Source organism: Myxococcus sp. CA005 (assembly GCF_006518205.1).
Lineage (GTDB): Bacteria > Myxococcota > Myxococcia > Myxococcales > Myxococcaceae > Myxococcus > Myxococcus xanthus.
Map to the genome: position 1 here is coordinate 1 of NZ_SRLV01000068.1, position 47,672 is coordinate 47,672.

The 47,672-nt window shown below is 68.9% G+C and carries 43 protein-coding genes, 1 tRNA gene and 1 pseudogene; 24 read left to right on the top strand and 21 right to left on the bottom strand.

From position 1 onward, the window contains the following. The first annotated feature begins 488 nt into the window (after nt 1-488). The 3 genes from FMQ63_RS25965 (at nt 489) to FMQ63_RS25975 (ending at nt 2,772) form a co-directional block, all read left to right on the top strand. Complete coding sequence (locus FMQ63_RS25965) at nt 489-1,241, top strand: hypothetical protein (protein ID WP_228556495.1); 753 nt, start codon at nt 489-491, stop codon at nt 1,239-1,241. Between the two features lie 244 nt (nt 1,242-1,485). Then, the gene (locus FMQ63_RS25970; RefSeq protein ID WP_011550925.1) at nt 1,486-1,722 is read left to right on the top strand and encodes a hypothetical protein; all 237 of its coding nucleotides are present in this window, start codon (nt 1,486-1,488) and stop codon (nt 1,720-1,722) included. 189 nt (nt 1,723-1,911) lie between these two features. Then, a complete protein-coding gene (locus FMQ63_RS25975) occupies nt 1,912-2,772 on the top strand; it encodes a hypothetical protein (protein ID WP_011550924.1) in 861 nt (286 codons plus the stop codon). Nucleotides 2,773-2,801: 29 nt separating this feature from the next. Here FMQ63_RS25975 and FMQ63_RS25980 read toward each other — a convergent pair whose 3' ends face one another. Together FMQ63_RS25980 and FMQ63_RS38130 are read right to left on the bottom strand one after the other, a co-directional pair. Beyond that, complete coding sequence (locus tag FMQ63_RS25980) at nt 2,802-3,008, bottom strand: hypothetical protein (protein WP_020478727.1); 207 nt, start codon at nt 3,006-3,008, stop codon at nt 2,802-2,804. Nucleotides 3,009-3,159: 151 nt separating this feature from the next. Further along, nucleotides 3,160-3,495, bottom strand: coding sequence for a histidine kinase (locus tag FMQ63_RS38130; RefSeq protein ID WP_011550922.1), 336 nt, complete (start codon nt 3,493-3,495; stop codon nt 3,160-3,162). A gap of 511 nt (nt 3,496-4,006) precedes the next feature. On the opposite strand from FMQ63_RS38130, the gene FMQ63_RS25990 reads away from it, so the two are divergent. The 5 genes from FMQ63_RS25990 to FMQ63_RS26010 all read left to right on the top strand — a co-directional run bounded on the left by FMQ63_RS25990 (nt 4,007) and on the right by FMQ63_RS26010 (nt 9,383). Continuing rightward, entirely contained in the window at nt 4,007-4,315 is a 309-nt protein-coding gene (locus FMQ63_RS25990; RefSeq protein WP_020480685.1) for a hypothetical protein, read from the top strand. Between the two features lie 21 nt (nt 4,316-4,336). After that, nucleotides 4,337-6,145 (top strand): acyl-CoA dehydrogenase, encoded by a 1,809-nt coding sequence (locus FMQ63_RS25995; protein WP_011550920.1) that lies wholly within the window; start codon nt 4,337-4,339, stop codon nt 6,143-6,145. A gap of 57 nt (nt 6,146-6,202) precedes the next feature. Further along, nucleotides 6,203-7,012 (top strand): hypothetical protein, encoded by an 810-nt coding sequence (locus tag FMQ63_RS26000; protein WP_011550919.1) that lies wholly within the window; start codon nt 6,203-6,205, stop codon nt 7,010-7,012. Nucleotides 7,013-7,155: 143 nt separating this feature from the next. After that, complete coding sequence (locus FMQ63_RS26005; protein WP_216608745.1) at nt 7,156-7,854, top strand: hypothetical protein; 699 nt, start codon at nt 7,156-7,158, stop codon at nt 7,852-7,854. Between the two features lie 170 nt (nt 7,855-8,024). After that, the gene (locus FMQ63_RS26010) at nt 8,025-9,383 is read left to right on the top strand and encodes a DUF1615 family protein (RefSeq protein WP_020478730.1); all 1,359 of its coding nucleotides are present in this window, start codon (nt 8,025-8,027) and stop codon (nt 9,381-9,383) included. Between the two features lie 26 nt (nt 9,384-9,409). Here the strand turns inward: FMQ63_RS26010 and FMQ63_RS26015 are convergent, their stop codons facing one another. From FMQ63_RS26015 to FMQ63_RS26030, 4 genes are all read right to left on the bottom strand, one after another. After that, nucleotides 9,410-11,026, bottom strand: a complete 1,617-nt coding sequence (locus FMQ63_RS26015; RefSeq protein ID WP_011550916.1) for a hypothetical protein — start codon at nt 11,024-11,026, stop codon at nt 9,410-9,412. 155 nt (nt 11,027-11,181) lie between these two features. Next, complete coding sequence (locus FMQ63_RS26020; RefSeq protein WP_011550915.1) at nt 11,182-12,642, bottom strand: pitrilysin family protein; 1,461 nt, start codon at nt 12,640-12,642, stop codon at nt 11,182-11,184. Beyond that, on the bottom strand, nt 12,639-14,048 hold the full coding sequence (locus FMQ63_RS26025) for a pitrilysin family protein (RefSeq protein ID WP_044272965.1): 1,410 nt from the start codon (nt 14,046-14,048) through the stop codon (nt 12,639-12,641). The genes FMQ63_RS26020 and FMQ63_RS26025 overlap by 4 nt, the downstream gene beginning before the upstream one ends. Before the next feature lie 100 nt (nt 14,049-14,148). Continuing rightward, entirely contained in the window at nt 14,149-14,694 is a 546-nt protein-coding gene (locus tag FMQ63_RS26030) for a hypothetical protein (RefSeq protein ID WP_026113873.1), read from the bottom strand. Between the two features lie 202 nt (nt 14,695-14,896). On the opposite strand from FMQ63_RS26030, the gene FMQ63_RS26035 reads away from it, so the two are divergent. Beyond that, nucleotides 14,897-15,640 carry a phospholipase D family protein gene (locus FMQ63_RS26035; RefSeq protein WP_011550911.1) on the top strand — a complete coding sequence of 248 codons (744 nt, stop codon included), beginning with the start codon at nt 14,897-14,899 and terminating at the stop codon, nt 15,638-15,640. Between the two features lie 19 nt (nt 15,641-15,659). Beyond that, entirely contained in the window at nt 15,660-19,496 is a 3,837-nt protein-coding gene (locus FMQ63_RS26040) for a DEAD/DEAH box helicase family protein (protein WP_216608755.1), read from the top strand. Nucleotides 19,497-19,807: 311 nt separating this feature from the next. Here FMQ63_RS26040 and FMQ63_RS26045 read toward each other — a convergent pair. Together FMQ63_RS26045 and FMQ63_RS26050 are read right to left on the bottom strand one after the other, a co-directional pair. After that, a tRNA-Phe gene (locus FMQ63_RS26045) sits at nt 19,808-19,880 on the bottom strand. An 88-nt stretch (nt 19,881-19,968) separates the two neighbouring features. Beyond that, the gene (locus FMQ63_RS26050) at nt 19,969-20,763 is read right to left on the bottom strand and encodes a sigma-70 family RNA polymerase sigma factor (RefSeq protein WP_026113872.1); all 795 of its coding nucleotides are present in this window, start codon (nt 20,761-20,763) and stop codon (nt 19,969-19,971) included. Between the two features lie 117 nt (nt 20,764-20,880). Between FMQ63_RS26050 and nhaR the strand changes: the two genes are divergently transcribed. Next, the gene (nhaR, locus tag FMQ63_RS26055; RefSeq protein ID WP_026113871.1) at nt 20,881-21,780 is read left to right on the top strand and encodes a transcriptional activator NhaR; all 900 of its coding nucleotides are present in this window, start codon (nt 20,881-20,883) and stop codon (nt 21,778-21,780) included. A 16-nt stretch (nt 21,781-21,796) separates the two neighbouring features. Here the strand turns inward: nhaR and FMQ63_RS38135 are convergent, their stop codons facing one another. From FMQ63_RS38135 to FMQ63_RS26065, 3 genes and pseudogenes are all read right to left on the bottom strand, one after another. Next, entirely contained in the window at nt 21,797-21,925 is a 129-nt protein-coding gene (locus tag FMQ63_RS38135) for a hypothetical protein (RefSeq protein WP_020478731.1), read from the bottom strand. Nucleotides 21,926-21,975: 50 nt separating this feature from the next. Further along, nucleotides 21,976-22,173, bottom strand: a pseudogene (locus FMQ63_RS38140) (amidohydrolase); the annotation flags it as partial. Nucleotides 22,174-22,274: 101 nt separating this feature from the next. Further along, the gene (locus FMQ63_RS26065) at nt 22,275-22,493 is read right to left on the bottom strand and encodes a hypothetical protein (RefSeq protein ID WP_020478732.1); all 219 of its coding nucleotides are present in this window, start codon (nt 22,491-22,493) and stop codon (nt 22,275-22,277) included. Nucleotides 22,494-22,706: 213 nt separating this feature from the next. Between FMQ63_RS26065 and FMQ63_RS26070 the strand changes: the two genes are divergently transcribed. From FMQ63_RS26070 to FMQ63_RS26080, 3 genes are read left to right on the top strand one after another with little or no spacing between them, the layout of a single operon-like run. Then, nucleotides 22,707-24,017, top strand: coding sequence for a glycosyltransferase (locus FMQ63_RS26070; protein ID WP_011550907.1), 1,311 nt, complete (start codon nt 22,707-22,709; stop codon nt 24,015-24,017). A 1-nt stretch (nt 24,018) separates the two neighbouring features. Further along, nucleotides 24,019-25,374: a nodulation protein NfeD gene (locus tag FMQ63_RS26075; RefSeq protein WP_011550906.1), complete on the top strand. Its 1,356-nt coding sequence runs from the start codon at nt 24,019-24,021 to the stop codon at nt 25,372-25,374. After that, nucleotides 25,374-26,213: a slipin family protein gene (locus FMQ63_RS26080; protein WP_011550905.1), complete on the top strand. Its 840-nt coding sequence runs from the start codon at nt 25,374-25,376 to the stop codon at nt 26,211-26,213. Before FMQ63_RS26075 ends, FMQ63_RS26080 begins: the two co-directional genes overlap by 1 nt. A gap of 6 nt (nt 26,214-26,219) precedes the next feature. On the opposite strand, the gene FMQ63_RS37580 is transcribed toward FMQ63_RS26080, so the two are convergent. Continuing rightward, nucleotides 26,220-26,381, bottom strand: a complete 162-nt coding sequence (locus FMQ63_RS37580; RefSeq protein ID WP_011550904.1) for a hypothetical protein — start codon at nt 26,379-26,381, stop codon at nt 26,220-26,222. A gap of 209 nt (nt 26,382-26,590) precedes the next feature. On the opposite strand from FMQ63_RS37580, the gene FMQ63_RS26085 reads away from it, so the two are divergent. From FMQ63_RS26085 to FMQ63_RS26095, 3 genes are read left to right on the top strand one after another with little or no spacing between them, the layout of a single operon-like run. Further along, nucleotides 26,591-27,088 (top strand): MerR family transcriptional regulator, encoded by a 498-nt coding sequence (locus FMQ63_RS26085; RefSeq protein WP_011550903.1) that lies wholly within the window; start codon nt 26,591-26,593, stop codon nt 27,086-27,088. Beyond that, nucleotides 27,085-29,667 carry a VIT domain-containing protein gene (locus FMQ63_RS26090; RefSeq protein WP_011550902.1) on the top strand — a complete coding sequence of 861 codons (2,583 nt, stop codon included), beginning with the start codon at nt 27,085-27,087 and terminating at the stop codon, nt 29,665-29,667. The genes FMQ63_RS26085 and FMQ63_RS26090 overlap by 4 nt, the downstream gene beginning before the upstream one ends. Nucleotides 29,668-29,689: 22 nt before the next feature. Next, on the top strand, nt 29,690-30,850 hold the full coding sequence (locus FMQ63_RS26095) for a hypothetical protein (RefSeq protein ID WP_011550901.1): 1,161 nt from the start codon (nt 29,690-29,692) through the stop codon (nt 30,848-30,850). A 6-nt stretch (nt 30,851-30,856) separates the two neighbouring features. Here FMQ63_RS26095 and FMQ63_RS26100 read toward each other — a convergent pair whose 3' ends face one another. From FMQ63_RS26100 to FMQ63_RS26120, 5 genes are all read right to left on the bottom strand, one after another. After that, on the bottom strand, nt 30,857-31,684 hold the full coding sequence (locus FMQ63_RS26100; RefSeq protein ID WP_011550900.1) for an SDR family oxidoreductase: 828 nt from the start codon (nt 31,682-31,684) through the stop codon (nt 30,857-30,859). Nucleotides 31,685-31,780: 96 nt separating this feature from the next. Then, a complete protein-coding gene (locus FMQ63_RS26105; protein WP_171452243.1) occupies nt 31,781-32,047 on the bottom strand; it encodes a YkvA family protein in 267 nt (88 codons plus the stop codon). A gap of 113 nt (nt 32,048-32,160) precedes the next feature. Further along, nucleotides 32,161-33,219, bottom strand: coding sequence for an ABC transporter ATP-binding protein (locus tag FMQ63_RS26110; protein ID WP_011550898.1), 1,059 nt, complete (start codon nt 33,217-33,219; stop codon nt 32,161-32,163). Between the two features lie 48 nt (nt 33,220-33,267). Beyond that, entirely contained in the window at nt 33,268-34,833 is a 1,566-nt protein-coding gene (locus tag FMQ63_RS26115) for an iron ABC transporter permease (RefSeq protein WP_011550897.1), read from the bottom strand. Beyond that, the gene (locus tag FMQ63_RS26120; protein WP_011550896.1) at nt 34,833-35,816 is read right to left on the bottom strand and encodes an iron ABC transporter substrate-binding protein; all 984 of its coding nucleotides are present in this window, start codon (nt 35,814-35,816) and stop codon (nt 34,833-34,835) included. Before FMQ63_RS26120 ends, FMQ63_RS26115 begins: the two co-directional genes overlap by 1 nt. A gap of 145 nt (nt 35,817-35,961) precedes the next feature. Between FMQ63_RS26120 and FMQ63_RS26125 the strand changes: the two genes are divergently transcribed. From FMQ63_RS26125 to FMQ63_RS26135, 3 genes are all read left to right on the top strand, one after another. Further along, nucleotides 35,962-36,576, top strand: a complete 615-nt coding sequence (locus tag FMQ63_RS26125; RefSeq protein ID WP_020478734.1) for a nuclear transport factor 2 family protein — start codon at nt 35,962-35,964, stop codon at nt 36,574-36,576. A 10-nt stretch (nt 36,577-36,586) separates the two neighbouring features. Continuing rightward, nucleotides 36,587-37,423, top strand: coding sequence for a PfkB family carbohydrate kinase (locus tag FMQ63_RS26130; protein ID WP_011550894.1), 837 nt, complete (start codon nt 36,587-36,589; stop codon nt 37,421-37,423). A 427-nt stretch (nt 37,424-37,850) separates the two neighbouring features. Then, nucleotides 37,851-38,231 (top strand): DUSAM domain-containing protein, encoded by a 381-nt coding sequence (locus FMQ63_RS26135; RefSeq protein ID WP_011550893.1) that lies wholly within the window; start codon nt 37,851-37,853, stop codon nt 38,229-38,231. A 67-nt stretch (nt 38,232-38,298) separates the two neighbouring features. Here the strand turns inward: FMQ63_RS26135 and gyrA are convergent, their stop codons facing one another. Together gyrA and FMQ63_RS26145 are read right to left on the bottom strand one after the other, a co-directional pair. Then, on the bottom strand, nt 38,299-41,127 hold the full coding sequence (gene gyrA / locus FMQ63_RS26140) for a DNA gyrase subunit A (RefSeq protein WP_011550892.1): 2,829 nt from the start codon (nt 41,125-41,127) through the stop codon (nt 38,299-38,301). Between the two features lie 168 nt (nt 41,128-41,295). Further along, nucleotides 41,296-42,075, bottom strand: a complete 780-nt coding sequence (locus FMQ63_RS26145) for a M48 family metallopeptidase (RefSeq protein ID WP_011550891.1) — start codon at nt 42,073-42,075, stop codon at nt 41,296-41,298. Between the two features lie 167 nt (nt 42,076-42,242). Between FMQ63_RS26145 and FMQ63_RS26150 the strand changes: the two genes are divergently transcribed. The 3 genes from FMQ63_RS26150 (at nt 42,243) to FMQ63_RS26160 (ending at nt 44,468) form a co-directional block, all read left to right on the top strand. Beyond that, nucleotides 42,243-43,583: a Xaa-Pro peptidase family protein gene (locus FMQ63_RS26150; RefSeq protein ID WP_171452241.1), complete on the top strand. Its 1,341-nt coding sequence runs from the start codon at nt 42,243-42,245 to the stop codon at nt 43,581-43,583. A gap of 73 nt (nt 43,584-43,656) precedes the next feature. Continuing rightward, a complete protein-coding gene (locus FMQ63_RS26155) occupies nt 43,657-44,022 on the top strand; it encodes a response regulator (protein ID WP_011550889.1) in 366 nt (121 codons plus the stop codon). A gap of 158 nt (nt 44,023-44,180) precedes the next feature. Further along, nucleotides 44,181-44,468, top strand: coding sequence for a hypothetical protein (locus tag FMQ63_RS26160; protein WP_011550888.1), 288 nt, complete (start codon nt 44,181-44,183; stop codon nt 44,466-44,468). A 115-nt stretch (nt 44,469-44,583) separates the two neighbouring features. Here the strand turns inward: FMQ63_RS26160 and FMQ63_RS26165 are convergent, their stop codons facing one another. Both FMQ63_RS26165 and ung read right to left on the bottom strand, forming a co-directional pair. Then, nucleotides 44,584-45,396, bottom strand: coding sequence for an acyl-CoA thioesterase II (locus FMQ63_RS26165; RefSeq protein ID WP_011550887.1), 813 nt, complete (start codon nt 45,394-45,396; stop codon nt 44,584-44,586). 68 nt (nt 45,397-45,464) lie between these two features. Then, complete coding sequence (gene ung / locus FMQ63_RS26170) at nt 45,465-46,142, bottom strand: uracil-DNA glycosylase (RefSeq protein WP_011550886.1); 678 nt, start codon at nt 46,140-46,142, stop codon at nt 45,465-45,467. Nucleotides 46,143-46,322: 180 nt separating this feature from the next. Here ung and FMQ63_RS26175 point away from each other — a divergent pair. Continuing rightward, nucleotides 46,323-47,672, top strand: a 1,350-nt coding sequence (locus FMQ63_RS26175) for a CpaF family protein (protein ID WP_141276762.1), incomplete at its 3' end; no start/stop codon positions are given.

The following is a 47,672-nucleotide window of genomic DNA, read 5'->3' on the forward strand; positions in this document are numbered from 1 at the left end:
GCTTCGGGCAGACGCGTTCACACCTGCATCTTCGAGGAAAGCCCCCATCGGGTGAAGACTCCGGACGTCCTCTTGGTCGTCCCCCATCCCGGCAGGCACCCCTCCCCCGAAGGTCTGCCATTGCCAGCCAACCCCACGCTCCCGCCAAGAGCCCTCACCCCCCGTTACAGCGACAATGTATGTCTTCTTTTCAACGGCCTTGAATTCTTGCGCTGCGGGCTACTCTGCCCCAGAATGAGTCCCAAACACCCCACCCCTGGCAAACTTCGCCAGAATTTACAGTCCGGTTGCGATGATTTGCCCTGACTGTATATATTGACTCATTCATCGCCCTCCCGCCGCATTCCCAACCGGAGCACTCTGGACCCTCCCCCATGGAATCTGTCGCCCGCTCCCAGACTTCATCGCCTCGCCAAGTCGTACGGACCGTGCTTCATGAGGCCCTGGAGAGCAAACTCGGTGGGGAGGTCGTGGTCCGGTCCACCTCCGTGTCCGGACGGATCTTCGTGGTGGCGCGGAAGGTGGCCTGGGCGGTCCTCAACGGGCCGGGGGCGCTCAACTTCTCTTCGGTGCTCATCCGGGAGCGGGTGGTCAGCCGCGAGGACGTCGAGCAGGTGGTGGCGGAGTGCCGGCAGAGCGGGGGCAACTTCTGCGAGACGCTGGTGACGTGGGGCCTGGTTCCCCGGGACACCATGCGAGACCTGCTGCGCCGCCACATGTCGGAGCAGTTGGAGGCCTTGCTGTCGCTGACGGACGCCCAGGCCATGTTCGTTCCGCAGCCGCGCACCTACTCCAGCCAACTGACGTATGGCCTGGATGAGCTGATTTCCACTGTCGCGAAGCCACCCACCCACCCGCTGGTAGAAAGCGAAGTCATGGCGAACGTGAAGCAGTCCCTGGAAGAGACGCTGAAAATCGAGGGGGCCTTCGCGGCCTGTCTGGCGGACTCGAAGAGCGGCATGTGCCTGGGCAGCGTTGGCGGCAGCCCCGCCTTCAACATCGAGACGGCGGCGGCGGCCAACACCGAGGTCGTGCGCGCCAAGACGAAGGCCATGAGCATGCTGGGCATCAAGGACCGCATCGAGGACATCCTCATCACGCTCGGCGAGCAGTACCACCTCATCCGCCCGCTGACGGGCAAGGAGGGCCTGTTCCTGTACGTGGCCCTGCACCGCGCCAGCGCCAACCTGGCGATGGCCCGCTACAAGCTGTCCGAGGTCGAGAAGTCGCTTCAGGTGTGAGCCGTCCCCCAGGTGGATGAGCGCCCGCCCGCCAGCCGGGCGGCGCGCCCCACCCCGCCTCGGACGCGCCCAGGTGGATGCGCGTCAGGGCCCCGCCTCGTTAGAGAGTGCAGCCCCTTCCTGTTGGCACCCATGAAGTCCGTGCGACCGCACGGCGCGGGTGGCCCCGGACGCGCCGGGAATGACGCGGCGCAATGGCAGGTAGAGGAATGACACGTCCCACGAGGGGGGCAAGAGAGGCACCATGTCCTGTCCACAGCCACGACCCACCGAGTTCCGCCTTCCGCTGCGGGCCGAGTCCTTCTCCATCGACGAGCACCGCAACGTGCACTGCCGCTTCTACGGCGGCTGCATCGACGTCGCGGTGAAGAAGGACTGGGATAGCTTCACCTGCGCCAAGTGCCCTCTGTTCCACGAGGACCAGGCCCCGGGCGCCAGCGCGTACGCCTTCAACCAGCCCGCGGATCCGGGCCGGCCCTAGCGGTCATCCGCGGACAGGCCCCGGCGGTGCGCGCTTCCATGGGACGAGGGAGCGCCCCACCGCCGGAGCCACTGTTGACCAGCCCACGCGAAGCCGGGACTCCTGGAGGGAGTAGGCATGCGGGGCTCCTGACGCCAGCTTGGGCCCAACCTGCACGGGCGACTCCTCCGCCTGAAGGGAGAGGCCCCCATGCTGCGCCAGCTCCTGCTCTCCGACTTCCGTTCCGAGGGCCCCGCCGCCGGACATGGCTGGCCGCTGGTGCAGCACACGTTTCCCACCGTGCAGCTCGCGCCCCTGGCCGCCGGGCGCGGGGGCCGCGTGCTCCACCTGGACGCTTCCGAATGGAACGCGCCAGCCTTCGACCCCATCGCCTGGGACGCTCGCGTCTTCGAAGCGGCGGAGAGCACCGAATGGCTGTCCTTGCATCTGGACGGCGCGAGCTGTGAGGCGCTCGTCGTGGCCGCGCTGGAAATCCTCACCCGCTACCAATGTCTGGTGCGGCGCCGCAACGCGGCCTCGGCCACACCGCTCTTCAGCCGGCTGCTGGCGCGGTACCGCTCGCTGCATGATTTAGAGCAGCCCCGGGTGCGCGCGGAGTTCCACCGCGCGGTGGATGCCTGGCAATGGACGCTCCGGCTGCGGCCAGATGTGGACCTTCCGCCGCAGGCCGCGGCCTTCTTCCATGAAGGGGAACAACCCACGACGCCGCTTCACGCCGACCGCGCGGTGCGGGTGTTGGAGGAGGCCGGCGCGGATGACGTCACCTGCCGGCGCGTGCGGGAGTTGCTGACGCGCGACGCGCGCACCGCCAACGCGCGGGACGTGTCCCTGCTGGACACCGCGGACGCGCTGTCGTTCTTCTGCCGGGAGTCCTCCGCCTGGTTCCGCGAGGCCCCGCCCGAGCACCGCCGCCGTCAGGTGGCCCGGATGCTCGCGCGGCTGCGGCCCGAACATCTGCGCTGGTTGGGACACATGCGCTTGGCGCCGGCCGTGCGCGGACAGCTCGAGGTCCTGGTGGCCGCCCACTTCCCGGTGGACGGCACGGCCTGAGCTGGACGGCACGCGCGCGGCCTCCCACGCTACGCATGAGCGGTCTGGTCCGGTGGGCAAGCAAAGGCGTTGTCGTTCATCGTGACGTCGCCCGTGATGCCAGCGGCCTGCTGTCGCTCGGTAATCTCGCGCAGGTTGCGCTCCTGCTTGTGCCCCATGGCTCCGCCCAGAATCACGCCCATGATGAGGACGGAGAAGATGACGACTCCCAGGATGGTGGCGCCAAGGATTTCCATGAGCTGACCCTCGCTTGCTGGGGCCGCGCGCCACGGAGGCGAGCACGGCCACTTTGTCTTCACCCTGGAAAGGTGTGTCGTCCCTCCCTTCACGGCGCTGCTTCCCCGACCGTCCGTGGCAGGGACGTCCGCCCTCCCGGCAGACAGGCGGCTAACGCGAGAGCATGTCTGGTTTCTCGAAGCGAGGCAGACACAGCCGGAAGCGCGTGCCCTCTTCCGGGTAGCCGCCGCCCAGCCGGGTGCACGTGAAGTCCAACAAGTCATTGCTCATCCGCGCCATCCGGTCCGCGGAGACGGAGATTCGGTTGACGGAGATGGCCTGCAACGGGCTGCGCAGGTCATGCCCGAGGACGCCCAGGAACTGCTCGCGGAACACCACCGTCTGCCGCGGGGATGCCCTCGAAGAGCAACTGCAAGGCGTCCACGCCAGGGAGGCGGGCGCCCCGGCGTCCCGTGTCAATGCCCCACGGCCGCAGATGCCTGTCATGACACGGACAAATCAGACATCCCCTTCGCCTGCCATGGAAAACACTTCCAGCAGCCTCTCACGCAAAGGCATCAAACTCGGGAATCATGGCACGCAGCCAACACAGCCTGTCACCGCGATATAATGAGAGACGACGGAGGACGTTGGCATCGGCGTCCGCCCACTGTACGCGGAGCGGCTGGGAATGGGCAGGCGAGCAAGCGGGCCCTCTTCGCCTCGACCGCACGGCCACCCTCCGGCCAGGGAACGAGCAACTCCCACATGGCGGGTTCGGGGGAGGGACACCACCTTCCGCAAGCGGATATCGCCTGAGAGGGATAGGCCGCGTGAGGAGCGTGACACCCCCATGTGGAGCCCATCTCCCCGTCGAGTTCGTCCCGCGCCGTGGCGCGTGCGGGGGGGTACGCGCGCATCCGCGCGGCCCCTGGCGGCCCCGCCGGCGACGTCCCGTCCCCTGGACACACACGCACCGCCGCGCCCCTATCGGGGACGGCCGCATGGCGTGTCCTCCATGGCCTGTGGACTGTCGCTCACCGCATTGGGCGGCGCCGGCATCCAGGTGCTGGGCCCTTCCTGTCTGGAGCGGCTGCGTCGGCGGAAGCGGGGGCTCCATCGCTGGTGGCACCGCTCCCAGGAGCCGCTGATGGAGTCCATGGAGACGGCCCTGACCATGGCGCTGCTCGGCGTGTCCGTCCTGCCACTGGTGGGTGACGACAATCCACCGGAGGAGTGGACCGCCCGGCCCGACGCGGTGCGCGACATCCGGGACGACGCTCCGGACGACGACCTCGATTTCGAGTCTGCCTTCGCGTCCTACTAACGCGCCTGTTAACACCGGGGCATGACGACCGCGCCCCGCCCCAATCCGCTGCTGTCGGACCGCGACGTGGACTTCCAGCTCTACGAGGTGCTGGATGCCACGTCGCTGTGTGCCCTGCCCGCGTTCGCGGAGCACTCCCGCGACACCTTCACCCTGCTGCTGGACAGCACGCGTCGCTTCGCGCGCGAGGTGCTCTACCCCACCTACCGCGACATGGACGCCCAGCCCCCGTCCTTCCGCGACGGGCGCGTCCACGTCCACCCGCTGATGCGCGAGCTGTACCCGCGTCTGGTGGAGCTGGGCCTGCTCACCGCCACGCGCCCGCCCGACGTCGGCGGACAGCAACTGCCGCTCACCGTGCACGCGGTATCCACCGCCTACCTCATGGCGGCCAACCTGAGCGTCTACGCCTGGCTGGGCCTGACGCTGGGCGCGGCGCACCTGCTGGAGGTGTTCGGCACGCCGGAGGTGAAGGCGACCTTCATGGAACCGATGTACCGGGGCGAATGGACGGGCACCATGGCCCTCACCGAGCCGCAGGCGGGCAGCAGCCTCGCGGACGTGCGGACCCGGGCGACGCCCGCGCCGGACGGCACCTGGCGCATCCAGGGTTCGAAAATCTTCATCAGCGGCGCGGACCAGGACTTCAACGAGAACGTGGTGCACCTGACGCTGGCGCGCATCGAAGGCGCGGAGGGCGGCACGCGGGGCATCTCCCTCTTCGCGGTGCCCTCTCGGCGGCCGGAGGGCGGCACGCTGGTGGACAACGACGTTCGCGTGGCGGGCGTCATCCACAAGATTGGCTGGAAGGGCATCCCCAGCCTGGCTCTCAACTATGGCGAGTCGGGTGACTGCCACGGTTGGCTGGTGGGGCCCCCCGGACGGGGCCTGGCGTGCATGTTCCAGATGATGAACGAGGCGCGCATCATGGTGGGCATGAACGGGGTGGCCACCGCGACGGTGGCGTACCACGAGGCCGTGGCCTACGCGCGTGAGCGCCCCCAGGGCCGGCCCACTGGCGTGCGCGACGCCACGCGGCCGCAGACGCCCATCATCGAACACGCGGATGTGCGGCGGATGTTGCTGCGGCAAAAGGCCATCGTCGAAGGGGGCCTGTCGTTGCTGCTCGCCGCGTCGTACCAGGCGGACCTCGCGGGCCATGGCCAGGACGAAGCCACGCGCCAGCGCGCGGGCCTGCTGGTGGACCTGCTGACGCCCGTGGCGAAGTCGTTCCCCGCCGAGCGCGGCTTCGAGGCCAATGCGCTCGCGGTGCAGGTGCATGGGGGCTACGGCTACTCCAGCGAGTACCTGCCCGAGGCCTGGTTGAGAGACCAGAAGCTCAACAGCATCCACGAGGGAACCACCGGCATCCAGGGCCTGGATTTACTGGGGCGCAAGGTGGTGGCTGGAGGCGGCGCGGCGCTCCAGTCCTTCGCGGAGGAAGTGGGCACCACGGTGGCGCGAGCACGCGCGGCGGGCGTGACGCCAGAGTGGGGCGAAGCGCTCGAACAGGCCCTTGCGGAGACCACCACCGTGGTGACGGAGCTGGGCGCGCGTGGCATGTCCGGCGAGGTCGAGTTGATGCTGCGGCACAGCGCGGACTTCCTGGAGCTGTTCAGCGTGCTCGCGGTGGCCTGGCGCTGGCTGGCCCAGGCCGCGGCGGCGAAGGAGGCGCTGGAGCGCGGCGACCCGGACGCCGACTTCTACGAGGGCAAGCTGGCCGCGGCGCAGTACTGGTTCGCGGTGGAGCTGCCCCGAGTGCCACTGCTCGCCCGGCTGTGCCGGACAGGAGAGGATTCCTACGCGCGCATGCGCCCGGAATGGTTCTGAGACGACGCCCCCGACGATTCTCCTGCATGAATCGTTGGAGCTCGTAAGATGTAAAGCGTGACTGTTTCTTTCCACCTGTGCCAGCCCGGTGGAGGCGCGTCGTGCGGAGCCTGCTGCGGCCTCTACAACTTCCGGGACCACTCCCGCCTGGCCGTGGCGGAGCAGCTCTCCATGCAGACGGAGCGGCTGCGCCGCGTGCCCTGGGAAGCCTCGGCGTGGCACGAAGCCGCCCGTGAGTTGCTGGCGGCTCGGCGCGCCGAGCCCATGTTCTCCGCCGTGCGGGTGTGTCCGCTGCTGGGCTTCGTGGACAACGAGCGCAAGCAGGTAGGCTGCCTGGCCCACCCACTGGTGACGGGCGGCACGGACCTGCGGGACTGCGGCGTGTACCGCTCGTCCGTCTGTGAGACGTTCACCTGCCCCTCGTTCGGTTGGCTGACGGACGCCCAGGCGAAGCTGGTGCAGGTCGCCTGCGCGGACTGGTACCTGTACGGGCTGGTCATCACCGACGTGGAGTTCGTCCGCGGCTGCCTGCGCCTGTTGGAGTGGGAGCTGGCCGGGCCCGCGCGTCCGGAAGTGCTGATGGAGCAGCCGGAGGCGCTCGCCGCGATACGGCGGATGTTCGCCCTGAAGGAGACGGCGCCGCGACGGGGAACGAATGCCACGGTGTTCGGCCGCTTCAACCGGGACGCCGATGGCGAGCCCGTGCCGCGCACCGTGGACTACGTGAAGCTGGGCGTGCGCGCGTCGCCGGAAGACGACGTGGTGCTGTGCCTGGGCTATGCGCCGAAGGACGCCACGGAGTTGATGGGCGCACGCGAACTGGTGCGCTCGCACGTGAAGGCCGTGGCCCGCGCGCTGGCGGCGTGACGAGTGTCCAACCGTCATCGCGGATTTCCAACGCACGGCTCCCACCGAGGGGCCGGCGCACACCGTTTGCATTGGAAGCCGCGAAACGGAACGCGTGGGAACTCGAGGGGCACAGGATGGGAAGAGGATGGGCGTGGGTGGGAATGCTGGGACTCTTCGCGTTGACGACGGGCTGCCGTGAGCGGGAGCCTCGGGCGGCGGTGGTCACGCCCAGCGGCGTGGAAGCGGACATGACGGCCAGGGCCATTGAACGCGAGCCCGTGTTGGCGGTGAACAGTTCAACAGAGCCCGCCGCGCTCCAGCCCTCGATGGCGATGCATGAACGGGCGCCCCGGATGAACACCCCGACGCGAGCGCCCACGGCCCTGAGCGACACGTCCGTGGCTCCGCTGGAGGGCGCACCCGTGCGCGGCGCCCCGGATCCGATGGCGGAGTCCTCCGCGCCGTGGACGCAGCCGCAGGTGCCCCCGAGCCGGGTGATGATTGGCTCCGAGGCGGTCCAGGCCCGGGAGGATGAGGACTGGTACCTGGGCGCGGCGCGCGCGGCGCAGGACGCGACGGTGGAGACGGGCCAGGGCGGCTCGGGCAATACGCCCCTGGAGGACGTCATCATCGCCTCCAGCTCCGTGAACGGGCGCGTCACGAAGGTGAAGCAGAACACCCTCATCGTGAAGGACCGGGAGGGCAGCGTCTACGAGTTGGAGCTGGACCCACGCAGCCGTGGCCTGCGGCAGGGGCGGAAGGTGCCGCTGCGTCAGCTGCGGGAAGGCACGCCGGTGCGTGCGCAATTCGTCCTCATGGGTGGCCGCACCGTCGCGCGCGACGTGCAGATCCACCGCTGAGACAAGCCCGCGCCGTGGTAGGGCCTGCCCACAGGGAGGCCCTACCCGGCGTCATCACCGCCTGAAGCCCGTTCGCTCGTCCGCACACCGGGCAAGCGCAAGAGCCCATGGCTTTCGCCAGCGCCGCGCGCCTCCTGAGATATCGGGGCCCAAGCCTCGGAGGCGAGCGCATGCAGGAGCCCATTCCACCGCGGTCCCACACGTCCGGCTGGCGCCGTGCGTGGCGCGGCCTGTGGGTGACACTCACTGCGAAGCCCACCTGGACGCAGGCGCCCCGCCGCGACTCGGGCCCCGGTGCCCACGAGACAGCCGATGTGCGACCGCCCTCAGCGGGGTCCCCATACCGTGGCCGCGCATGGCTGGGCATGCTGGTGGCACTGGGTTCGATGACTGCATGCGCGCCGCGCGGAGCGGGCTCGGCCCAGCCGTCCATTCCACCACCGCCCCGGCTCTCCGCGTCTCAGGTCGCGAAGCTGATGCCGCCGCAGCTCCAGGACCGCGAGGGCTGGGCGCGCGACGTGCTGGCCGCGCTGGAGGTGGAGGAGATTGCCCCGTCACCGCCCGCGGTGTGCTCGGTGCTGGCCGTCATCGAACAGGAGTCCGGCTACAAGGTCGACCCGGCTGTCGCGGGGCTTCCGAAGATGGTCCGCACGCGCCTGGAGGAGCACGCGAACAAGCTGGGCCCCCTGGGCCGCAAGGTCCTGGCGTCGGTGCTGGAAGGGCGGGCGAAGGGGAGCAAGAAGACGTTCGACGAACGGCTGCGCGCGCTGCGCACCGAGCGCGACCTGGACCGGCTCTTCCGCGACATGCTCGCGTACTACGAGAACGAATTCCCGAGCGCCTTCAAGGTCGTGGACTTCGCCAGCGGCGTCTTCGCTTCGGGGAACCTGCACGAGTTCAATCCCGTCACCACCGCCGGCTCCATGCAGGTGAGCGTGCGCTATGCGATGCAGAAGGCGGGCGAGGACGCGGACCCGGCCGAGGTGCGCGAGTCGATGTACACCCGCGCGGGCGGCGTGCGCTACGGCACCGCGCGGCTGCTGGGTTACGAGGCCGCATACCCCGAGCCCCTCTTCCGCTTCGCGGACTACAACGCGGGCGTCTATGCCTCCCGCAACGCCGCGCTCCAGTCACAGGTGAGCCGTCTCACCGGCCACCCCCTGGCGCCCGACGGAGACCTCCAGCTCTACGACAAGCAGGGGCAGCCGCGCAGCGAGGACAGCAAGTCGCTGCTGGCGCTGCTCGCCTTCCGTCAGCGCTTCGCCCCGGAGGAGCTCAGCGAGCGTCAGGTGCGCCGCGACGTGCGCAAGGAGAAGGAGCCGGACTTCGAATCCACCGACACGTTCCGCGCGGTGAAACGTGTCTACCAGCGGGAAACGGGCGAATCGCCGTCCTACGCCCAGCTTCCCCGGGTGACGCTCCAGAGCCCGAAGCTGAAGCGGGAGCTGACCACCGCGTGGTTCGCGCGCTCGGTGGACCAGCGCTTCCAGAAGTGCATGACCCGCTACCGCGCGCTGACGGCGAAGTAGCGGGCCCCGGATTCAGCGACCACGCCTCACGGGGTGGTGAAGAACGAGCTGAGAGTGTCCGCGCGCGCCTGAGGCAACCGGTCCACGGTGCTGAACGGGAAGCGCTCCATCTCGTAGTGCGGAGCATCCACGGCCGAGACACGCAGGTAGTAGATGCCCTCTGGCGCCAGCGTCCCGGGCGGCAGACGCACCTGGGTGACCGAGCCGGGCACGTTCACGGTGCCATGCAGCACCGTGGTACGGAAGTCCTCCCGGAACCGGTAGATGGCAATCCGGTAGGCGGCGGGTGACCCCACCGTGGGAGGCAGCCACGCGATGACGGGACTCGCGGAGCCCACCTCACGGGAATCACTGGCGGGCAGACCGTCAATGGTCAGCTCACGAGGCGGAGACACGCGCGGCAGGATGGGTCCTGCGACGAGGCTATCCAGTCGCTCGTAGGTATACATGCTGCCGGATAGGTAGAGCCGGAGCCCGGAGCCCCCCGGCACCTCCGCTTGGACGCGGAATGAGTACTGCGCTCCGCCCACCATCTCCCACGAGGATGGGAACGGGTTTCCGTACGACAAGCGCCGGGTGAAGTCGAACGAAGTGCCCCGCGGCAACGTCAGGGAGAGCGCCTCCCCCGAGTACCCCACCCAGCCGTCGCTCAGGCCGTGGGCCGCGGGCATGACGAAGAAGGAGGGGTAGCTGGCCGTGGCGAGCGGGTGCACCGCGTGTACGTACCGGGTGAAGTCCGGCAGGCGCCACTCGATGGGGAACTCCGTCATCGGCACGGAGCGCATGACGCCCGTCAACGGCATGGGGGTGATGCCATCCGGGACGAAGTCGAACGCCCCCATCTCCACGCTGCGCACCAGGGCCGAATATGCCAGCGGGGTCCCGTCCGGCAGCGTCCCCGCGTCCATCTGGCCGTGCTGGCTCACGTATAGACGGTCTCCCCGGTCAGCCTCGAAGACAGGCAGCGAATAGCCGCTGCTCACCAACACCTCGGCGTTGTTGCTGAGCAGGTGCGTCTGTCCTTCAAGCACCTCGTCGAAGACATTCACGCCGCCATAGAGGTCCACCTGTGCGGACGCGACCTGCAGGCTCGAGCCCGGCTGCGTCACGCCTCCGTAGGGCACCCATGGCGCCAGGTTGACGAGGTTCACCTGGACGGGCGACCAGAACAAATCACTGAAGACCGTATCGGGACGGCCCAGCCGGTTGCTGCCAATGTCGACAGCGCGCGCGGACGTGACGACGAAGCTGTTGCCCGTTCGCAGGTAGTACGCACCGGACGGGATGCCCGTAAAGCGCCAACCTTCCGGAGACGCCGAGCCCGACACGACGCTGAACGTGTTCCCGGAGGGAACGTAGATTTCAGGAGGATTCGCGGAGAGGTCTTCCTGGCGCTCCGCGACCCCCACCGCCGTGTGGAAGCGCGTGGTCTGCGTCACAAACACCACGTCGTCGGAATCGCCGGGCTCACTGATGTCGGACCGCGGCTCGTCCGTGCCCGTTCCGTCGCCCGAGGGACGGTCCTCACTCACGGGCGACTGTCCGTCGCCGAAGTCCGAAGCGGAACCCGGTTCGCCACCCGCACAGCCAAGCCACGCAGCACAGGTGGGCACCAGCAGCAGCGACCAGTGACGCAAACGCATATGACCCCCATCGAGGATGAAGCGCCGAGCACCCTACCGAGGGCCTCTGACATCTCCTGCTGGGCGGCCAGATGGGCTGCGTTCGGGACAGAGGATTCCGCCCCGAAGGCACCGCCGGCCCGACAACCTCCAGGTCCGGCGGTGCGCGGCGAGTCTCAGCGCTTCGCGGGCGGCGCGAAGTGCTTGTCGGAAATCTTCATCTCCGTGACGGTGCCGTACTTGCGAGCCGCCTCACGGATGTCCGACGCCTTGCCGATGAGGACGAAGGTGAGGTCCTCCGGCGCGGGGAGCTTGCGCTGGATGATGCCGTGCACGCCCTCGCGGGTCGTGGCGGAGACGGCGCTGGCGAAACCATCCACGTCGCTGGCATCCAGGCCATAGAAGGCCAGCTCCGACAGCTTGCCGGCCACCTGCGTCCCGGTCTCCAGCGTGGGCGGGAACTGCCCCAGCACATACGACTTCGCGGAGGCGAGCATGGCGTCATCCATGCCGGACTTCCGGTAGCCGGCGAGCGTCTCCAGCGCCAGGTCGATGGCGCGGCCGGTGGACTCCGTCTTCGTGTACGAGGCGATGATGACGGGCCCCGGACGCGTGTGACGGATGAACACGGAGTTGGCGCCGTAGCTGAGGCCGGACTTCACGCGCAGCTCCGTGTTGAGCAGCGAGGTGAAGCGTCCACCGAACACCGTCTCCGCGACCCGCACCGAGGCCCGGTCCGGGTCATCGCGGGAGATACCGGTGTTGCCAATCCAGAAGTACGTCTGGGTGGCGTCCGGCTTGTCCACCAGCAGCACGCGCCGGCCCTTGGAGGCGGCGGTGGCGGGCACGGTGGGCGCGGGCGTGGCGGCGCGCGCCCAGCCGCCGAGCGAGGACTCCAGCTTCTTCGCGAGCGCCTTCGCGTCGAAGTCACCCACCACGGACAGGACGAGCCGGTCCGCGCCCAGGTGGTTCTTCGCGTACGCGAGCACGTCCTCGCGGGACAGGCCGGGCAGCGACGCCTCGCTGCCGTTGACAGGCGTGCCATACGGGTGCCCGGCGAAATGGAAGGCCTGGAAGTACGCGCCAATCAGCATGCGCGGGTCGCCATCCTTCGCGGCGGCGATCTCAGAGGCCTTGCGCGCGCGGACCTTCTCCAGCTCCTTCGCGTCGAAGCGCGGGCGCGTGAGCATGTCGGTGAGCAGCTCCACCATCAGCCCGGTGTCGCGCGACATGAACTGGCCGCTGATGACCAGGGCCTCCAGGTTGGCGGCCACCTGCAGCTCGCCGCCCACGCCGTCCACGGCCTCGGCGAACTGGCGCGCGTCACGGCCGCCGGCACCCTTCTGCAGCAGCTCACCGGTGAGCGCGGCCAGGCCTTCCTTGCCAGCGGGGTCACCCAGGGCGCCGCCGCGCACCCACGCACTGAACGAGACGAGCGGCAGCTCCTTGCGCTCCACGAGCTGGAGCTTCGCGCCGTTCTTCAGCGTGACGGTGGTGGCCTTGGGGAGCGTCACGCCCTGCTGCGCCGGAGCCGCCGTGGCGGGCTTCGGAGCAGCGGCGGAGCCCTGGGCCGCGGCGGGGACGGAGGACAGCAGCAGCGTGGTGAACGCGGCCTTCCAGGAGAGGGGGGCGCTCATCGCGAGGCCTCCTTGCGGGAGTCGGGGGTGGCGGCCTGCGCGTCGGCGGGCACGAGCCAACCAACGGTGCGGCGCTGCGAGTTGAAGATGCGCGCGGCGACCTTGCGGACGTCGTCACGCGTCACGCGCTCATAGCGGTCGGGCGCGTCGAAGAGCTGGCGGTAGTCACCGCGGAACGTCTCCGCGGCGCCCAGCGCGCGGCCGCGGCCGTTGTTGGTCTCCAGGCTGCGCCAGAACTGGGACAGGGTGATGTTGCGCGCCTTCTTGAGCTCGGCGTCGCTGACGCCGTCCTTGACGACGCGGGCCAGCTCCTCAGTGAGCAGGCCTTCCACCTTGGCGACGTCAGCACCGGGCGGCAAGTCCGCGTAGACCCAGACGAGCGAGGGGTCGAAGCCCGGGCTGAAGTGGGTGTTGACGCGGAGGGCGGCGCGCTCCTCCTCGACGAGGCGGCGGTGCAGCCGCGAGGAGTCGCCGTTGGTGAGGATGCTCAGGAGCAACGTGAGCGCTTCCACGTCCGCGTCCTTGCCGGAGATGCCGTGGTAGGCCAGTTGGATGAGCGGGGCCTGGGCCTGCTTCTTCACGACGATGCGGCGCTCTCCCTGCTGCTCGGGCTCCTTGGTGCGGACGGGCTCCGGCGCGGGCTGGGAGGGGATGGGCTCCAGGTACTTCTCCGCGAGCGCGAAGATTTCCGCGGGCGTCACGGCGCCGGTGAAGATGAGCGTGGCGTTGTTGGGCGCGTAGTACGTCTTGTAGTAGCGCTGGAGGTCCTCGATGCGCCACGACTCGATGTCGGACGGCCACCCGATGACGGGGAACTGGTACGGGTGCGCCACGAAGGCGGTGGCCTGCACCTGCTCCATCAGGGCGCCCATGTTGTCGTTGTCGATGGCGGAGCGGCGCTCCGAGTACACGACGCCGCGCTCGGACTCGGTGACCTTGGGGTCGATGGCCAGGTGCTGGAGCCGGTCGGCCTCGAGGTCGAAGATGACGTCGAGCGCGGAGCGCGGGAACCAGTCCATGTAGACGGTGACGTCCTCGGAGGTGAAGGCGTTGTTGGCGCCGCCGTTGGCCTCCATGACGCGGTCGAACTCACCGGGGCCGTACTTCTTCGCACCGTTGAACATCATGTGCTCGAAGAAGTGGGACAGGCCGGTGATGCCGGGGTACTCGTTCCGGCTGCCGACGCGGAACCAGTTGTAGAGGACGACATTGGGAATGTCGTGGTCGGGCCAGACGATGACCTTGAGCCCGTTCTTGAGGGTGCGGGACTCGATGCCGGCGCCGAGCTTGGGCGCGGCGGACACGGCGGACTTCGCCACCGGCTTGCCGCCCTGCGTCTGCGCACAGGCCACGGGGCCGGCGAGCAGGGCCAGACACGAGGTCCAGAGTAACGACTGACGGAACATCCGTGCTCCTGTCGGAAGAGCGCCCGGGAACGGGCGGCGGCGCACGATATTCCAGTTGCCACCCTCCTGGGTTGACCAGGAGGGCGGATGACGCGGCGACTCAGGCGCCGAGCACTTCGCGGAGCACTTCCTGGAAGTAGTTGATGCTGCCCGTGTGCGTCTGGAAGTGCCTGGCGGACTGGTGGAGGCGCTGGATGACGGCCTCGAACTCCGCCTGACTGACGTCGCGCAGGGACATGTAGAGGCGGACGGCGCCCTGGAGGTGCGAGAAGAGCGGGTTGCGGTCGGTGCCGTCGGGGCGGCGCAGGAGGTGGCGGTAGAGCCGCTCGAATTCCTGGTCCGTCTCGGTGTTGCGCACGGCGCGGCAGTAGCCGGCGGCGGTGGCCTCGATGAGGAGGAAGAAGGGCTGGTACTCCGGCGGCGGCGCCTTGGCGAAGCTGGGGGGCTTCACGTCGCCCACGAAGAGCTGGGAGATGGGCTTGAGCGTTACATAGGCCAGCTGCTCGCCCGCGCGAATCTGGACGCGCTCCCCCACCGGACGCACGTGCTTGCCGTCCTCGTCCCACTCCACCGCCACGTACAGGCGCTCGGGCTGGTCCACCTTCACGCCCGCCTTCTCGAGCTCCGCCACTGCGTTCGCGTCCATCTCGTTTCGTTCCTCCGGCTCCCTCTCTACCCTGCTCCGGGCAGCCCGTGCACCCGGCATCGTGGGGCAACGTCGGGAAGGAGGAGAAACGAGGGTGCCTTTCTCGCGCCCTGGAATTACTGGTATGCCAAGGAACTCCAAGAGCATCTGCGGCCACTGGTCTCCAGCCGCTGTGCGTCACCCCTGAGTCCCTGCCCCACCCATGTTCGAGAACTTCTTTCGCTCACGCGATGCCGATGCGCTTGAGGTCTTGGGAAAAGTCGACACGGTCCGCCGACTTCACGGCCTCATCGATGAAGCCCAAAAGCATGTCACGCTGATCAGTCCCTACGTCAGCATCGAGAAACTGCGAGACATTGAGCGCAAGATTCGTCAAGCCCTCGAACGGGAGGTGGCCGTGACCCTGGTCATCCGCGAGGGTGACGAGAGCACACGGGGCCCCTCACAGCAAGGCGTGGAACTCCTGGTCAGCCTCATGCAAGCGGGCATGCGCCTGTTCGTCGTCAGGGACCTGCACGCCAAGCTCTACTACTCCGAACGCCACGCTCTCATCACGTCGCTCAACCTCATTGAGTCTTCCTTCAACAACAGCATTGAAGTCGGCATCTGCATCTCAGCCGGTCGCGCCGAGTACGTGAGAATCAGCGACTTCATCGAGAGCGAAATCACCCCACACCGAAAGGAAGTCCCCTTCAAGCCGGCCACCGAGCCGCGTCGCAGGAGCGCCACGCCCGTCCCCCGGCACGCCACGCAGGGATTCTGCATCCGCTGCCGCGACGCAATCGGCTTCAACCCGGAGAGGCCCTACTGCGACAGCGACTTCAACGTCTGGCGCCGATACAGCGACCCCACCTACGAAGACAACCATTGCCACCATTGCGGCATGGACTTCGCCGCCAGCAAGAACAAGCCCCTGTGCCGTAAGTGCTACGGAATGCTCAGGTAGCCTTCAGCGCCCCGTGACGATGAGCTCCCCGTTCCTGTCAGTCCCTGAATCGCAGTGGGTCGCGGCCAACACGTTCGCTTTCGCCATCCGGGATGGCTTCCCGGTGAGCCCGGGACATACGCTGGTGATTCCCCGGCGGCAGGTCGCGACCTGGTTCGACGCCTCGACCGAGGAACAGCGCGCCATCTTCGAGCTGGTGGACGAGGTGAAACGCGGGCTGGATGGCGAGCTGCATCCAGACGGGTACAACATCGGCATCAACGTGGGCGCGGCGGCCGGCCAGACGGTGCTCCACCTGCATGTGCACGTCATCCCTCGCTTCCAGGGTGACATGGACGACCCTCGCGGCGGAGTCCGGCACGTCATTCCAGGCAAAGGCAACTACCTCGCCGGGCGAAACAAGCCCCTGGCCACGGGAGGCCTCGGCGACCCGTTCCTGCACCACCTGGAGCCGCTGTTCGCGGATGCGGTGGAGATTTCGGTCCTGGCGGCCTTCGTGCAAGACAGCGGACTGGAGCTGCTGCGCGAGTCCGTGGAAGCCGCGCTCACCCGGGGGGCGACGGTTCGCATCCTCACGGGTGACTATCTGGCCATCACCCAGGCGGATGCACTTCGACGGCTGCTCGACTGGATGGAAGAGGACGCCGCGCTCCAGGCGGAGCCAGGCCGTGGCCGTTTTGAAGCGCGTGTCGTGGAGGTGGAGAAGCTCCAACTCACGTCATTCCACCCGAAGTCCTGGCGCTTCCTTGGCACCGGGCTCGCGGTGGCCTACGTCGGCTCGAGCAACATCTCGCGCGCCGCCTTGAAGACGGGCGTCGAATGGAACCTGCGCGTCGAGCGGGACCGGGACCCGCAGGCCTGGAACGAGGTGGTGGATGCATTCGAGGGCTGGTGGAGCCGGGCCTCCCCCTTGGACGCAAATTGGGTCGAGCAATACGCTCGCCGCGCACCAGCGGCCCGACTGCGCCTCCCGGCAGGTGAGACGGAACCAGAAGCCCCCTTGCCCCGTCGCGAGCCACACAGCCTGCAGCGTCAGGCGCTCGGTGCGCTCGCGCGTGGCCGGCGCGAGGGACGGCAACGCGCACTGGTCGTCCTCGCGACGGGCCTGGGGAAGACCCTGCTCGCGGCGCTCGACGTGGAACAGTTCAACCAGGAACGGGGACGGGCGAGCCGCGTGCTGTTCCTCGCGCACCGGGAAGAGCTCCTCGTCCAGGCAGCGGAGACGTTCCGTCGTCAGCAGCACCACCTCCGATTCGGCTGGTACGTGGGGCAACGCGCGCAGCTCGTGGGCGACGTGGTCTTCGCCTCGGTGCAGAAGCTCTCGCGGCCAGAAGACCTTCACGCGCTCCGCCTCGCGGCCGCGTTCGACTACGTCATCGTGGACGAGGTCCACCACGCCACGGCGGCGAGCTACCGGTCCATCCTCGCCTGCGTGGAGCCCGCATTCATTCTCGGGCTCACGGCGACACCGGAGCGCGCTGACGAGGGCGATGTGCTCGGCCTCTTCGATGACCACCTCGCCTGGCGCTCGGACCTTGGAGAAGGCATCCAGGAGGGACTGCTCGCACCGTTCGAGTACTTCGGGCTCAAGGACACCGTGCCCTACGAGAACATCCCCTGGAAGAGCCGCCGCTTCGACGTGGCGCTGCTGACCCAGGCGGTTGAGACGGAAGCACGTATGCGGACACTGTGGCGTGCGTGGCAGAAGCATCCCGCAAGCCGCACGCTCGTGTTCTGCTGCTCCATCTCCCATGCCCACTTCGTCCAACAATGGCTGGGAGGCCAGGGGATTCGCGCCGTGGCTGTCCACGCCGGGGCTGGCTCAGCGGACCGCGCCCAGTCGCTGCGCCAGCTCGCGAATGGCACGCTGGATGCCATCTGCGCAGTGGACCTGTTCAACGAAGGCGTCGACGTCCCGAGCATCGACCGCGTGGTGATGCTGCGCCCCACGGAGTCCCCCGTCGTTTTCCTCCAGCAGCTCGGGCGAGGGCTGCGAAAGGCCAAGGGAAAAGAGCGGGTCATCCTCATCGACTTCGTCGGGAATCACCGGCTGTTTCTCGACCGGCTCCGAACCCTGCTGGCCGTGGGTAAGCCTCCGGTCTCCCTGCGTGACTTTCTCACCTCGGACCGGCAACCCGCGCTGCCTGCTGGCTGCACCGTGGAAGTGGAGCTCGAAGCCAAGGAGATGCTCCGGCACTTCCTCTCCGGAGGGGGGCAGGAGGTCGAGCGTGTCTACCGCGAGCTGCGCGATGCACGGGGACTGCGGCCCACCATCGGAGAACTCTACCGTCGTGGGTATTCACCCGCGACGCTGCGCAAGGCGCACCCGGGGTGGTTCGATTTCGTGAGGTCGGAGGGCGACCTGACGGACGGCGAGGCTCGGACCCTCGACAAAGGCCGCGACTGGTTCAAGGAGCTCGAGCTCGCGAACATGAGCCAGTGCTTCCAGATGGTCGTACTGGAAGCGCTGCTCGAAGCCGATGCCCTGGAACAGGGGCTGCCGCTGCCCGAGCTTGCCCGGCGATGCCTGGCCATTCTCCAACGCTCCCCCGAGTTGCTCCGGGACCTCGAAGCAGTCAAGGCCCTGGGCGACCCACGGCTCCCGAATCCCGCCCGGTTCCTCACGTACTGGAAGTCGAACCCCATAGAGGCGTGGACGAAGGGCGGGAAGTGGTTCCGCGTCGAGGAAGAGCGGTTCATCCCTCGCCTTCCCATGGCCCCATCGACCCAGAAGTCCTTCGAGGCGATGACTCGCGAGCTGGTGGACTACCGGCTCGCACAGTATCGGCGCCGCCAACAGGCGCAGGCGCAGGACTCCGCCTTTGATGCGAGGGTCATCTCGAACAGCCGGGGCCCCATCCTCAAGCTCCCGGAGCGGAGTGCGCGCTCGGACCTGCCCCTGGGAACGACAGCGGTCCGGCTCGACGATGGAGCGCGCTGGCATTTCGACTTCGTGAAGATTGCCGTCAACGTCGCGCGACCCGATGGCGCGAAACAGAATCAACTGCCGGACCTCTTGCGCCAATGGTTTGGCCCCACCGCGGGAATGCCGGGCACGGCCTTTCGCGTCCGGTTCACGCTCGGCCCTGACGGGTGGAGCGCGGCCCCGGTTCAGGCCGAGCCGAGCCCCCTCGCGCCATGGGGGACACTGGTCGCATTTCCCAGCCTGCGCGCGGCCGCGGGCGCCGTGGAGCACCCCATCTCAATCGACCAGGCTCCGGAAGCGGCGAGGGTCCGCCTTCCGAGCCGAGTGCAAGGCGAAGGGCTGTTCGCGGTGCGCGCGTCTGGTGATTCCATGGACGGAGGCGCGCACCCCATCCGCGATGGTGACTGGCTGGTGATGCGCGACGCGAAAGCCGCGGGGGCGGGGCGCCTGGATGGGAGGGTGGCCCTCGTCCAGGTCCCCGACCCAATCACAGGCTTCCGCTACCAGGTGAAGCGGCTCGTCCGGCAAGACGGGCACTGGCTGCTCCGCTCCGACAATCCCCTGCGTGAGTCCTTCCAGGCTGGTGAAGCGACCTCCCCCGTCGCCCTGGTCGTCGAGGTCATTCCACCCGAACGGCTGGCACCTCCTCTGGGCACGACGCTCACGGAGGAGCAGCTCAGCTCCCACTTCGGATTGAGCACGGCGCCCAGAACGGGGCGCCATGAAGGCCACCTGTTCCTGTTCATCAAGGACGCGCAAGCCTTCACCTCACCCGGCCGCCTGGCGCTGCGCGTCCCAGACCACCACCCCAGTGAAACAGCCTTCGTGTTCACACAGGAGACCGCGTCCGGTGACTGGACCTACCAGGGAGCCGCTGTCTGGCGAGACGATGAAGACCGGTGGGCCCTGGAGCTCCCCAGGTCCGGGTGAGCCTCCGTCCAAGCGCGGGGGGCCGCCGAGGGTACGCCCCATCACGCACCTCCAGCCGCGCCGAAGCGCAGCAGCGCCAGCGATTCCCGGGCCCCGCGTCCGTGTCCCGCTCGATGGGGACGACGAAGCGAGAACAAGAGGACTCGCGGCTGCCCAGCAGCCCGGGAAGGGCAGCGCGTAGAGGCTCAGAGTTCCGACAGGCGATTCTCCACGGGCGCGCCCGTCAGCGGGACGCGCGGGCCCGCGTATTGGGCGCCGGAAACGACAAAGGCCTCTGGACTTTGGGTCCAGAGGCCTTCATCTCCGCTAAGTGCCCAGGGGCGGAATCGAACCACCGACACGGGGATTTTCAATCCCCTGCTCTACCGACTGAGCTACCTGGGCGTAAGAGGCACCGCGCGGAACGGCGCCTTCATAGCGAGCCCCTCCCTCCTCCGTCAACAGCATTCTCCGCCACCTGGGCAGGCAGGCGTCAGGCCGCCAGGGACATCGCCTCCCCGTCCCAGGACGTGAGACCGGCCGTCAGCCTGTGGCGCAGCTTCACCCGCAGGCCCTGTTCGATCTGCCGGATACGCACCGCCGTCACCCCGAAGCGGCGTGCCAGCAGCTCCGCGCTCACCCCATCCTCCGCAAGCATCCGCTCTTCCACCAGCGCACGCTCCCGGGCATCCAGCTCCGGCCAGGCCGCGTCCACGCTCGCCCGGAGCCGCCGCGCCCACTTCGCCCGGTCCACCTGGTCCTCCTGCGAGTCGGCATCCGCCATCAGCCCCTCCAGCCGCGTGGCCTCCGAGTCCGGAGACACCGGCGCGTCCAGCGACACGTCCCGCGACAGCGCCTCCATGGCGAGGGCCACCTCGTCCTCCCGCTTCCCCAAGGCCTCGGCGAGGCGCTTCTCCACCTCCGGGTGACCCTCCCCCCACCGGGCCTCCAGCCGCGACCGCTCCCTCCGGAGCTGGAACACCACCCACGGCGCCCGGCCGCCCGCCATGCTCCAGTTGCGGCCCACGTAGGCGCGGATGCGCGCACGGATCCACTGGCTGGCATAGGCCGCGAACGGCACCCCGCGTTCCTCGAAACGTCCCGCGGCTTCCATCAACCCAACGTTGCCTTCCGCCACCAGCTCTTCCATCGACAGGCCGGTCCACCGGTACTTCCACGCCAACCGCCGCACCAACTTCAGGTGCTCACGGACGCGCGCTTCAGCGACCTCAGCCGGAACCACGAGCTCAGGGGATTCAAAGGACACGTTCAGGTTGATGGCTTCCATGGACCTCCTCCGGTTGGGCGCGCCCACACGGCGGCGCGACGCAGAGGAAATTAAAGGCCGGGGCTCTATAAGAAAATTAGGTAGTTTAACGACAACACTTCGACTATCTCTATGGATATGAGCTGGCTCAACTACCATCACCTCCTGTACTTCTGGACGGTTGCGAGGGCGGGCAGCATCGCCAAGGCAGGCGAGGAGCTGCACCTGGCGCAGCCCACCATCAGCAGCCAGCTCAAGCTCCTGGAGGAGTCGCTGGGCCACAAGCTGTTCGAGCGCCAGGGCCGCAAGCTGGTGCTCACCGACGTGGGCCGCACAGTGATGCGCTATGCGGACGAGATCTTCCGCCTGGGGAACGAGCTGAAGAACGTCGTCTCCGGCTTGCCGCCCGGGCAGCAACTGCGGCTCAACGTCGGTGTGCTCGACGTCATCCCCAAGCTGGTGGCCGAACAGCTCCTCAAACCCGCGCTCGAAGCAGGCCCGTCGCTGCGCATCATCTGCCGCGAAGGGCCCTTGCCGCAGCTGCTTGCCTCGCTGGCCCTGCATGAACTGGACGTGGTGCTCGCGGATGCGCCCAGTTCGGAGCCGGTGAGCGTGCGCTCGTTCAATCACTTGCTCGGCAAGTGCGGCGTGTCCTTCTTCGCGGCGGGGAAGCTGGTCGAACTCAGGGAGAACTTCCCTCAGTCGCTGGATGGCGCGCCCGTGCTGCTGCCGTCAGTCGAGTCCTCCGCGCGCCGCTCCATGGACCTGTGGTTCGAGCGCAAGGGCCTGCGCCCCGTCATCGCGGGTGACTTCGATGACAGCGCGCTGCTCCAGGCCTTTGGCCAGCGCGGGCACGGGGTCTTCGCCATGCCCAGCGCCATCGAGGCCGAGGTGGAGCGTCAGTTCAACTGCTCCGTCATCGGGCGCACCGACGAAATCGAGACCTGCTTCTACGCCATCACTGTCGAGCGGAAGATTCGCCACCCCGCTGTCGTCACCATCGCCGAGGCGGCGCGCTCGCACATCTTCGGCGAGTGAGCCCAAGGCGCCGCGCTCAGGCCCGAGGTGGCGCGCGGTACACCTCCGTGCCCGCGACCACGGTGGCGAGGACCTGCGCCTTCACCAACGCCGAGGCGAGCGCCTCCAGCGGCTCTTCCGACAGGGCCACGAAGTCGGCGTCCATCCCCGGAGCCAGCCTGCCGCGCCGGGCGTCGTCGAAGGACGCCCAGGCGCGTGCGCGTCCACGAGGCCCGGCACCACGGTGGCGGCCCCCAGGTCCACCCGGCGCGCAGTCGGGCCCGCGGCGGCCTCCGCTTCTTCGCGAGTCCCCACGGCCAGCAGCCGCCCATCCCGCACCGCCAGCGCTTGGGCCCGTGGCCGCGCCGCATCCAACGTCCAGACCCGCTCCGCCAGGTAGACTGGCGCCTGCACCGTGACTCCTTCCGCGTGCCGCTTCGGACGCGAACTGTGCGGGAGTCAGGATGCGCTGTCACTGTCACACGTGTGGCGACGAATACCGTCCGGGCGGCGGACTACTCCGCCGGCGTCTCCTGCGTCTCCGGTGTGCCCGCGTCGGTCTCCGGCAGGGGCGTCGCGGGGCCCGCGGGGGTATCCGGCACGGTCTGCACAGGCTCGCGAATCTGGTCCGGGCCCGTCAGGGGCTGACGGTCCTCCGTTCCTTCGGGCTGCGTGGTCTTGCAAGCGGGCGCAGCAACTGCCACGCCCAGGGCAATGAGAACGGCACGACGCATGTAGCCTCCTTCTCGAGTTGCGGACGGCCCCCAGGGAGCGTGCCCTCCATCGACAATCTGTCGACGACAGCGAACGTCCACCAGCGGATGCCCGAGCACACCTTCGAGCGCCTGCCCCCGATCCCGGACAGCAGCCCGGCAGCCACGCGGCGCGGATGATGCTGCTTCCCATGCGCACCGTTGCCTGGAGCGTTCACCTGGGAGGCCGAGGCCATGCTGGACGTCGTGGACATCGGCAAGCGTTCGCTTGCCACCTATCGCGGGATTGCTCCCGACGAAATCCTCGACGAACTGCACTGGCTCTCCGAGGACTTGCGCGGCGCCCGGTGCATGCACCTGAGCTCCACGCCCTACGGCGGCGGCGTCTCCGAAATCCTCCGCTCCCTGGTCCCGCTCTACAACGACCTGGGCATCGTCACGGACTGGAAGCTCATCCACGGCGACGACACCTTCTTCCAGGTCACCAAGCGCATCCACAACGGCCTGCAAGGCGCTCCCGGCGAACTCACCGAGCGCGAGAAGGCCACCTACCTGGCCAACGCCCAGCTCAATGCCCACCGGCTGGTCACGAATTCGGAGAACTACGACTTCGTCTTCGTCCACGACCCGCAGCCCGCCGTGCTCGCGGCGCTGAGTCCTCATCTCGATGCGCGCTGGATATGGCGTTGCCACATCGACACCTCGCACCCCAACCCGACCTTCTGGGACTTCCTGTCGCCCTACCTGCACGCCTACGACGCCGCCATCTTCACCATGCGGGAGTTCATTCCACCGCAACTCCCCATCTCCGACGTCCGCATCTACCCGCCCGCCATCGACCCGCTCAGTCCCAAGAATCACCCCCTGCCGGAGGCCCTCGCGCGCGACGTGTTGGAGTGGATTGGCATCCGCACCCACCGGCCGCTCGTCACCCAGGTCAGCCGCTTCGACCGCTGGAAGGACCCGCTCGGCGTCGTCCGCGCCTACCAGCGCGTGCGTCCCCACGTCCCCGACCTCCAGCTCGCGCTCGCGGGGTCACTCGCCATGGACGACCCGGAGGGCTGGGACGTGTACGAGGAGCTCCGCGCCGCCACCGCGGGCGACAGCCTCATCCACATCCTCACCAACCTGGTGGGCGTGGGGAACATCGAGGTCAACGCGCTTCAGGCCGTCTCCGATGTCGTCGTCCAGAAGTCCCTGCGCGAGGGCTTCGGGCTCGTCGTCGCGGAGACGCTGTGGAAGAGCACGCCCGTCGTCGGTGGCCGCGTGGGCGGCATTCCCATGCAACTGCCAGAGGGCACTGGCGGAGCCCTCGTGGACACCGTGGAGGAATGCGCCGAGGCCATGCTCCACCTGCTCCGCCGTCCCGACGAGGCCCACCTGTTGGGCGCGCGCGGACACGAGCACGTGCGCCAGCACCTCCTCATGCCCCGGCTGCTCGTGGACCACCTGCGACTGCTCAAGCACCTGGCGGCCGTGCGCCCCCTGCCGCCTCGCGGCATCGTCCCCGTTTCCTTCAACCCGGCCAGCCTCCAGGGGGTGTGAGATGCACCAACGGGCACGCTGGCGACTCGCGGCCCCCGCACTCCTGTGTGTCCTCATGGCGGGGCTGCTCGCGTCCGCGGCCAATGCCCCCACGAGGAACGGCCAGCCCACCGTGGCTCGCTGCGACCTGGAGGGCGTGGTCGACGCCGGCACCGGCGGCTACCTGTCCGACTGCGTGGCACGCGCCACGGCCGCGGGACATGACGCGTTGCTCGTGCGGCTGGACACCCCCGGTGGGTCGCTGGAGGCCACGCGCCACATCGTCCGGGCCTTCCTCGCGTCACCTGTCCCGGTGCTCGTCTGGGTCGGCCCCTCCGGCGCGCACGCGGGCAGCGCGGGCGTCTTCATCGCGCTGGCATCCAACGTCGCGGCCATGGCGCCGGGCACGAACATCGGGGCCGCGCATCCGGTCGTGGGCCCCTCCGGCCAGTCCCCAGAAGCCGTGGGCGGGGAGCAAATGGCTCGCAAGGTGGAGAACGACGCCGTCGCGTTCGCGGAGAGCATCGCCCAGCAGCGGGGCCGCAATGTGCAGTGGGCCGCCTCCGCCGTGCGAGACAGCGTCAGCGTGTCCGCGGACGACGCGCGGGCACTGCGCGTGGTGGAATACGTGACGCCCACCGAGGCGGACTTCCTCGCGCAGGCGGACGGACGGCAGGTGACGGTGGCGGGTGGCGAATCCGTGCGGCTCTCCACCCGGGATGCGCACATCGTCACGATGGAGCCCACGCTGTCCCAGCGCACCGTGCACGCGCTCGCCAATCCCGCCATCGTCTACCTGCTGTTCCTGGTGGCCGGGCTGGGGCTGGTGGTGGAGCTGTCACATCCAGGCGCCATCGCCCCGGGGCTCATCGGCGTGGTGGCGCTGGTCCTGGCGTTGGTGGCGTCCTCCGCGCTGCCGGTTCGCGCGGGCGCAGTGCTGCTGATGATGGCGGGCGTGGCCCTCATCGTCGCGGAGCTGTTCGTCACCAGTGGGCTGCTCGGCGCCGTGGGCGTGGTGCTGCTGGGCCTGGGCGGACTGTTCCTCGTGGACCGCTTCAACCCGGAGTGGTTCGTGGACCGCTCCTTTCAAGTGTCGTGGACGTGGCTGGTGCCCACCACCGTGGCACTGGGAGGTGCGGCGGCTTACGTCGTCTACCGGAGCGCGCAGACGCGGCGGCTCCCCCAGCGAGGTGGCGACCTGGGGCTCGTGGGAGAGCGAGGCACCGCCCTGGCCCCGGTGACACCGGAGAGCGGCGAGGTGTTCGTTCATGGAGAGCGCTGGCGCGCCACGTCCACCGCTCCCATCCGCTCCGGCGCACACGTCGTGGTGCGGGGCATGGAAGGACTCACCCTCTTCGTCGACGAGGTACCGACCTGATGCAACTGACTGGACTGTTCGGAGTGTTCATCCCCGTCGCCATCCTGTTCCTGCTCTTCCTGTCGGGGGTGCGAATCGTCAACGAGTACCAGAACGGCGTGGTGTTCCGGCTCGGGCGCTTCGTGGGCCTCAAACGCGCGGGCTTCCGCTGGCTCATCCCCTTCGTCGAGCGCATGGTCATCATCGACCTGCGCATCGTGGCCCGGGACGTGCCTCCACAGGACGTCATCACCCGGGACAACGTCAGCGTGAAGGTCAACGCCGTCGTCTACTTCCGCGTCATCCACGCCGACAAGGCCGTGCTCCAGGTGGAGGACTACCTCTATGCCACCAGCCAGCTCGCCCAGACGACGCTGCGCTCCATCCTGGGCCAGGTGGAGCTGGACCAGCTCCTCTCCGAGCGGGAGCGCATCAACCACGAGATTCAGCAGGTGCTCGATGCACGCACCGACCCGTGGGGCGTCAAGGTGTCCAACGTGGAGGTGAAGCACATCGACCTGCCCGCGGAGATGCAGCGGGCCATCGCGCGGCAGGCCGAGGCTGAGCGCGAGCGCCGCGCGAAAATCATCGCCGCCGAGGGCGAACACCAGGCCGCCGAGAAGCTCTCCATGGCCGCCAAGGTCCTCGGCCGCTACCCGGCCACCCTCCAGCTCCGCTACCTCCAGACGCTGGTGGAAATCACCACCGGTGGCAATCACACCATCCTGCCCATCCCGCTAGACCTGCTGCGCACGCTCAGCGGCGTGAAAGCCCACATGGAGCGGGCCGACGATGGACATGAAGACCGGCGATACACCGAGGATGAGGAAGAGGGCCCTCCCGCGGGCGGCCTGTCCTGACAGCCGCTAGTCGAAGAGCTCCTGCCGCTCCAGCTTGATGGCCCGCCGGCTCAGCCGCAGCGACGCCAGGACGAGCAGCGCCGTCGCGCCCACCGAGAAGGACTCCACCGGCAGGGCCTCGGGCAACTGCGTCTGCCGCTTCGTCAGGTACAGCAGCGACGTCATCACGAAGGCCAGCAGCGCCGTGTAGGTAAAGGCAATCGCCCCGGGCGAGGATGGCGACCTCCTGGCGCAGCACCGCGCGCCGGGTGTCAGGACTCGGCAGCAGCACTGTCGAGATGCCGCTGAGCGGAGGTCCCTCGCGCTCTGGCCCCTGCTACTGCCAATTCACCAGTGGCAACTTGACACCAACCATGTCGAGTCCTACTGTCTGAACCGTGAGCACGCCGAAGACACAGAGCGAATGGAAGCTGACGGAGCTGGCCGAGGCGGTGGGCGTCTCGCCGCGGACGGTGCGCTACTACGTCCAACGCGGCCTGCTTCCCGCGCCCCCCTTCCGGGGACCCGACACCGTGTACGGGGAAGAGCACCTGGTGCGGCTCAAGGCCATCCGCGTCCTGCAGGCGCGGTTCCTTCCCCTGGATGCCATCCAGGCGGAGTTGCAGCGCTTGAGCCTCGATGAGCTGCGCCAGCTCGCCGACTCGGACGCGACACCCACGCCCCCGGTGCACGCGCAGCCGCTACCGGGACCGGCCCCGGTGGCGCCACCGCACGCGCCTCGAAGACCGGCCACGGGCCTGAATCGTTACGAGCGCTGGGAGCTGCTCCCAGGGCTGGAGCTGCACGTCTCGGAAGCAGCGGACACGAAGACCCGGGCGCTCGCGGAACGCGTTCGCGCCCTCATCGCGGAGTTCCAGGAAAGGGAGAAGCCATGACCATCGAAAAGGCAGGGCTGTACACGCGCAACGGCACGCAGGTCCCCCTGCAAGGTGTCGAAGTCACGGGCGAGCTCCTCGGCGGCCACGCGCGCGTCCGCGTTCGCCAGCGCTACCGCAACGAGGAGTACCAGCCGGTGGAGGCCATCTACACCTTCCCCCTTCCCTCGGATGCCACGCTGTCCGCCTTCTCCATGACGTGCGCCGGGCGGCGCATCGAAGGCGTGGTGCGAGAGCGTGAAGAGGCCTTCCGCACCTACGACGACGCCGTCACGGCCGGCCATGGCGCCGCGCTGCTCGACGAGGAGCGCCGCAACGTCTTCACCGCCCAGGTGGGCAACCTGCTGCCCTATGAGGAGACCGTGGTGGAGGTGGAGTTCCTCCAGGCCGTCACCGCCGAGGAAGGCAGCGTGCGCTGGATGCTCCCCACGCTGGTGGCGCCTCGCTACATCCCCGGCGCGACCACGGGCGACCGCACCGGCCACGGCAGTGAAGAGCCCACGGCCCAGGTGCCGGACGCGGACCGCATCACCCCGCCCGTGGGTAACGTGCACTACGGCCTGCGCATGGACCTGCTCGTGGACCTGGGCCGCGAGGTGGTGGTGGAGAGCCCGTCCCACGCCATCACCACCACCCGGGAGGAAGGCACCCGCGTGCGCGTCGGCTTCTCGCGCGGCGAGGTGTCCCTGGACCGCGACCTGGTGCTGAGCCTGCGCAGCCCGGACAGCAGCGCGGTGTTCACGCCGCTCGTCACGCACCGCAAGGGCGAGGGAGGCCCGGGCACCTTCGCGCTCACCGTGGTGCCGGACCTGCTGGCCCTGGCCTCCGCGCCGCCCAAGCAGGAGGTGGTGTTCGTCGTGGACGTCTCCGGCTCCATGGCCGGTGAGAGCCTGCCCCAGGCCCAGGCCGCGCTCCGGCTGTGCCTGCGCCACCTGCGCGAGGGCGACCGGTTCAACGTCATCGCGTTCGAGAATCGCTTCCAGTCGTTCCAGCCCGAGCCTGTGCCCTTCACGCAGCGCACGCTCGAAGAGGCGGACCGCTGGGTGGCCGCGCTGAACGCGGATGGCGGCACGGAGCTGCTCGCGCCCATGCGCGCCGCAGTGCAGGCGGCGCCCGACGGCGTCATCGTCCTGCTCACGGACGGACAGGTGGGGAACGAGGCGGAGATTCTGCGCGCCGTGCTCGAGGCGCGGAAGACTGCGCGGGTGTACTCGTTCGGCATCGGCACCAACGTCAGCGACGTGCTGCTACGGGACATGGCGAAGCAGACGGGCGGTGACGTGGAGTTCATCCACCCGGGCGAGCGCATCGACGACAAGGTCGTGGCGCAGTTCTCCCGTGCGCTGGCACCGCGTGTCACCGAGCTGGAAGTCCACTTTGATGGCGTGGAGTGCGCGGAGCTGGCGCCCGCCGAGCTACCGCCCCTGGTGGATGGCGTGCCCTGGACGCTGCTGGGCCGCTATGCCTCGCCCGGGACGGGCACGGTGACGCTGCGGGGGCGGTCGGGACAGGAGCCCTTCTCGCTTACCGTCCGCGTGGACCTGCCCGCGGTGTCGGACCGGCCGGCGGTGGAGAAGTTGTGGGCCGCCGAGCGCATCCGGGGCTGGGAGGCCGCCCAGCTCGTCGGACGCCGCGCGGAGTCCATGAAACAGCGCATCGTCGAACTGGCCGTCGCGCACCAGATTGTCACCCGGTACACCTCGTTCGTGGTGGTGGAGGAGCGCAAGGGCGACCGGCGGAACTCGGGACAGGCGAAGACGCGCGTCATCCCCGTGGACGCCCCCGCGGGGTGGGCCATGTTCGGCGCGCAGAAGGAGGAGGACGCCGCGCTCGGTGGCGCCGTCCCCCGTCGCGGACGGATGGCCGCGCGTGGCGCCATGCCGCCCCCGTCGGCCGCCGCACCGGCCCCTGGGGCTCGTCCGCTGATTCAAGTGCGGCGCATCACCCCGCCCGGGCGCGCGCCCGCGCAGAGCGCGCCCTCCATGGATGCCGATGGCGGCACCACGGACTGGATGATCATGAGGAGCGAGCGGCGTGAGCAGGGCAAGGCCGACGCCATGAAGAAGAAGCGCCAAAAGGGAGGAATCCTCTCCAACTTCTTCGGCGGCGGTCAGTCTCCAGATTCGCTGAAGGAGGCAGAGCTCGAGGAATCCGACGCGTACCGCGACGAGGCTCCGGCCGCCGAGGGCGGTGTCGACACGGGCGCGGAGAGCCTGCTGTCCCGGCAGCTCGCCAACGGGCTCTGGGAAGGCACCGGCGAGGGTTCCGAGCCCGTGCGACAAGCGCGTGCCACGGCGCTGGCCTTGCTGACGCTGCTGCGCGAGGGCATCACCAGCAGCCATCCGCTGCATGGTGCGCAGGTGAAGAAGGCGGTGGAGGCCCTGCTGTCCCTGGCCGCCAGCCTGAGCGGCGATGCACAGGTGGCGGAGCTGGCGCTGGGCGTGGCGTGGCTGGCCGCGGCGGGACCGCGCACCCGGGGCCGCATCGAGCAGGCCGCGAAGCCGCTCGCCGGGCTCAACGGCCGGCTGGGCAACGAGGTGGCCCTGCGCGAGCACGTCGACACGCTGGCCGCGCGCTGACGCACCGCGAAAAGGCGGCGGCATGGCTGATACATGCCGCCGCCGCGCTTCGCATACAGTGACGGGCGCCATGACGCTCGCCACGCTCATCCTGCTTGCCACGCTCTCCGCTCAGCCCTCGGAGGCTCCTCCCTCTTCCGAGGCCACGGCACCGGAGACAGTCACCGCGCCGCCCCTGGTGTCCACGCCCGATGCCTGTGCAGCGAGCTCCGAGGCGGATTACTCGGCGGGCTTCGATGCGCTCGTGAGCGGCAACGACGCGAAGGCGCTGGAGCTGTTCGAGCGAGTGCTCGCGGCCTGTCCACAGCACCCCTATGCCACCGAGCTGGCCCGGCTCTCCCGGACACGGCTCGCGCCTGGGGGTCGGCTGGCCACCGGCGCCGCGAGCGAGATGGGGCGAGAGCCTTACTCCAGCGCCGCGCGTGCCTCTCTCGTCGTGGTGCAGACGCTGCACGGGGTCGCACAAGGCATCCTCCTGTGCGCCATCGGAGATTGTAGCGGCCAGGGTTACGCCGCGGTGTCACTGCTGGGCGCCGGAGCGGGCGCCGCCAGTTCGCTGCTGCTCACCCGGGGCGGGGTGACGGACGGACAGGCCGCCGTCATCAACTCCGGCACCGTGTGGGGCTTCTGGTTCGGTATCGCGACGCTGCTCGCCTTCGACCTGGATGGTGACCATGCCATTGGCGCCGCCATCCTCGGCGGGGCGGGCTTCACCGGCGTGGGCGTTCTGCTGGCGCACCTGGTGAACCCCACCTCCGGACAGGTGTCCCTGGCCAACTCGGGTGGCCTCTGGGCGGGCGCGGTGACGGCGCTGTTCCTGGCGACTTCGGACAACACTGACTTGAAGCGTTTCTTCGCCGTCGAGCTGGGCGCCACGGCCGCAGGCATCCTGTCGATGGCCATCCTGTCGAAGTATGTGCCGGTGTCCCGAGGCCGCATGCTCCTCATCGACGCGGGCGGCATCCTCGGCGGGCTGGTGGGCGCGAGCGCCCTCTACCTCACCGCGGGCAATGACGCGGGAGACGCCATCCTCGTGGGCAGCGGCGTCGGTGTGCTGGGCGGACTGGCCCTCACCACGTACCTCACCCGGAACTTCGACCTCCCGGACGCGCCCCAGGTGGCGCTGGCACCGCTCACCACGCCACGCGGGGGCACGGGCCTGTCGATGGTGGGCCGGTTCTAGCCTCGGTCAGCGGCGGCGCAGGCCGTAGATGGACATGACAATCTGCTCGAAGGTGCGTGAGGGCAGCACGGTCTTCGCCACCACCGCCACGCGCTGCGCCAGTTGGGCCACCGGGTAGCGCACGTGAGGCGCTCCGCGCTCCATCACCTCCAGCACCTTCTTCGCCACGTCCTCGGCGGCGAGGCCGCCGCGTTCGCCGGACTCGATGGCCTTCAGCACGGCCTCGAAGCGCTCCCGATACGCGGAACCCGCGCCCGCCTTCGCGACACACACGCGGTTCTGGGTGAGCTGCGTCCGCACGTCTCCGGGCTGCACCAGCGTCGCCTCGATGCCGAACTCGGCCACCTCCTGGCGCAGCGCCTCGGTGAAGCCCTCCAGGGCGAACTTGCTGGCGCTGTAGAGCGACTGGAAGGGCAACCCCACCTGCCCGCCCAGGGAGCTGACCTGGATGATGCGGCCGGCGCGCCGCTCGCGCATGGAAGGCAGCACCGCCTTGCACACGCGCAGCGCGCCCAGGAAGTTGGCGTCCAACTGCGCGCGCGCTTCCTCGATAGAGGTGTCCTCGGCGGCGCCCGCGAGCGCATGACCCGCGTTGTTCACCACCACGTCGATGCGGCCCTCACGCGACAGCACCGTCGCCACGGCTCGCTGCACGGAGTCGTCTTGGGTGACGTCCAGCTCCAGCATCCGGTAGCCCGGAGGCGCGGCCTCCACGGGACGGCGGCTGGTGCCGTAGACGATGTGGCCACGCGCGCTCAGCAGCTCCGCGCACGCCTTGCCGATGCCGGACGACGCACCGGTGATGAGAACGACACTTCCCTGCGAACCGGACATCCAGGCTCCGTGCGACAGTCTTCCTGGCGCACAAACCACGGGTGCACGAGGCCCGGCAAGAGCCTCTCACCCCGCGTCACGGGGGTACCCGGCGACTCAGACCGTCTTGCTGCGCGCCTGAGCGGCGACCCCCGGCTGCGCATCCTCTCCGGAGATGACGACCTGGTGGCGCTGCACCTCGCGCACCATGAAGAAGGCGGCGGCGGACAACACGCCCAGGTCATCCAGCCAGCCGAGCACCGGGATGACGTCCGGCAGCGCGTCCACGGGCGACAGGAAGTAGACCACCGCCATCACGCCGGCGAGCTTCCGCCAGAGCGCTACGTGCGGGTCGCGCACGTACCGGAAGAAACGGCTCCCCATTCCACGAAGGCCTGCGATGTTCATGCCTACCTCTACGCACGAGGGACCCGGGTGATTGCGGCCTCGGCCCACACCCAGCGTACGCCGTCCGGCCGCCCGGAGGACAGCCAGGCTCAGTCCGGGATGTCCTCCAGCACCATCGCGCGGCCCACCACCTCCAGCCTCGCCCGGTCACCCGCGCGCAGCGGCAGGTCCGGCGCGCCGCGCACGGTGAGCTCCAGGCCGTTGCACGCCACGGTGAACTCGGCGGAGGGGCCCTGGAACTCGCGCGCCAGCACCTCCGCTCGCAGCGCGCCGCCCAACGCGACGCCGTCCGTGTCCGGCACCAGTCGCATCGCCTCTGGCCGCAGCGACAGCAGCACGTTGCCCTTCGCTGGCGCGCCCGTCACCGGAAGGATGCCGAGCAGCGTCCGGGCGCCATTGCCGAAGCCCACGCCCGGCAGCAAGTTGGTGCCGCCCAGGAAGTACGCCACGAAGGCCGTGCGCGGCGTGGCGTAGACAGCCTCCGGCGTGCCCACCTGCTCCACCTGGCCCGCCCGCATCACCGCCAGGCGGTCCGCGAAGGCCATGGCCTCCTGCTGGTCATGCGTGACGAGCATCACCGTGGCCCCCAGCGACTTCAGCACCCGCCGCACCTCCATTCGCGTGGAGGCCCGCAGCGCGCTGTCCAGGCTGGAGAAGGGCTCATCCAGCAGCAGCACCCGCGGCCCGGGGGCCAGCGCGCGGGCCAGCGCCACGCGCTGCTGCTGCCCACCCGAGAGCGCGTGCGGCATGCGCGACTCGAAGCCCTCCAGGCCGAAGAGCTTCAGCATGTTGCTCGCGCGGGCGCGGGCTTCCTGGCGCGGCATCGCGGTGAGGCCGAAGGCCACGTTCTCCACCACGGACAGGTGCGGGAAGAGCGCGTAGTCCTGGAACACCATGCCCACGCTGCGCTGCTCGGACGGCACGAAGGCGCCAGGACTGGCCAGGGTGCGGCCGTCCAACGTGACGGTGCCGCTGTTGGGGCGCTCGAAGCCCGCTACCAGCCGCAGCGTCGTCGTCTTGCCACACCCCGACGGGCCCAGCAGCGCCAACACTTCGCCGGGCTCCACCGCCAGGGACAAGCGGTCCACCGCGGCGGTACCGCTGGAGGAATAACGAAGGGTGACGTCGTCGAGCGAAAGCAGAGGCATGGCGGGCGGCGCACCCTACCGCGTTCCCGGGGGCCCGGGCGCTTTGGCTTAACTCGGAGACGAGCCGCCCTCTTGCGACACCAACAGCCCCACACCCAGCGTGGAGACGGCCATCAGCACCAGCGCCGGCAGCGCGGCCTCGGCGAAGCGGCCCTCGGCCGTGGCGCCCCAGACGCGCGTGGCGAGCGTCTCGAAGCCGATGGGCGCCAGCAGCAACGTGGCCGGAAGCTCCTTCATCGCCGTGAGGAAGACGAGCGCCGCGCCCGCCAGCAGCCCGGGCCGTAGCAGCGGCGCCGTCACCCGGCGCAGCACGCCGGACGGAGGCTGGCCCAGCGACGCCGCGGCCTCCGGCAGGTGCGGGTTGAGCTGAAGCAACGACGCCCGCACCACGCCCACCGCCTGCGGCAGGAAGCGCACCACGTAGGCCAGCACCAGCATGACCAGGGTGCCGTAGAGGAAGGGCACCGTCTGCACGCCCAGGAAGACGAGCGACAGCGCCAGCACGATGGGCGGCAGCGCATAACCCGCGTAGGACACGCGCTCCAGCGCCACCGTGAGGCGGCTCGGGTAGCGCACCGCGAGGAAGGCCAGCGGCAACGCGCCCACCACCGCCGCCACCGCGCCCAACATGGAAGCACTCACCGAGTTCCACGCGGGCCCCATCATCGGCCCCGACTCCACCGACAGCCCTTGCACGCCCCAATAGACGAGCACGCCGACCGGGAGCCCCACGCCCACCGCCACCACCGCGCCGCACAAGAGCAGCGCCGGCACGCGCCAGCGGCCCAGTTGTACGAGCGAGGAAGCCCTGGCCGCGCCCTTCGCGCTGCGGTGGTAGCCCGCACGGCCGCGCAGCCACAACTCCAGGGCCAGCACGCCCACCGTCACGGACACCAACGCCAGGCCCAACAGCGCCGCGTAGCTGCGGTCGTACGCGCCCTCGTACTGCACGTAGATGGCGCGCGAGAAGGCGTCATACTGCACCAGCGCAACCGCGCCGAAGTCGGAGAGGACATACAGCCCCACCAGCAGCGCGCCCGACGCGAAGGCAGGACGCAGCAGGGGCACGGTGATGCGGAAGAAGGCCCGGGCGGGTGTGAGTCCCAGGCTCCTCGCCCCCTCCAGCCACGCCGGGTCCTGAGACAGGAGCCCGGCGCGCAGCGCGAGGAAGAAGTACGGATACGTCGACACCGTCAGCGCCAGCAGCGCTCCGGGAAAGCCATACACGGGTGGCACCGGAAGACCCCAGCGCGTCAGGGGTTCCTCCAGCGCGCCGCCCACGCCAAACGCCGCCAGCAGCACGTAGCCGCTGACGAACGTGGGCACCGCCAACGGCACACACAACAACACCGTCCACAGACGGCGCCCCGGCAGGTCCGTGCGCGCGGTGAGCCAGGCCAGCGGCAGCGACAGCAGTGCCGCGCAGCCCGTCACCGCCGCCGCGAGCCCCAACGTGCGGCCCAACAGGCCCCACGTCTTGTCTCGCAGCAGCAGGCCCCATGCGTCCGCATCCGCTTCCGCGGCGCGCACGCACAGGTATATCGCGGGAACCAGCGCCAGCGTGGCCATGGCCACGCCAGCCACCCATAATCCCACCGGGGCACGACGAAGCATCAGAGGACGCCAGTATCCTGGAGCAGCTTCACGGTGCCGCGCAGGTCATCCAGCCTGGACAGGTCCAGGTCGGGCGAGCCCACCTTGTCGAGCGCCGGCAGGCCCTCAGCCAGCTTCACGCCAGACACCAGCGGGAACTCGGACGTCTCCTGCGCGAAGTACGTCTGCGCGTCGGCGTCCAGCAGGTACGCGGCCAGCTTCTTCGCCGCGTCCGTGTTCTTCGAGCCCTTGAGGATGGCCACGCCCGCCACGTTCACCAGCGCGCCCGGGTCACCCGCCGCGACGAAGTAGTTGGCCACGGGCAGGTCCGCTTTGTTCTTCTTCGCGGAGTACAGGTAGTAGTGGTTCACGAAGCCCGCGTCGATTTCACCGCGCCCCAGCGCCTCGATGATGGCGGAGTTGTTCTTGTAGACGCGCGGCGCGTTGGCCTGGACGCCCTTGAGCCACTGCGTCGCGGCCTCGTCGCCCTTGAGCAGCCGCAGCGCGGTGACGAAGGACTGGAACGAGGCGTTGGTGGGCGCCCAGCCCAGGCGGCCCTTCCACTTCGCATCCGTGAAGCCAAGGATGCTCTTGGGCAGCGTGTCCGCCTTCACCTTCTTCGTGTTGTAGGCCACCACGCGCGCCCGGCCGCTGGTGCCCACCCACACGCCCTGCGGCGAGCGGAAGCGCGCATCCACCTTGTCCAGCGTCTCCTTGGGCAGCACCTGAAGCTGACCCGCCTTCGCCAGCGCGCCGAGCGCCCCCGCGTCCTGCGCGAAGAACACGTCGGCGGGCGTCTTCGCCCCCTCCTCCAGCAACGTGGCCGCGAGCTGCGGCGTCTCGCCGTAGCGCACCTTCACCTCGACCCCCGTCTTCTCAGTGAACTTCTTGAGGAGCGGGCCCACGAGCTTCTCGTTGCGGCCGGAGTAGATGGTGAGCGTCTCCGCCGCGAGCGCGGGGGAGGCCAGGGTCAGGACCAGGGAGGCCAGGAGGAGTCGTACCATGAGCCGGCACCCTAACGGACGGCCTCCCCCGCTTCCACCGATTGCGCGCGGGCGCCCGGTGAAGCGCGAAACAGGTGACGACCGCGCTCCTTCGCTGCCCGGAGTAACCTCGTGGGCCGCAACCTCCCGCCACCGTGGAGACACCATGCCGCGCCCGCTCGTCGCCGCCTGTGCCGCCGCCCTGCTCGCCGCGCCCTCCGCCCTCGCGCAGGCGCCTGCGTCCCCGAAACCACCCGTCTCCACACCCAACCCGATGAAGGACGCCGCCGAGCGAACCCGGAGCGCGCTCCAGCTCACACCCGCGCCCCGCCCCGAGGACGTGCGCTCCATCGATTCCCTCATCGCCGCGCTGTACGACGTCATCAGCGGCCCGGCGGGCCAGGCTCGCGACTGGCAGCGATTCCGCGCCCTCTTCCACCCGGGCGCGCAGATGATTCCCATCCGCCGCCCGAAGGACGGCAAGGGGCCTGCGGCCACGCCCTTCACCCCGGATGACTATGCCACCTCCGCCTCGGTGGCCTTCGACAAACGGGGGTTCTTCGAGAAGGAGACGCGCCGACAGGTGTCTGGCTATGGCGACATGGTCCAGGTGCTGAGCGCGTATGAGACGCGTGAAACCGCGGACGGGCCGGTGATGACCACGGGCGTCAACAGCTTGCAGCTCGTCTTCGATGGCCGGCGCTGGTGGATTCTCAACATCGCCTGGACGGACGACAAGGCCGCGGGGGTTCCCGTGCCGAAGGACTTCACCCGGAAGTAGAACGCGCGCCATGGGTGACGCGTCCCTGCGCGATGTGCTGGTGGTGGGGAGCTACTGCCACGACCTGCTCCGGCATGGCCCCGGGCGGGAAACACATGCGCTCGGCGGGTCGGCGGCGTACATCGCGTCCGTCCTGGATGCGATGGGGCTGGAGTACGCGGTGGCCGCGGTGGCCGGCGAGGACTTCCGTTACGCGGACCAGGTCCGGCATCCGCCGCGCATCGTTCCGGGAACGCGCACCACGCAGTTCATCGCGGACTTCGAGGGAGAGGCACGGACGCTTCGCGTCAGCGCGAAGGCGGAGCCGATTCGCCCTGCGGACATCACCGTGGACGCACGCGTGGCACTGGCGTGCGGGGTGGCGGGTGAGGTGCTGCCGGAGACGCTGCTCCATGTCTCTGAGCGGGCGCGGCATGTGCTGGCGGATGCACAGGGGTTGATTCGGGCGCTCGATGATGACGGACGGGTGCTCAATCTCCGCCTGGAGGACACGCCTTTCGCGGGGCTGCTGGAGCGGCTTCGGGTGCTGAAGGCCAGCGAGGAAGAAGCCCGGGCAATGGACATCGAGCGGGTACGTCAGCGGACGTGCCTGGTGGTGACGCGTGGGGCGCGGGGCTGCACGGTGTTCACGGCGGATGCGCGCATCGACGTGCCCACGGTTGCGGTGGAGGAAGTGGATGCCACGGGCGCGGGGGACTGCTTCATCGCGGGCTTCACGCTGGGGTTGCTGCGAGGACTGCCGTTCGAACGCTGCGCCGCGCTGGCGAACTGGTTTGGCGCGCAGGCGGTGACGCAGGTGGGTGTGCCGAAGCTGGATGTCAGCCGGCTTCCAACGGAACTGCGATAAGCAGCATTCAATGAAAAGCCAGAACACTGTTACGCCCTTGGGATGTGTGCTCGTAAGCCTTGCCCTGGGATGTTCCAGTGGCGCGCACTCCACCGGGAGAAGAGGCGAACCGTACGCACTTGCTTCCTGCTCCGATTCCGTATCGTGCTGCCTTCAGCGATTCCCCGGCATGCCCGAAGCATGTGGACTTTCCGCTGCCGAGGCCGCTGTGCTCATGACCGGCGCCCAAGCAGTAACGAACACCGCATCGGTCGAGTGGGATGACTCACATAATGCAGCTCTCCCCGAGTGGAAGCGAACGTGCATTCGTGCCTATGGCGACTGCAAACAGGATGGCTGGAAGGGCCACTGTTACTCCTGCTTTCAACTGTGCGAGGGCCAACAGGAATGGCCCGGCGACAAATGCTATCCCGTGGGAAAATAGCGCATGGCTGAAGAACTCGACTGGGACCCGATTCGCGCCCTTGCGCGCCGAGTGCTGCGCAATGGAGAGCCCCTGATGCTCACCATCGAAGTGCGGGAACTCCTGGCGCGAACTGCTCGTGAAGTGGGCCTCAGTCAAGCCGATGCGACTTCGGCTCTTGCGTCGGACACGAGCGCCCTGGAACTCCTCCGAGAGTGCTCGCGTCGCATCAGCGAAGGGTCCAGCCGGATGGTGAATGCACTTCACCGGATGTACCAGCACAAGCGCGCGGGTGACCTCGACAGTGCCCGCCAGGAAATGCGGGACGTGTTGGCCGCCGAGGAGGTGCCGCACTACCGCGCCGTTGCGCAGGGCCAACTCAACCTGCTGGATGATGAGCCTTGAATGACAACGGGGACGCGACTTCCGCCGCGTCCCCGTCAGTCAGCCTTCCGGCGATTCAACGAGCAACTCAGCCCTGCGTGGGCTCCTCGCCACCCGGGGTGCCACCCTCCTCGGACGCCGGGGCTGACTCGACAGCGGCTTCCGCAGGCGCCGCGGCCTCCGCCGTGGCGTCCGCAGGCACAGCGGCGTCAGTCGCTTCCGGAGCGTTGGCCTCCGCCGTGGGCACCGCGCCCTCGGCCGGCGCCACCGCCTCGCCGTTCTCCTCGGACTCGTCGCTCTCGGGCAGCTTGGAGATGGCCATGACCTTCTCCTGCTCGTTCTCCAGGGCAATCAGCCGCACGCCCTGCGTGTTGCGGCCGATGACGGAGATCTCCTTCACCCGCATGCGGATGAGCATGCCGCCGTTGGTAACGAGCATCACCTCGTCCGCTTCCTTCACCTGGAGCAGACCCACCACCTTGCCGTTCCGCTCGGTGGTCTTGATGTCGATGATGCCCTTGCCGCCACGGCCCTGCTGCCGGTACTCGGCCTCCTGCGTCCGCTTGCCGTAGCCGTTCTCCGTCACCGTGAGGATGGCCGCGTCCGTCTCCACCACGTCGGCGCCCACCACCTCGTCGCCGTCCTCCAGCGTGATTCCCTTCACGCCGTAGGCCTGGCGGCCCATGGAGCGGACCTCCGTCTCCGGGAAGCGGATGCTCATGCCCGACGCCGTCGACAGCAGGATGTCCTTGCTGCCGTCGGTAATCATCACCGCCACCAGCTCGTCACCGTCGTCGATGCCCAGCGCGATGATGCCGCTGGAGCGGACGTTCTCGAACGCGCTCAGGTCCGTGCGCTTCACCACGCCCCGCTTCGTCACGAAGAAGACGTAGCGGTTCTCCGGGAAGTCACGCGTCACCAGCACCTGCGCCAACCGCTCGCCCTCGCCGAACTGCACCAGGTTCACCATGGCCTTGCCGCGCGACGTGCGGCTGGCCTGCGGAACCTGGTGCACCTTCAGCGAGTACAGCTTGCCCTTCGTGGTGATGGGCATCAGGTACGCGTGCGTGCTGGCCACGAACAGCTTGCTGACGAAATCGTCTTCCTTCGTCGCAGCGCCCGTCTTCCCGCGCCCACCGCGCTTCTGCGCCCGGTACTCGGTCAGCGGCGAGCGCTTGATGTAGCCCGTGTGCGACAGCGTAACCACCATCGTCTCTTCGGCGATGAGGTCCTCGCTGGTCATCTCATCCACGGCGCCAGTGATTTCCGTGCGGCGCTTGTCGCCGTAGCGCTCGCGAATCTCCACGAGCTCCGTCTTGATGACGTTGAGCAGGCTGCGCTCGTTGGCCAGGATGTCCTGCAGCCGCGCGATGTCGCGCACCAGGCCGATGAGTTCGCGGAACAGCTCCTCGCGCTGCAGGCCGGTGAGCCGCTGCAGGCGCATCTCCAGGATGTTCTGCGCCTGGCCCTCGCTGAAGCCCGCGCCCTCGTACTTGTGCGCCAGGCCCGCGTAGCTGGGCTCCTCGTTGCGAGCGCGCGAGACGAGCAGCTCCATCTGCGCCTTCGCCTTGTCGTAGTCGATGCGCTGGAGGGTCGCGAAGCGCTCGTGCTCGTACAGCGAGGGCGACAGGATGTTCATCAGGCCCCAGCGCGCCTCGTCCGGGTCCTTGGACGCGCGGATGAGGCTGACCACCAGGTCGATGAGGTCCTGCGCGACGAGCAGACCTTCGACGATGTGCATGCGCGCCAGCGCCTTGCGCAGCTCGTAGCGCGTGCGGCGCGTCACCACGTCACGGCGGTGCGCGATGAACCGGTCCAGCATCTCCTTCAGGTTGAGCGTGCGCGGCTGACCGCCGTCGATGGCCAGCATCACCGCGCCGAAAGTCGTCTCCAGCGACGTCATCGCATACAGGTTGTTGAGCACCACCTGCGAAATCGCATCGCGCTTGAGCTCGATGACGATGCGCATGCCCTGGCGGTCGCTCTCGTCGCGGATGTCGCTGATGCCCTCCAGCTTCTTCTCGCGCACCAGCTCGGCGATCTTCTCGATGAGCCGCGCCTTGTTCACCTGGTACGGAATCTCCGAGAAGATGATGGCCTCGCGGTCACCCCGCTTGGAGGTCTCGATGTCCGAGCGCGCCCGGATGGTGACCTGGCCGCGGCCCGTCTCGTAGGCGCGGACGATGCCCTCGCGCCCGGTGATGATGGCGCCGGTGGGGAAGTCCGGACCGGTGATGAACTCCATCAGGTCCCGGACCGTGCAGCCCGGGTTGTCGATGAGGTGCAGCGTGCCGCTGATGACCTCGGTCATGTTGTGCGGCGGGATGTTGGTGGTCATGCCCACCGCGATGCCGCTGCTGCCGTTGACCAGGAGGTTGGGGAACTTCGACGGGAGGACGAGCGGCTCTTCCAGCGAGTCGTCGTAGTTGGGACCGAAGTCCACCGTCTCCTTGTCGATGTCCGCCAGCAGGTCCTCCGCCAGCCGCTCCATGCGCACTTCCGTGTAACGCATGGCCGCTGGCGAGTCGCCGTCCACCGAGCCGAAGTTGCCCTGGCCGTCCACCAGCAGGTAGCGAAGGCTCCACTCCTGCGCCAGGCGCACCATGGCGTCGTACACCGACGAGTCACCGTGCGGGTGGTACTTACCGATGACGTCACCCACCACGCGGGCGGACTTCTTGTAGGCCCGGTTGTGGAGGTTGCCCAGGTCATTCATCGCGTACAGCACGCGGCGATGCACGGGCTTGAGTCCGTCACGTACGTCGGGCAGCGCGCGCCCCACGATGACGGACATGGAGTAGTCGAGATACGAACGGCGCATCTCGTCTTCGATGTTGACGGGAATGAGCTCTCCAGCGCTGTCCGGGGGGGGAGGCGCGGAGGGCGATGCCGGCTTGTCAGTCGTGTCGTCAGCCATGAGCTCTGGAAGTCTGCGGAGGGGCCCGCGAATGGGGGCCGCCATCCAGTGAGTGAGCGTTCGTAACCCCTGGATTTCCCAGCGTCAACAGAGGAAACAAGGGGCTCTCGCCCCGAACGGCGGGATGCCTGGAAGGGGCTCTTTTTTGAACGCTTGAGCGAGCCTTTTTCAGCCCTGCGGACGCAGGGGAGCAGCCAGGCGCTCCGCTTCGGCTCCCACCGGTCCTTCCGGGTCCCGTTTCTTTGCTTTTTCGAACGCGGCCAGGGCCCCTTCCCGGTCGCCCTTCAGCTTCAAGGCCACGCCCACGTTGAGGTGCGCGGAGGGAAAGTCACGGTCCATGGCCACGGCTTCCCGGAAGAGCACCAGCGCCTGGTCCACGTCGCCCGACAGCAAGGCCTCCTTGCCGGCCTGGACGCGCTTCTCCGCGTCATTCACGAGCTCCACCTGGAACACGCTGCCGCCCACCACGTTGGCGACAAGCACGCGCAGGATGCCGCCCCAGTAGAACGTGAGCCCCTCCGCGGCCACCACGGCGGCCAGCGGCAGGTCCGGAAGCAGTTGCTTGCCCCGGAACTTGAAGCGCACCCGCGTGTAGCGGCCCTTGTTGGCCCAGTGGACCATCTCCCCCTGGAGCTTGCGCAGCCCTTCTTCCATGCGCTTGGGGTCGATTTCGAAGGGCAACACGCGGCCCGCGGTCTCACCGGACGGGAGTGCCTTGGGGCCCGGGCGTCCAGGGGTGGGCTCGTCGGCGAGGATGGGCTCAGCTTCCAGCACGGGGGGCCGAGGAACTTTGACGGCGGGCTCAAACACCGGCGCGCTGGCGCGACGGGGCGCGGCGCTCGTCCTCAAGGCGGCCTTCTTCGGGGCAGCGGCCTTCTTCGCCTTCGCCTTCGACGCGGCGGGCTTCTTCGCCTTCGACGGACGCTTCTGGGAAGTGCTCTTGGCCATGGACACACCTTAAACGAGCCACGGCGACAACGCTTGCATGGTGCCGCCCGATGGTGGGCTTCGCACGGTTCTTCGCACGCACGCCACACGACTTCACGCCGCGCGCGTCCCTTCCCACCGGGCGCGAGGGGATGATGGCGTTCCTTCCCGAAAGGACTGCTCCCCGCATGACTCGCGTCCGGCACGCCCTGCTCTCCGCCCTGCTCCTCGCCACCCCCATCGCCAGCGCCGCGCCCGCCGACCCCATCGCGTCCCAGGACGACTGGCCCCGCCTCCGCAAGGAGCGCATCCAGAAACTGCTGCCCCAGGCCATGGCCCGCGCCAACGTGGACGCGTGGGTGGTCATCTGCCGGGAGAACGACAACGACCCGCTGGCCATCCACGTCGGGTGTGAGAACGCCGGAGGCACCGCCGCCTTCCTGTTCCTCAAGCAGGACGCGGCCGTGCGCGGCGTGGCCCTGTCACCGGAAGGCGAGGCCACCGCGCTCCGCGACGTGGCGCCGCTCGATGAGGTGGTGCCGCTGCCGCGCGGAACGAATCTCTACGCGCAGCTGGCCTCGCGGCTGGCGGCGGCGAAGCCGAAGCGCATCGCCGTCAATTCGTCCACGTCGGTGGCGGTGGCCGATGGCCTGTCCGCCACGCAGCGCGCCGCGCTGGAGAAGGCCCTGACGCCCGCGTTGCGCAAGAAGTTGGTGTCCTCCGAGGACCTCGTCTCCGAGTGGCTCTCCGTGAAGCTGCCCGAGGAGGTGGACATCCTCCGCAAGGCCGCCGCGCTGACGTCCCAGATGGAGATAGAGGCCTACCGCGCGGTAGTGCCGGGCAAGACGCGCGACGTGGATGTGGCCCGCTTCCTCCGCCAGCGCATGGCGGAACTGGGCGTGGGCGACGCCTGGGCGCCGGACCAGAACCCCAACGTCCAGAGCGGCCCCACGCGCGGGCACTCCCACGCCACCGAGCGCGTCATCCAGCCGGGTGACTTCATCCAGACGGACTTCGGCATCCGCGTGGGCGGCATGTGGGTGACGGACATCCAGCGCTTCGCCTACGTGCTGGCGCCGGGCGAGACGCAGCCGCCCAAGGAGGCCCTGGAGAAGTGGGAGAAGGGCAAGAAAGGCAGCCGGATTGCATTGGCCACCCTGAAACCCGGCGTGCGCGGCTGGGACGTGGACAAGGCCCAGCGCGACTGGATGCGGGAAGCCGGCTCCGCGCCCGTCATGTGGGGAACGGGGCACCCGGTGGGCTACTGGGCGCATGACGTGGGCCCGGCGCTCTCCGGCGCGCAGCAGGGCAAGCCCGCGGCGGGACAGGCGGCGCGCATCGTCCGGCCCGGGCAGGTCTTCGCCTTCGACGGGTTCTTCGCGTGGCCGGACGGCGGCGAGGGCGAGCAGCGCATCATCGCCGTGGAGGAGATGGCCGTCGTCACCGAAACGGGTGCGGAATACCTCATCCCACCCCAGGAAGATTTGGTGCTCATCCCCTCCCCGGGTCCTTCCCGCCCCGTGCCGTGAGACATGTCTCGCGTGACAATCTCGTGGGAGAAGCTTGAGTAGGATGCGCTGAACCGCTCGCGGAGAGGGCCCGATGCAGAACGTGCTGGTGATTGACGACGACGCCTTCGTGCTCTCGGTGGTGAGGGACATCCTCCAGAGCGCGGGCTACGGGGTCGTGGCGGTGCAGTCACCCGCGGAGGCGTTCAACCTGGACCTGTCCAGCGTCTCCGCCATCCTCTGCGACTACAACATGCCGGACATGAACGGCTCCGACGTGCTCACGGTGATGCGGGAGCTGAAGGACTGCCGGGTGCCGTTCATCTTCCTCACCGGACACGAGGAGCTGGATGACCTCGTGTCCGTGGCCATCCGCTACGGCGCGGAGCTGCTGCCCAAGCCCATCCAGCCCGTGGAGCTGGTGCGGCTGCTCGTCAAACAGCTCGCCTCCGCGGCCTGAGCGCGATGTGTCCACGCGCTGCGCCACAGATGACAATGGCTGCCCGGGTGCACCCAAGCCCCCTCGCTCGCTCCGCCTTGATTGGATGAGAGAGAAAGACAAATGGTGACCGCATACCCTCACTCAGGGTAAAAATAGGATATCGGGAAAGGACTGCCATGAAAGAGCCGTTTTGGACCCTGTACCTCACCCTGACAGTGCACGGACACCCTCCGGACATCTGGTACTACAACGTCAAGTTGCGGAACGAGGCCATCTACATCGGGACAAACGAGCACCACATCACGGTGCTGGCGAACCATGGCGGATGGCACGTCACCATCAACCAAAGCCATGACGGTCAGGTCGCGGGCGGGTTCGACGACCTCGTGAACCTGCGATGGGATGTCACACCGGAGATAGGTCGCGCGCTTGAGTGGATCCGACACCACCGCGTGAACATGTAGAGCCCCGGCACTCGACGCGCTCTCGGTTCGCAGCCCTGACCGAACACCTGCTGAGCGCAAGGAGCGCCATGGCCTTCGCGGCTGGCGGCGGAGCCCTCCAGCGGCGGGCCTGCGCTCAACCGAGCACGGCCACCAACTGGCGGCACTGGGCCAGCAACTCACCCTCCTGGGTCCACAGCTGCTGGAAGTCCTCGGAGTAGCCCTCCGCCGCCTGCCGTGAGCGCCCCGTGCGCAGGAAGTGGGCGTCCTCGCGCAGGCCCGGGCGCGGCAGGTCGTGGAAGAAGTGCACGGTGAAGTCCACGCTGGCCGCCGCGTGGAAACCATCCACGCGCGAGAGCACCGACGGCGGATAGGCGTCCATCAACCCCACGCACAGCGGCGCGTCCAGCACCATGGGCTCACGCGGGCGAAGCCAACCGCCCGTCTCCGCCACGTCCGCGCCGGAGTACGGCGCCGAGCCCACGCAGAAGCGGTACTCGAAGAAGCTGCAGAAGGTGGGCATGGGCACGTCGTCCGGCACCACGGGGACGTCTTCCGGCGGCGGCACCACCGGGCGCTTCACGTCGAAGTACTCCGTCGCGCCGCCGCGCGAGGTGCCGAACGTGGCGGTGGCCACGCACAGCACACCCGCGGCGCTCTCGATGCGCGCCGTCGCGTGCGTGACGAGCCGCCCCGTCCGTTCGATGCGCGTCTGGATTTCCGCCTCCCCCTCCACCGCGGGCGCGCAGAAGTGCACGGTGAGCGTGCGCACGGGACGGCCCGGCTGCTGGGCCTGCGCCAGGGTGTGCTCCAACGCGCGCAGCGTCGACCCCGCGACGATGCCGCCATAGGCGCCCTTGCCCTGGTACCAGGGCGCGGTGAAGCGGATGCCGTAGCGGTTGGGAGAGAGTGGCTCGGGGGTGGTGGCAGCGAGGAAGGCAGCGGTCATGTCGCGCCGCAGCGTATCAACGCGGCCCCGGTGTGTCCGGCCCGAGTCTCTCGCGGCTCGCCGCCCCTTCAGGCGGACAGGCGCCAGTCGATGGGCGGACGGCCGTGGGACTCCAGCGCCTCATTCACGGCGCTGAAGGGACGGCTGCCGAAGAAGCCATTGCTGGCCGACAGCGGCGAGGGGTGTGTGCCCTCGATGACGACGTGCCGCTTCGAATCGATGAGCTTCTTCTTCTTCTGCGCGTAGCGGCCCCACAGCAGGAACACCACCGGGTCGTCCTTGGCGCTCACCGCGCGAATGACGGCGTCCGTGAAGTCCTCCCAGCCGTGCCCCGCGTGGCTGTTGGGCTTCGCCTGCCGCACCGTCAGCACCGCGTTGAGCAGCAGCACACCCTGCCGGGCCCAGGGAATCAGAGAGCCGTCCTTCGGGCGGGGCACGCCCACGTCGCTCTCCAGCTCCTTGAACATGTTAACCAGCGAGGGCGGCGGCGCCACCCCCGGCTTCACCGAGAAGGCCAGCCCATGCGCCTGTCCCGGCCCGTGGTAGGGGTCCTGGCCCAGCAGCAACACCCGCACGTCTTCATAGGGCGTGAGCCGGAAGGCGGAGAAGAGGTCCTCCTCCGACGGAAAGACGGTGGCCTCCCGCCGCTCCGCTTCGACGAAGCGCTCCAGCTCATGGAACGACGGCGACGCCAACGCCGCGCGCAGCTCCTGCTTCCAGTCTTCCGGCAGCCCTTCCGCGAGCACGAACGCCTCCCTTTTCCGACGGCGGCGGCATTGAAACACCGGGCATCGGGAGCGCCCACTGCTTTTCCGCCCGGCCACGCTGGAAACCGCCGGTGGGCGGCCCCTGCCCCAGAAAGCAGCCGGACAGGCGGGGCGGGTTCTTGGGCCCTGGGGCCAGAGCGCGCTAGCCTGGGTGGCGCCATGACGATGTACACCGAGTCACTCCGCGCGTTCCTCAAGCCCGTCCTGCCCTACATGGATGACGAGGCCGTGTCGGAAATCATGATCAACGGCCCGACCGACATCTGGATTGAGCGCAAGGGCCGGCTCACGAAAGTGGATGCATCGTTCACCGACGAAGGCCTGCTCGGCGCCGCGCGCAACATGGCCCAGTTCGTCGGCCGCATGCTCAACGAAGAGCGCCCCCGCCTGGACGCGCGCCTTCCGGATGGCAGCCGCATCCACGTGGTGATTCCGCCCATCGCGCGCAAGGGCACCACCATCTCCATCCGCAAGTTCTTCAAGGAGAAGCTGACGGTCCAATCCTTGATGAAGTTCGGGTCGCTCACGCCGCAGATGGCGCGCCTCATCGAGGCCGGCATCGCCACCAAGCTCAACATGCTGGTGGCCGGCGGCACGGGCTCCGGCAAGACGACGCTGCTCAACATCGTGTCGTCGCTCATCCCCGACGAGGAGCGCATCCTCACCATCGAGGACTCGGCCGAGCTCCAGCTCAACCAGTCCCACGTCGTGCCCTTCGAAAGCCGGCCGCCCGACAAGTTCGGCAAGGGCGCGGTGGACATGGGCGATTTGCTCCACTCCGCGCTGCGTCTGCGCCCCGACCGCATCGTCGTCGGTGAGGTGCGCGGCGGCGAGGCCTTCCACCTCATGCAGGCCATGAACACCGGCCACGGCGGCTCGCTGGCCACCACGCACGCCAACACGCCCACGGACACGCTGCGCCGCATCGAGTCGCTGTGCCTCATGTCCGGCGTGGAGCTGCCCATGGTGGCCGTGCGCGCCCAGGTGGCCAGCGCCATCAACTTCATCATCTGCTGCGAGCGCCTCCACGACGGCAGCCGCAAGACGATTGCCCTGTCGGAGGTGCTGCCCCTCAACGAGAAGGGCGACTACCGCACCCAGGACATCTTCGTCTTCACGCCCGTCACCAAGGACGAGGACGACCACATCCTGGGCTACCACGCGCCCACCGGCATCATCCCCAACTTCGTCAGCAAGGCGCGCGCGTACGGCTTCCACGACCTGGACGAGTCCTTCTTCGACCCGGCCACCTACGGCCTGCCGCCGCCGCCCACCTTCCACGCGGGCGAGTCGTACTCGGTGCGCTGGGCCCCGTCCCTGAAGCACCGCGAGCAGGGAAGGCCAGACCCGGACCACTTCAAGCAGGAGTGGGCCGCCTTCGAGCAGCGCCTCAAGCAGGACGCCCGCGACGCGAAGGCCGGCAAGGCCGCCGCCGCGCCGCCTCCGCCTCCCGCGCCGGCCGTGCAGGTGCAGGTGCCCGCGAGTCACCCCACCCCGCCGCCCTCGGCG

What these genes read in the sequence shown, in the direction of transcription:
- FMQ63_RS25970 (WP_011550925.1), top strand. Translation starts at nt 1,486, where the DNA reads ATGTCCTGTCCACAGCCACGACCCACCGAGTTCCGCCTTCCGCTGCGG.
- FMQ63_RS25975 (WP_011550924.1), top strand. Translation starts at nt 1,912, where the DNA reads ATGCTGCGCCAGCTCCTGCTCTCCGACTTCCGTTCCGAGGGCCCCGCC.
- FMQ63_RS25980 (WP_020478727.1), bottom strand. Translation starts at nt 3,008, where the DNA reads ATGGAAATCCTTGGCGCCACCATCCTGGGAGTCGTCATCTTCTCCGTC.
- FMQ63_RS38130 (WP_011550922.1), bottom strand. Translation starts at nt 3,495, where the DNA reads ATGACAGGCATCTGCGGCCGTGGGGCATTGACACGGGACGCCGGGGCG.
- FMQ63_RS25990 (WP_020480685.1), top strand. Translation starts at nt 4,007, where the DNA reads ATGGCCTGTGGACTGTCGCTCACCGCATTGGGCGGCGCCGGCATCCAG.
- FMQ63_RS25995 (WP_011550920.1), top strand. Translation starts at nt 4,337, where the DNA reads ATGACGACCGCGCCCCGCCCCAATCCGCTGCTGTCGGACCGCGACGTG.
- FMQ63_RS26005 (WP_216608745.1), top strand. Translation starts at nt 7,156, where the DNA reads ATGCTGGGACTCTTCGCGTTGACGACGGGCTGCCGTGAGCGGGAGCCT.
- FMQ63_RS26010 (WP_020478730.1), top strand. Translation starts at nt 8,025, where the DNA reads ATGCAGGAGCCCATTCCACCGCGGTCCCACACGTCCGGCTGGCGCCGT.
- FMQ63_RS26015 (WP_011550916.1), bottom strand. Translation starts at nt 11,026, where the DNA reads ATGCGTTTGCGTCACTGGTCGCTGCTGCTGGTGCCCACCTGTGCTGCG.
- FMQ63_RS26020 (WP_011550915.1), bottom strand. Translation starts at nt 12,642, where the DNA reads ATGAGCGCCCCCCTCTCCTGGAAGGCCGCGTTCACCACGCTGCTGCTG.
- FMQ63_RS26025 (WP_044272965.1), bottom strand. Translation starts at nt 14,048, where the DNA reads ATGTTCCGTCAGTCGTTACTCTGGACCTCGTGTCTGGCCCTGCTCGCC.
- FMQ63_RS26030 (WP_026113873.1), bottom strand. Translation starts at nt 14,694, where the DNA reads ATGGACGCGAACGCAGTGGCGGAGCTCGAGAAGGCGGGCGTGAAGGTG.
- FMQ63_RS26035 (WP_011550911.1), top strand. Translation starts at nt 14,897, where the DNA reads ATGTTCGAGAACTTCTTTCGCTCACGCGATGCCGATGCGCTTGAGGTC.
- FMQ63_RS26040 (WP_216608755.1), top strand. Translation starts at nt 15,660, where the DNA reads ATGAGCTCCCCGTTCCTGTCAGTCCCTGAATCGCAGTGGGTCGCGGCC.
- FMQ63_RS26050 (WP_026113872.1), bottom strand. Translation starts at nt 20,763, where the DNA reads ATGGAAGCCATCAACCTGAACGTGTCCTTTGAATCCCCTGAGCTCGTG.
- nhaR (WP_026113871.1), top strand. Translation starts at nt 20,881, where the DNA reads ATGAGCTGGCTCAACTACCATCACCTCCTGTACTTCTGGACGGTTGCG.
- FMQ63_RS38135 (WP_020478731.1), bottom strand. Translation starts at nt 21,925, where the DNA reads ATGGACGCCGACTTCGTGGCCCTGTCGGAAGAGCCGCTGGAGGCGCTC.
- FMQ63_RS26065 (WP_020478732.1), bottom strand. Translation starts at nt 22,493, where the DNA reads ATGCGTCGTGCCGTTCTCATTGCCCTGGGCGTGGCAGTTGCTGCGCCC.
- FMQ63_RS26070 (WP_011550907.1), top strand. Translation starts at nt 22,707, where the DNA reads ATGCTGGACGTCGTGGACATCGGCAAGCGTTCGCTTGCCACCTATCGC.
- FMQ63_RS26075 (WP_011550906.1), top strand. Translation starts at nt 24,019, where the DNA reads ATGCACCAACGGGCACGCTGGCGACTCGCGGCCCCCGCACTCCTGTGT.
- FMQ63_RS26080 (WP_011550905.1), top strand. Translation starts at nt 25,374, where the DNA reads ATGCAACTGACTGGACTGTTCGGAGTGTTCATCCCCGTCGCCATCCTG.
- FMQ63_RS26090 (WP_011550902.1), top strand. Translation starts at nt 27,085, where the DNA reads ATGACCATCGAAAAGGCAGGGCTGTACACGCGCAACGGCACGCAGGTC.
- FMQ63_RS26095 (WP_011550901.1), top strand. Translation starts at nt 29,690, where the DNA reads ATGGCTGATACATGCCGCCGCCGCGCTTCGCATACAGTGACGGGCGCC.
- FMQ63_RS26100 (WP_011550900.1), bottom strand. Translation starts at nt 31,684, where the DNA reads ATGTCCGGTTCGCAGGGAAGTGTCGTTCTCATCACCGGTGCGTCGTCC.
- FMQ63_RS26105 (WP_171452243.1), bottom strand. Translation starts at nt 32,047, where the DNA reads ATGGGGAGCCGTTTCTTCCGGTACGTGCGCGACCCGCACGTAGCGCTC.
- FMQ63_RS26110 (WP_011550898.1), bottom strand. Translation starts at nt 33,219, where the DNA reads ATGCCTCTGCTTTCGCTCGACGACGTCACCCTTCGTTATTCCTCCAGC.
- FMQ63_RS26115 (WP_011550897.1), bottom strand. Translation starts at nt 34,833, where the DNA reads ATGCTTCGTCGTGCCCCGGTGGGATTATGGGTGGCTGGCGTGGCCATG.
- FMQ63_RS26120 (WP_011550896.1), bottom strand. Translation starts at nt 35,816, where the DNA reads ATGGTACGACTCCTCCTGGCCTCCCTGGTCCTGACCCTGGCCTCCCCC.
- FMQ63_RS26125 (WP_020478734.1), top strand. Translation starts at nt 35,962, where the DNA reads ATGCCGCGCCCGCTCGTCGCCGCCTGTGCCGCCGCCCTGCTCGCCGCG.
- FMQ63_RS26130 (WP_011550894.1), top strand. Translation starts at nt 36,587, where the DNA reads ATGGGTGACGCGTCCCTGCGCGATGTGCTGGTGGTGGGGAGCTACTGC.
- FMQ63_RS26135 (WP_011550893.1), top strand. Translation starts at nt 37,851, where the DNA reads ATGGCTGAAGAACTCGACTGGGACCCGATTCGCGCCCTTGCGCGCCGA.
- gyrA (WP_011550892.1), bottom strand. Translation starts at nt 41,127, where the DNA reads ATGGCTGACGACACGACTGACAAGCCGGCATCGCCCTCCGCGCCTCCC.
- FMQ63_RS26145 (WP_011550891.1), bottom strand. Translation starts at nt 42,075, where the DNA reads ATGGCCAAGAGCACTTCCCAGAAGCGTCCGTCGAAGGCGAAGAAGCCC.
- FMQ63_RS26150 (WP_171452241.1), top strand. Translation starts at nt 42,243, where the DNA reads ATGACTCGCGTCCGGCACGCCCTGCTCTCCGCCCTGCTCCTCGCCACC.
- FMQ63_RS26155 (WP_011550889.1), top strand. Translation starts at nt 43,657, where the DNA reads ATGCAGAACGTGCTGGTGATTGACGACGACGCCTTCGTGCTCTCGGTG.
- FMQ63_RS26160 (WP_011550888.1), top strand. Translation starts at nt 44,181, where the DNA reads ATGAAAGAGCCGTTTTGGACCCTGTACCTCACCCTGACAGTGCACGGA.
- FMQ63_RS26165 (WP_011550887.1), bottom strand. Translation starts at nt 45,396, where the DNA reads ATGACCGCTGCCTTCCTCGCTGCCACCACCCCCGAGCCACTCTCTCCC.